The sequence below is a fragment of the Streptomyces sp. ISL-100 genome (assembly GCF_018614615.1).
Lineage (GTDB): Bacteria > Actinomycetota > Actinomycetes > Streptomycetales > Streptomycetaceae > Streptomyces.
The window spans coordinates 1-57,165 of the sequence record NZ_JAGGOK010000065.1 but is presented as its reverse complement, the minus strand read 5'-3'; the positions used below and the strand labels follow the sequence as shown (position 1 = coordinate 57,165).

Genomic DNA, 57,165 nt, shown 5'->3' with positions numbered 1-57,165 from the left:
CAGCAGCGAGGCGCAGACCAGCGGGTAGGCGTCGACGATCCAGAGCAGTTCCATCGCGCCGGGACGCAGGTCCTCGGAGACGGCCGGGACGGCGATGTGCAGGATCGTCGCGTCGAGGGCGACCAGCAGCAGGCTGACGCACAGGACGACCAGCACGGCCCAGCGGTTACCGGCGACGGCCCCCACGTTCTGTACGCGCGGCCGGTGCCCGGGGGCGCCCGCAGACCGCTGTGTTCCGGCCGTGGTCGTCCCTGACATGTGCGTCCCTCCCAGTGACATCCCTCGCGCTCGGCGGACCGGCGGGACGGCGTTGTCCTACGTCCCTGCGGGCCCGGCATCGACGGGCGAGTGAGCCGTCAGAGTACGCGAGTTCACACCCGTGCCACGTGGTGCACCTCTCACCGGGGCGGGAGGCGGGTGTGGCGTACGCCACGTCACTCCGGACCGGCCGACGACCCGCCGCCGAGCCGCCAGTGATCTTGAGCGGCTCATGAGGGAGCGGGAAATTCCATGCTGAGTTCCGGTGAACGGAATTCATCGACGCGCATTCACTCTTACGAGCGGGCCTCCGAATTAATTGAGCATGAGGCCGCCCCGCATTCCCGAACGGCCGGGAATTACCCACTCGGTGAGACACACCCCACATCACATCGTCATCACAAAGATGCCGGATGGGCCGGGCTTGTCACTCACTCGCTGTAACGTCGATTCAGTGCGTACCGACCAACTCTTTGCCCGGCTGGACCGGGAAGCGGAGCCGCCGAAGATAGAGATCCCCGGGATGAGCCGTACCCGTACGGCCCTCTTCGGTTCGACGCTGGCGTTCTACATCGCCATCGTCTGGGCTGTGCTGATCACGTCCTGGCTGGTGGCTCTCGACTGGAAGGTCATGCTCTTCCGGCCCTACGAGCAGTGGCCCGAAGTCCATCCCTTCCTGGACTACTTCGTGGTGCTCGGGCAGCGCGGCCCCACCTCCGTCATGGTGGCGGCCTGGCTCGGCTGGCGCTCCTGGCGGCAGCACACGCTGCGCCCCCTGCTGACGCTCGGCGCCTCGCTCCTCCTGCTGAACGTGACGGTGGGCTCGGTCAAGCTCGGCCTCGGCCGCCTCGGCCCCCACTACGCGACGGAGATCGGCTCGGCCGAGATGTTCGCGGGCGGCGATATATTTCCTTCCGGTCACACCGCCAACGCCGTGGTGACGTGGGGAATCCTGGCCTACCTGGCCACCACCCCGCGGGCCAGGCGCTGGCTTTCGGTGTTCTCGGCCCTCGTCGCGCTGGGCGTCGGCGCGACCACCGTCTACCTGGGCACCCACTGGCTGAGCGATGTGCTCCTCGGCTGGGCCGCCGGTCTGCTGATCCTGCTGAGCCTGCCGTGGTTCGAGCCGCTGATCGGGCGCACCGAAGCCTGGATCTTCGCGGTGCGCGAGGCCCGGCGTGCCCGTCGCAAGCTCGGCGCCGCGCAGCCCGCGCCGGCCGGCGGCCGCGTGTCCCCGGTGCTCTTCCCGCAGCGCCACCCCACCGCCCCGTACTCCGCCCAGGCCGACACGCCGCCGGCCCGCGAGCCGGTGGGCGCGGGCAGCGGCGGCCGCTCCACGGGCAACGCCAGGACGGCCGGTCACCTCACGCAGCGGCTGACCACCGGGGTGAAGGGGGTCCGCTCGGAGCGGACGTCCGTCACCCCGGCGGGCAGCCGCCGCGCGCCGCACGCCGACCGTACGGGCGCGGCGCGCCCCGGGTCCTCGCCCCGGCCGGTGGCCGGCGGCTGACCCGCCCGCAAGACGGCGGGGACGGTACGCACAGGCCTCTCCCCGCAGGCGAAGGCCCCGGTGGACTCCCTTGGAGCCACCGGGGCCTTCGCCGTGTGCGGGTCAGCCCTTCCAGCAGCGGATGACGGTGTCGTCCTTGACCTCGAAGTTGAGGCGGCCCTCCAGGTACTCCATGGTGATGATCGAGCCCGGCGGAAGTGCCCTGACGGTGGTCCAGCCTCGCTCGCGGGCCAGCCGCTCCGCGCCGGCGGCGTCGAGTCCGACGTACGCCTCGGGAGCGTCGTCGGGCTGTGCGGAAGGGGTCGGTAGGGATGCCATGAGACTCACCGTAGGCCGCCCGGAACGCGGAAGGAAGTACAGGGCCGGAGCTGAGTGTCACCGCCCCAGATACCTCAGCGGTCACACTTGTGTCACAGGATCACGACGGGCGTTTGGCATGAACGCCTTCACCCGAAAGGACAGTTCCGTGCCGCCGGGACACGAATGGAACACCCTTCGAATGATCACGCAATAACAGGTTCCGAATTCATTCCCGGCATCCCGCGGGGACTGCCCGCAATTCCCCGCACCGGCCCCCGCGAAATCTGACGCCCCGTAGCCGAATTCACGCTTCCCCCACATAGTCCGCGTACGCCCCCTGTCGGACCGGGGGCCGTCGCGAGCATCATGTGTCTCCTGCCTGCTGCCTGAAGCCCGATGGGGGCAAAGCGATGGGGACGGAGACGGCCTCCAGCTGATGAGCAACAAGGTCGACCCGCACCACCCCGAGTTCGCGGCGATCCAGCGGGCCGCCCAGGTCAGGCCGGCGCCCCTCGATCCAGAGCGCGCGCGAGGAGATCACGGGCCGACCTGATCCGGTCGGTGAGCTCCGGCGGCTCGACGACCTCGAAGTCGAAGCCCATCAGCATGATGTGAATGACCAGCACATCGAGGCTCGCCGCCCCGGTGCGCAGCAGACAGCTGTGCTCGTCGACGGCTTCGAGTACGCCGGCGCTGGGCGAGACCGCCTGCCGCGCCTCCTCCAGAGGCGCCAGCAGCCGGACCACGGCCGTCGCGGCGTACGCCCCGGTGGAAACGCCTTTCGAGACGTACGCCGCCAAGTCCTCGGCCGGGGGATCGCGCGGGACGAAGCGCGGGCCGTGCGGGGGCGTCGGGGTGATCCGGTCCGCCCGGAACGTACGCCAGTCGGAGCGGTCCAGGTCCCAGGCGACGAGATACCAGCGGCGCTCGGTGCACACCAGGCGGTGCGGCTCGACGGTCCGGCGGGACGAACTGCCGCCGTGGTCGCGGTACTCGAAGCGCAGCCGCTCGTTGTCCCGGCAGGCGTTGGCCAGCTCCGTCAGGACGGAGGCATCGACGGTGGACGCCCCGGGGCCGCGCAGCATGGGGACGGTGAAGGCGTTGAGCGCGCCGACGCGGCGGCGCAGCCGGTTCGGCAGCACCTGTTCGAGCTTGGCCAGCGCGCGTACGGACGTCTCGCCGATGCCCTCGATGCCCTGTCCGGCGGCGGTGCGCAGGCCGACCGCGACGGCCACGGCCTCCTCGTCGTCGAGCAGCAGCGGCGGCAGTTCGGCGCCCGCGCCGAGCTGGTAGCCGCCGCCCGTGCCGGGGCTGGCGTTGACGGGATAGCCGAGCTCGCGCAGCCGGTCGACGTCGCGGCGCACAGTGCGCGGAGTGACGCCGAGCCGCTGGGCCAGGTCGGGCCCGGACCATTCGCGGTGGGCCTGGAGCAGCGAGAGCAGGCGCAGCAGACGTGCGGAGGTCTCCAACATGGGGGCGAGTCTGCCAGGGCTTGAGGACAGGCACTGTCCTCAAGCCCTGGCTGCCTTACTCACTTAAGGGTGTCGAGCCGCACGCTGAGGTCGTTGTCGACGGTGAAGTACGGGTACGCCGTGGTCGGCCGCGTCACCCTCGGCCCCTCCACCGGCCGCACCGGGTAGCGGAAGACGCCCTTCTTGTCCCAGACGTCGTCCAGGATGCGCCCCACCCGTATCCCGGCCGCCTGCCCCGGCTCCGCCTCCGCCGGGCACAGCCACAGGTCCCACAGCCGCTGCTCGTCGCCGCGCCCCTCGGCCAGCGGCTCGTACGCCAGGGTGAAGGTGAACGTGCCGTCCACCCGGACCGTCACCGGCACCCGGTGCACGTCCTTCTTCGCGCCGCGCAGCCTGGCCTCGAGGACCGCGCCCTCGCCGAGCCCGGTCCCGGCCCCGTACAGCCGCCCCTCCAGCGTCATCGCGCCCTGCGCGAAGGTAATGGTCCCGGCCTCCGCGTGCGGCGCTCGCAGCCAGCTGCGCACCGCGAGCTTGCCGTCGGCCGTCGGATAGGGGATGCGTACGGCGACTCGCGCGCGCCCGGAGTCCGGGGCGCGGTCGACGAGCGAGCGCAGGTCCCTGACGCCGGGCTCGATGCGCTGTTCCCCGGTCTCGTCCCCGTGGGCGGTGAAGGCGTCCCAGCGCCCCTCCGCCAGCTCGACCGTACTCGGCAGCACCGCACGTGAGCGGTCGTCCCCGGTGGGCGTGAGCGGCAGCCGCATGACGTCCGCGGCCGTCTTTCCGCCGCGCCGCCGCAGTACGAGCACCGCGCCCGGAGACGCGTCACCCACGATGTCGAAGGTGACGCCGCCGGCGGAGTCCGCGATGCAGTCGGCGCGCGGCGGCTCCGTGCGGGTCGAGGTGCTGGTCATGCGGTCTGCCCTTTCCGGAGTACGGAGGCGGCCTTGTAGCGGAGGGAGTACGCCCCGTCGAACACCGCTCCCCGGGAGCGGTACAGCGCGTCCTGGACCCGGCCGCGCGAACGGCTGTTGGCGCCGCGCGAGACCAGTTCGGTGAACAGCGCCTCATGACGCTCGGCGATGTGCCCCGGGTCGAAGCGGGCCGAGCTGTCGAGCGCGGCCGCTCCCATGGCGCGCCGCAGTTCGTCGTCGTTGATCAGTCCAAGGAGAGCGTCGGCAACAGCGTCGGAGTCCCCCACCGGCACCAGCCGCCCGTCCGACCCATCGGCGATGATCTCGCGCGGCCCGTGCGGGCAGTCGGTGGAGACCACCGGCAGCCCGGAGCGCATCGCTTCGACGATGGTCATGCCGAAGGACTCGTGGCTGGAGGTGACCGCCGCGATCGAGCCCTTGACCCACTCGGGCTCAATGGGGTTGGCCGATCCCATCAGGAAGACGTGATTGTGCAGCCCGAGTTCACTGATGAGGGCGTGCAGGGCCTGCTTCTCGTTGCCGCTCGCGTCGCCGCTGCCGTAGATGCGCAGCCGCCAGTCGGGGCGGGCGGCGACGACCTTCGCGAAGGCCTCGATCAGCAGGTCGTACCGCTTGACCTTGGTGAGCCGGCCGGCCGCGACGACCCACTTGGCGCTGGAGTCGGCCGGCGCGATGAGGGGCGCGGGCACGCTGTTCGGCACAGCCTCGATGCGTACGCCGGGCAGCTTGAGCCGGGTCCGGTAGGCGTGGGCGTCGGCCTCGGTGACGGTGGTGATGGCATCGAGCAGACCGTAACGGTGACTCAGTTCGCGGCGCAGCCGGTAGCCGTGCCCGGCGAGGGTGAGGTGCTCCTGGCCAACGCGCACGGGGCCGCGCCTGGTCTGCCGGGTGATGTGCACGTTGAGCCCGGGGCGGGTGCCGACGACGACGTCCGCCTCCGTGGACTTCAGATGCGTGGCGATACGGGCGTCGGTGAGCCGGCTGTACTGCTTGTGGCGGCCGTCGCCGGCCGGGAAAACCTTGGCCGGCTGCTTGAACCGCTCGTCGTCGCCGTCGTATCCGTGGCTCTTCTTCCGCAGATCCACCAGATAGTCCAGCCGTACGCCGGCGGGGGCGCCCATCGCGGGCTCGTCGCGGTGGCGGAAGGCCGAGACGATCTCGACGTCGTGCTGCTCGGCCAGCGCCTGGGCGAGGTTGAACGTAGTGCGGATCGTGCCGCCGATGCCGTACGCGTTGTGGAGCAGAAAAGAGATGTGCATACGCCGACGCGACCCCCAGATCTTCCGCGGACTGGTCCATGTCCGCTTGCTTTCAGAAATGGACTGTACTGGTCATAAACCGATCGGACCGGATCGCATCGAATCGTTCCAATACGGTTGTGACATCGATAGCGGCGAGCGGGCAACCAAACTGCCGTTCTACGCATCAGGGCCGGTAGGGAAGTTGCGGCACGGTGAAGCAGTTGCCGGTAATGTCCCCGCCCTGCGTCACCCATCCCGCCCCGTCCTGCCACCGCGCCACCGACAGGCACGTGCGCCGGGTTTCGGGCGGCTCGGCCAGTCGCTTGTACGTCACGGGGAGCAGCAGTCCGCGTGCGGTGTACGGCTCTTCGCGGTTCAGGTACGCCTCGACGCACGCGCGCGTGAGCTGCCGTCCGCACGACTTCGCCGCGTCCGTGAACCACATGGCGGCCGCCCAGCCCTCCAACTGCCACTGGGAGAGCGGCCGGTCCTGGCCTCCCTTCCCCGCCTCCCCCATCGCCTCGCGGAACTCCCGTACGGCCGGATGGCTCACGTCCTCGTAGTTGCGGCTGGCTCCGGTGACCCACAGGGCGTTGCGGCAGCGTGGCGCGTCCTTGAAGTCCCGCGGAACTGCGGACGACCAGTTCTGCACATTGGTGACCTTCGCGGTGACCTCCACGCCCACGTCGTCCATCGCCTCGCACAGCTGGGCGTTGCCGTGCGTGTCCATCGCGTCGAAGACCAGGTCGACCCCTTGGTCCTTGAGGTCCGCAGCCACCGCCCGGAAGTTGGGCAGGACGAAGTCCACCTGTTCGGTGACGACCCGGTAGCCCTCGGCCTTCAGCCCCTTGGTGACCAGCCGCGCGTACGCCGCCGACGCGGCCTGGTTGTAGGCGACCACGGCGGCGGTGCGCGCGCCGTGCTCGCGCTTGAAGTAGCGGTAGACCTCGGTGCCGCCGTAGAGCATGCCGTTCCAGCCCGGCTTCCCGCCGGTGCGCGGGGCATCACTGCCGTAGATCCCGTACAGGTGGGGGTAGGTGTCGTACGCCGGACCGATCGGCTGGCCGCCGATGTCGGGGACGCCCGCGGCGGCGACCCGTGGCGCGCCCGCGTACTCCAGGGCGGTCGTCGCGACCAGCGCGAAGACCTTCCGCTCGTCGAGGAGTTTGTGCACGCAGTCGTTGTTGCCGACGCCGCTGCCGCCGTCGTCGCAGGTGAACACATCGACCTTGCGGCCGTCGATGCCGCCGTCCGCGTTGAGCGCGTCGAAGTACGCCCGTGCGCCCTCCCCGGGGCCGCTGAAGGCCGAGCCGCCGACCGGGCTGGTGGCACTGCTGATGATGCCGATACGTATCGGCTCGGCCTCCCGGGCGGGCGGCGGGTCGCTCCGGCGGCCCTCGAAGTCGCTCTCGGGCAGCCGACTGCCACAGGCGGCGCTCAGCAGGAGGAACGCCGCGAGCAGCAGGCTTTCAGCAGCCCGGCACAGCCGGCGCATTGCCGCTGAGCTGGACCAGGGCGCACAGGGTCTTGACGGAGACCTTCCACACGTCGTCCTGGAGGACCGAGGTGCCCTTGCTGTTGGGCACGGCGGGCTGTCCGCCGACGAGCAGGTCGTACGTCACATCCGCCTCGGTGGCGGAGGTGAACTTCACGTCGGTGACGTTCGCCGAGGACTTGGCGGCGTTCGGGTCATTCGCGAAGGCCGTCAGCACGCGCCGCATCTGCTCGCCGTTCTGGAGCACCCTGACCTTGTCGTCCGTCGACGCCTTGGGATCGAAGAACGTCGTCCAGTTCTTCTCGACCTCGGCCCTGGCCGCGGCGAGGTCGCTGGGCTGGTTCTTGTCCGGGGTCACCGGAGGGCTGGTGCCGGTGGCCGGGGAACGCGCCGGCGCCTCCGGCGCGCCGTTGTCGTCGCCGCAGGCCGCGGCGGCTGGTACCAGTATCAGCACTGCGGCGGCCGCCCATGCCGCAGTACGAGGGTGTCTGCCGAGGACCATCTGGCTCACCACCGGGTGTCCGACCGGGCCGATCGGCCCGATGCTTCCAGGGTCTGTCGCTTCACGGCATAGTGCAACGTATCCGCCGCCAACGACAGGCTCGTACTGACCCGTGAAGTGCCTCTAGGGGGTCCCGGTGCCAAGGACGCGACCGCTCGACAGGCCGCTGCTGTGGGCCGGCCTGGCGGCCCTGGTCTGCGGTGCGGTGCTCAGCGTGATCGGCTGGTACGGGATCTCCGGCGAGCGCTTCGCCGAGCGGCAGCTCCCGTACATCGCCTCCTGCACGGTGCCCGGCGCGGCGCTGATCGTCGCCGGCGCGGTGCTCCTCGCACGCGGCGACCGGGAGCCTGCGCCCACGCGGGAGGACACCGGCGCGGAGCCGGTGGAAGTGTCCACGCCGCCGTCCGCCGAGGGCCCGCTGCTCCAAGTCCCCGGCGGGACGCTCCTGCACCGGCCCGACTGCCCGCTCGTCACCGGCAAACCGGACGCCGCGCCACCGGACGACCCGTCCGGCCTGAACCTCTGCCCCATCTGCGAACCCCCGCCCCCCGAACCCCCCGCCGCCGAGGCCTGACCCCGTGTCGTCTCTCACGTACGACCTCACGCTGGCGGGGCTCGCCGTCGGCAGCGCGGCGGCGCTCACCGGCATCGGACTGATCGTCACCTACCGCGCGACCGGCGTACTGAACCTGGCGCACGGCGCGATCGCCATGGTGTGCGCGTACGTGCTGCGCCAACTGGCGGTGGAATGGGACTGGCCGCTGCCGCTCGCCGCCGCCGTGACGCTGGTGGTCGTGGCGCCCGGCCTCGGACTGCTCCTGGACCGGGCGGTGTTCCGGCCGCTGGCGGTCCTCGGCAGCGATCCGGCGCAGACCCTGGTCGCGTCCATCGGCGTATTCGTCCTGCTGGTCGGGGGCGCGGCGCTGGTGTGGGGCACGGGCGCCCGCGCGGATGCTCCCGTGCTGCTGGCCGGCGACCCATGGGCGCAGCTGGCGACGGTAGTGGTACTGGCGGCCCTGGTGGACGCGGTGACGCGGTGGACGCGTTTCGGGCGAGAGCTGCGGGCAGTCGTCGACAACCGTCCGCTGGCCGCGCTGGGCGGGACGAACACCGACCGGGTGGCGGCGGCGGGCTGGGCGTTCGGCTCGTTCACGGCGGGCCTGACGGGCGTACTCCTGGCCCCGTACGTACGCCTGGACCCGTACGGACTGCCCCTGCTCGTTGTCGAAGTGATCGCGGTGGCGGTGGTGGCGCGGATGCGGAGCCTGCCGGTCGCGGTGGGCGCGGCGCTGGCGATCGGTGTCGCGCAGGCGCAACTGACGCGGGTGCACCCGACGGCGGCCTGGGCCGAGCCGCTCGTCCAGGCCATCGGCGCGAACCTCTTCGTGGTGGCCCTGCTGATCGCGGCCCTGGCGGTGCCCACCACGGACGCCCGCGACGCGCTCCCCCGCCCTTCGGCGCCCGTCCTGCCCGCCGCACCGCCGGTCGCGTGGCTGGTGGCGGGGGTCCTCTTCCTCCTCCCGCTCGGCTTCGCGGGCTCGGATCTCCACACGTCCATCCAGGTCCCCGCACTGGCGGTGATCCTCCTCTCGCTGGTGGTCGTGACAGGCCGGGGCGGCCAGATCTCGCTGGGCCAGGCGGCGTACGCCGGCCTCGGCGCCCTCTTCACCGCCCTCCTGGCGGCGGGCCGCTTCCCCGGCCTGCCCGCCATGCCGGAACTCCCGGCCCTGGCCGTGGCGGTGGTGCTGGTGGCCCCGCTGGGCGTGCTCCTCGGCTGGCCGGCGATCGGCCGCCGGGGCCTCGCACTGGCCCTGACCACACTGGCGTTCGTCGTCGCGGTGAGCCGCTTCGTCTTCGCGCAGCCGTACGCGACGGCCGGCCTCGGCCTGGCCCGCCCGGCCGGCTTCCATTCCGACCGGGTGTACTACGCCCTGGAGCTGGTCCTTCTGACCGCTGCCCTGCTGGCCGTGGCCGCGCTGCGCCGGGGCCGCGCGGGCCGCGCGCTGGCGGCGATGCGCGACCACGAGACGGGCGCGTCGGCTGCGGGCGTTCCCGTCCCCGCCCTGAAGCTCCTCACCTTCGTCACGGGCGCGGCACTGGCCGCACTGGGCGGCGGCATGCTGGGGATGGGCCTGCGCGCGTTCGACCCCGCGGCGTACGACCCGGTGCGCGCGCTGCTGTGGTTCGCGGCGGTCGTGGTCCTGGGCGCCGACAGCCTCCTGGGCGCGTGCGCGGCGGCGGCGCTGCTGGTGGGCCTGGACGCGGGGACGCGGGGCGGCGCGGCAGCGGCGGTCATCGGCGTATTGGCAGTACTGCTGGGCCGCTACCCCTGGCCGGCATGGGCCGGCCCCAGACACCGGACGGGCTGGATCCGGCCGCACCATCCAGCCCCTCCGGCGTTCGAGGAGCGGAGTCCGGGGCACAGCCCCCACGCGGCGGAGCCGCGAAGTGTCACAGCGAGAAGGGGCGGGGTGGGGAAAGCCCCGCGCAGCGGCACCAGAGCGGCCGCCCCCCTCACCGCCCACGCCCTACGCCTCACCTACGGCGCGTACACCGCCCTGGACGGCGTCGACATCACCATCGAACCCGGCAAGGTGACCGCAGTCGTCGGACCCAACGGAGCGGGCAAGAGCACCCTCTTCCACTGCCTGTCCGGCACGCTCCGCCCCGACTCCGGCCGCGTAGAGCTGAACGGCAGGGACATCACCCACACACCCCCGCACACCCGCACCCGCCTCGGCATCGCCAGGACCTTCCAGGACCTCGCCGTCTTCCCCTCCCTCACCGTCGAGGAGAACATCGCGCTCGGCGCCGAACAGGGCCACGTACGGACCGACCCCACCGCGCTGGAGTCCGTACTGCGCCTCCTGGACCTCGCGGGGCCCATCCGGCACCACCCCGCAGCCGCCCTCCCCACGGGAACCCTGCGCCGCGTAGAGCTCGGCAGGGCGCTCGCGGGCCGCCCGCACACCCTCCTGCTCGACGAGCCCGCCGCCGGGCTCGACACCGCCGAGGCGCAGCGGCTGGCCCGCGTCATGGCCGCACTCGCGGCCGACGGCATGGCCGTGCTCGTCGTCGAGCACGACCTCGACCTGGTCGCGGACATCGCCCACACCGTGCACACCATGACGGCGGGACGCATCGAGGCCCCATGACCAACGCCATGGAACTGCGCCGCGCCCGCGTCCGCTACGGCCCCCTGGAGGCCCTCCACGGAGTGGACCTCCCCGTACCGGCGGGCGGCGCCCCGACCGTCCTCCTCGGCCGCAACGGCTCCGGCCGTACGACCGTCCTGCGCGCCCTCGCCGGAACCGTGCCCCTGGCCTCGGGCCAGGTCCTGTGGCACGGCAAGAACATCACCCGCCTGCGCCCCCACGACCGCGCCCGCCGCGGCCTGTGCTTCGTACCGGACAGGCACGCCGTGTACGCGTCCCTCACCGTCGCGGAGAACCTGGAACTCGCGCTCCCCTCACCCCAAGAGGACATCGCACCGGCACTCACCGCCTACCCGCCCCTGCGCGCCCTGCTCCCCCGCCGCGCGGGCACCCTCTCCGGCGGCGAGCAGCGCATGCTGGCGGTCTCCCGCGCCTTCGTGTCCCGCGCCCGCGTGGTGCTCCTCGACGAGCCCACCCAGGGCATGTCCCCGCCCGTGGCGGCCCGTACGTACGAACTGCTCGCCGCACTGGCCCCGGGCACCACGGTCGTGACGGCGGAACAGAGAATGCCGCCCGCCCTGCTGAGCCGGACGACGACAGGCCCTGTCTTCGTGCATGAACTGCGCCGCGGCGCGGTGGTCTTCAGCGGAGAGGCATCAGAACTGCGCCACGGACAGACCCGCTCTTCGCCGCCGGAAGGACCAGCATGACGCCGGTGCGGATCCGGTCCGGGTCGCGGCCGATCACCTTCGTGTTGGCCTGATGGAGCGCCTTCCAGCCGCCCTTGAGGCGATAGCGGCGGGCGATCGAGGCGAGCGTGTCCCCCGCCTTCACGAAATGGACCCGGCCGAAGAGCTTGTATCGCTTCGAACAGACGGGCCAGGCCTTCCATCCGTGGGTGGCGAGCACCCTCTCCGCGACCTTGATCTGCTGCGCCCTGGTGGCGAGGTCGGCGCGCGGGGCGTACGCGAGCCCGCCGTGCTCCGCCCACGTCGGCTGCCAGAACTGCAGTCCACCGTAGTAACCGTTGCCGGTGTTGATGTGCCAGTCGCCGCTGCTCTCGCACTCGGCGAGGCAGTTCCAGGGCCACTCAGTGGCCGCGCACGCACCGAAAGACGGCGCACCCAGGCCGGGGCCGGAGACGGGCGGCGGTGGCGTGGCCCGCGCGCCCGTCGGACACAGCGCCAGCAGTACGGCGAGCAGGGCGACCGGCACGTAACGGGACCGCGGCAGCGTGGGCATCGCGCCACGCTAGGCAGGCGCCCGGGCATCGGCTCACGTGCCGCGCGGCGCACCGGAAAAGCCCCACCCGGTCGGCCGACCGGACACGCCGGGGGCCGCCCGCGCCGTTCGGTTCGATTCCGTTCCCTTCTTCGCGTGACCCCGGCCGCAGATCACCCGTTGTCTTCTTGACGAGCCGGGAACCGCCCGGCACCCGCACCGAGTCCGAGGAGCCCCCCGTGCCGCGCATGCTCGACGTCAGCGACGACGTACGCGCCGAGATCGGCAACGAAGAAGCCGACCGGCTGCTCGCCGGCGAGAATGCCCCGGGCAGCTACGACTGCACCTCCTGCCGTACCCAGGGCGACTCCGAACTGGAACGCACGAGCACCGTGCTGTTCGTCGGAGACGAAACCGCTGTGCTCGCGTTCGCCCACGCCACCTGCATCCCCTCGCAGGTCGTCCGCGTGGCCGAGGAACAGCTCCAGGGCGCCGTACGCAGCATCACCGGCGGCGCCCCCGACCTCCCCGGCGCCGAGCAGTACGGCGGCTCGCCCGGCCAGGCCGTGCTCGGCATCACCAGCGGCCTCGTACTGATCGACGGCCAGTTGCACCCGGCCCTGGTCGTCGAGCCGACCGGGCCCGTCGCCCGCCCCGGCTCCGACGGCACCACCGACGAGTTCCTGCCGCTCGTCACCGAGCAGGGCTTCCAGCCGGTCAAGGACATGGCCGAGGTGCCCGCCGCACTGCCCGGCTGGTCGGTCCTCCTCGCCATGGGCCAGCTGCACGCCGTACTCCAGCCCGCCACCAACGGCGGAAACCCCGTCTCCTGGTGGCAGGCCCACCAGCCGCTCCAGGTCACCGACGGCTGGCGGACGGCGGCCAACAAGTCGAGCACCGTCCTCGTCTACACCGCGCCCGCCGGCTCGATCGGCCAGCAGCCGCGCGAGGACCTGCTGCGCAACGCGCTGGAGCGGGCAGCCGCCCGTGGCGTGCTGGCCGCCGCCGCCATGCCGCTGGCCGGCACCTGACGGGCATCGGGCCGCACGCCCGGTCCATGCGAGCCGCTTACCCCAGCCGAGCAGGGAATTCCCTGCTCGGCCCGCATCCGTCGGGCGCTGGGGTCGTTGGCACATACGTGCACTCATACGACCCCTCACGCCATCAGCCGTACCAGACCCAGATCCCCGCGATGCGCCCGTCGCGGGAATCCCGGGCCGAGCCCTCGCACACGCCGATCTACGACGCGCTCTACTCGGAGTACCGCAGGTCCTTCCGGGCACTGCCCGGCGACCGCACCGGCGAGGAAGACCTGGGGTTCACGGGTTTCGCCCAGGAGACGCGCCACAGCGACGGTCCCGGCCACACGAGTCACACCGGCCACGGAACGCACGGCGCGCACACCGGCTTCTGGCGCGTCACGAGCAGCGACAGCGACAGCACCCCCCAAAGCAACGGGCGGCAGCACACCGGGAATCACTTCCCGGCCGCGCTGCCGCCCGCTCCCCGTCGGGGGTTCTAGGCCCGCTGACAGGCCGTCCGGCGTTACTTCTTGCGGCCGCGCTTCTCGCGCACCCGCACCGAGATGTGGATCGGCGTGCCCTCGAAGCCGAACTCCTCGCGGAGGCGACGCTCGATGAACCGCCGGTAGCCGGCCTCCAGGAAGCCCGAGGCGAAGAGCACGAACCGCGGCGGCTTGGCGCCCGCCTGCGTCCCGAAGAGGATGCGGGGCTGCTTGCCGCCGCGGACCGGGTGCGGGTGGGAGGCGACAATCTCGCCGAGGAAGGCGTTGAGCCTGCCGGTCGGGATGCGCGTCTCCCAGCCGGCCAGCGCCGTCTCGATCGCCGGGACCAGCTTCTCCATGTGACGGCCGGTCTGCGCCGACACGTTCACCCGGGGCGCCCACGCGACCTGGGCCAGCTCGGTCTCGATCTCGCGCTCCAGGTAGTAGCGGCGCTCCTCGTCGAGGGTGTCCCACTTGTTGTACGCGATGACCAGCGCGCGGCCCGCTTCGACGGCCATCGTGATGATCCGCTGGTCCTGCACGCTGATGGACTCGCTGGCGTCGATCAGTACGACCGCGACCTCGGCCTTCTCGACGGCGGCGGCGGTACGCAGCGAGGCGTAGTAGTCCGCGCCCTCCTGGAGGTGGACGCGGCGGCGGATACCGGCCGTGTCGATGAACTTCCATGTGATGCCGCCGAGCTCGATCAGCTCGTCGACCGGGTCGCGCGTGGTGCCCGCGATCTCGTTGACGACGACACGGTCCTCGTTCGCCACCCGGTTGAGCAGGGACGACTTGCCGACGTTCGGGCGGCCGATGAGCGCGATACGGCGCGGGCCGCCGGTGGCCAGACCGAAGGACTGTGCCGGGGCCTCCGGCAGGGCCTCCAGGATGGCGTCCAGCATGTCGCCGGTGCCGCGGCCGTGCAGCGAGGAGACCGGGTGCGGCTGGCCGAGGCCGAGCGACCACAGCGCGGTGGCGTCAGCCTCGCCGCTCAGGCCGTCGACCTTGTTGGCGCAGAGCACCACGGGCTTGCCGGCCTTGCGCAGCAGCCTGACGACGGCCTCGTCGGTGTCGGTGGCGCCGACCGTGGAGTCGACGACGAAGACGACCGCGTCGGCGGCCTCGATCGCGTACTCGGCCTGGGCGGCGACGGACGCGTCGATGCCGAGGACGTCCTGCTCCCAGCCGCCGGTGTCGACGATCTTGAAGCGGCGGCCGGCCCACTCGGCCTCGTAGGTGACGCGGTCACGGGTGACGCCGGGCTTGTCCTCGACGACGGCCTCACGGCGGCCGATGATGCGGTTCACCAGGGTCGACTTGCCGACATTAGGGCGGCCGACGACGGCGAGGACGGGCAGTGGGCCGTGACCGGCTTCGCCAATCGCGCCTTCGACATCTTCGGGGTCGAAGCCCTCCTGCGCGGCGAGCTCCATGAACTCCGCGTACTCGGCGTCGCCAAGTGCTCCGTGCTCGTCGCCGGAGTGATTCTGGTCGTTCATGAAGTCCGTTCCTCGTTCATCATCATCGATGGACCACCCGATTCGCGCGGTCCACTACTCAAGTCTCGCCTAGCGCCCGGTGAAGCGCCTGGCACTTTCCAGGTGGGCGGTCAGCCGCTCCTGGATACGTACGGTGGCCTCGTCCAGCGCCTTGCGGGTGCGCCGTCCGCTGCCGTCGCCGGCCTCGAACGGGTCACCGAAGACGACGTCCACGCGGCTGCGCAGCGGCGGCAGCCCCCGTATCAGCCGGCCACGTCGCTCCGTACTGCCGAGCACCGCGACCGGGACGATCGGCGCCCCGCTGCGTACGGCGAAGTAGGAAAGCCCGGCGCGCAGCGAGGCGAAGTCGCCCTCGCCCCTGGTGCCCTCCGGGAAGATCCCGAGCACCCCGCCGTCGTCGAGCACCCCCAGCGCGTTCGAGATCGCCGTACGGTCGGCGGTCGTACGGTCCACCTTCAGCTGCCCGATTCCGCGCAGGAACGGGTCGAGGGGGCCGACGAACGCCTCTTTCTTGATCAGGAAGTGCACCGGCCGGGGCGCGGTGCCCATCAGCATGGGGCCGTCGATCATGTGCGAGTGGTTCACGGCCAGGATGACCGGACCGCTCATGGGCACTCGCCAGGCACCCAGGACGCGGGGCTTCCACAGCCCGTACATCAGGCCGATGCCGATGCCGCGTCCGACCGCCGCACCACGCAGTGTGGGTGCGGTCACTTCGCGGCCCGCTTCCCCTCGACCAGGGTAACGACACACTCGATGACCTGCTGCAGCGTGAGGTCGCTGGTGTCGACCTCGACGGCGTCGTCCGCCTTGGCGAGCGGCGAGGTCTTGCGGCTGGAGTCGGCCGCGTCCCGCTTCAGCAGGGCCTCGCGGGTCGCGGACACGTCCGCGCCCTTCAGCTCGCCGCTGCGGCGGGCGGCGCGCGCCTCGGGCGAGGCGGTCAGGAAGATCTTGAGGTCCGCGTCCGGCAGCACGGTCGTACCGATGTCACGGCCCTCGACGACGATGCCGAGCTCGGCACCCTTCGCGATGGAGCGCTGCAGCTCGGTGATGAGGGTGCGCACCTCGGGGACGGCGCTCACGGCGCTCACCTTGGAGGTGACCTCCTGGGTGCGGATCGGCCCGGAGGCGTCGACTCCGTCCACCGTGATCGTGGGAGCGGCCGGGTCGGTGCCGGAGACGATCACGGGCTTGATCGCGGCGTCCGCGATGGCGACGGGGTCCGTGACGTCGATGCCGTTGTTCAGCATCCACCAGGTGATCGCCCGGTACTGGGCACCGGTGTCCAGGTAGCTCAGCCCGAGCTTGGCGGCGACGGCCTTGGAGGTGCTGGACTTGCCCGTGCCGGAGGGGCCGTCGATGGCGACAATCACTGCTGCCGGGGCGGTCCGGGCGGCGGTTTCCACGGTGTAGGACACCTTCCTGGTACACGGGCTTGGGCATGCGGAGACCCGACGGGCCCCACACAAGGTTACCGAGTCCCCGGCACCGCCCTCGACGCCCCTGCGAAGCCACCGCAAAGCGGACATCGCCATGGACGGCGCGCGCTGCTACGGGCGGATCGACCAGCCCCGCTCCCGCAGCGACGTGCTCAGCCCCGGTGCGGCCGCCGGCTCCACCATCAGCTGGACGAGGCCCGCCTCCTGCCCCGTCGCGTGCTCGATGCGTACGTCCTCGATGTTGACGCCCGCACGCCCCGCGTCCGCGAAGATCCTGGCCAGCTCGCCGGGACGGTCGCTGATGAGGACAGCGACGATCTCGTACGCCGTGGGGGCGGCCCCGTGCTTGCCCGGTACGCGCTCGCGGCCCGCGTTGCCGCGCCGCAGCACGTCCTCGATGCCCTCGGCGCCGCCCGCGCGCTTGTCGTCGTCGGCGGACTGGAGGGCGCGCAGCGCCTGCACGGTCTCCTCCAGGTCGGCGGCGACGCCAGTGAGCACATCCGCGACGGGGCCGGGGTTGGCGGAGAGAATCTCGACCCACATCCGAGGATCCGAGGCGGCGATGCGGGTGACGTCCCGGATGCCCTGACCGCACAGCCGTACCGCCGTCTCGTCCGCGTCCGCCAGCCGCGCCGCGACCATCGAGGAGACGAGCTGCGGGGTGTGCGAGACGAGCGCGACCGCGCGGTCGTGGGCGTCCGCGTCCATCACCACCGGGACGGCCCGGCACAGGGCGACCAGCTCCAGCGCGAGGTTCAGCACCTCGGTGTCGGTGTCCCGGGTGGGGGTGAGGACCCAGGGGCGGCCCTCGAAGAGGTCAGCGGTCGCGGCGAGCGGGCCCGAACGTTCCTTGCCGGACATCGGGTGCGTACCGATGTACGACGTGAGGTCGCAGCCCAGGGCCTCCAGTTCCCTGCGCGGTCCACCCTTGACGCTGGCGACGTCGATGTACGCGCGGGCGATCCCGCGCCGCATGGCGTCGGCCAGCGCCCTGGCCACGTGCGCGGGCGGTACGGCGACGATGGCCAGGTCGACGGGGCCTTCGGGCGCCTCGTCGGTGCCCGCGCCGAGCGCGGCGGCGGTGTGGGCCTGCGCCGGGTCGTGGTCGGTGAGGTGGACGGTGATGCCGCGCCCGGCGAGGGCGAGGGCGGCGGAGGTGCCGATGAGGCCGGTTCCGATGACGAGGGCGGTTCTCACTGGGCGATGTCCTTGCGGAGGGCGGCTGCGGCGCCGAGGTAGATGTGCGAGACCGAGGACTTGGGCAGGTCCGACTCGACGTGCGCGAGGATCCGTACCACTCGGGGCATGGCGCCCGCTATATCCAGTTCCTGGGCACAGATCAGCGGTACGTCGACTATGCCGAGCTTGCGCGCGGCGGCGGCCGGGAAGTCGCTGTGGAGATCGGGGGTGGCGGTGAACCAGATGCTGATGAGATCGTCGGGGGTGAGTCCGTTGCGCTCCAAAATGGCCGAGAGCAGCTCGCTGACCTGCTCGTTCATGTGCTCGGCCTCGTCCCGCTCCAGCTGAACGGCCCCACGCACTGCTCGTACTGCCACGTCGTACTCCTCGCTCCACACCGCGGATTGGCCCTGCAGGATTCAGCCTAGTTGGGAGGCAGACCCGCCCGCCTTGGTGGGCTTGCCCGGGCCTTTTCGGGCTATGGACGCCGGGGGTGCGGTCCGCTTGCATGGAGGCCGCACCGTCCGGCGCCTCGGGGGAGGCTCGTCATGAAGCGTTCCGGTCCTCTCTGCACACTCCTCGCGGGGCTGCTCCTCGCGCTCTTCATGCTGTCGCTCAACTTCTCGACGGGCACCAAGGGTGCGTCGTACGGCGCGCCAGGGGAATCAGCGTCGGCCTCGGCCCCGGCCTCACCTGCTCCGCGGCCCTCGGTGTCCAAGAGCGCCGTTCCTCTTCCCGATGCTGACTACGCGGGCCGTACGGACGACGACACCGCCGCCGTCTCGGTGTCCGTACGCGGCGGCAAGGCGGTCGCGTACTTCTGCGACGGCCGCGACCAGGAGTCCTGGCTGCGCGGTGATGTCGAGGAGGACGGCACGATGCGCTTGTCCGGCAAGGGCGGCTCCAAGCTCGACGGCACCCTGCGCGGTGGAAAGATCGAAGGCGCGGTCGACATCCGCGAGCGGAAGTGGACCTTCACGGCCGACCGGGCCGTCAAGCCGTCGGGGCTCTACCGCGCGACGGCCGAGGTACGCGGCGCCGAGATCGACGGCGGCTGGATCCTCCTCCAGAACGGCAGGCAGGTCGGCATCCTCAACCGCGAAGGCGAGCCGGCCGCCGCCCCGCGGATCGACCCGGACACCGGTGCCGTGACCGTCGACGGCACCGAAATCACCGCCCGCCCCGTCGTCCCTTAGGCCTTAGGGAGTGTGTGCGTCATGAGCGTGGACCCCACCGCCCCGACCGCGTCCTTCCCGGCCCAGCCGAACGGCGGCGGTCACGGCCGTCCGGGCCCGGGCCGCTACCTCGTGCCCGCCCTGGTCGCAGGCGCGGTCGCGGTCGGCCTCGGCGCGTACGGAAAGGTCCATGACCCTGCCGGTACGGCGTTCAACCTGGCCGGCTTCAGCAGCACGAGCGCGGTCAAGTCCTGGCTGGCCACCGCCGCCGTCGCCTTCGCTGTCGTACAGCTGCTCTCGGCCCTCGCGATGTACGGGCGGCTGCCGGGCGTGCGCGCCGCTTCCTGGACGGCGGCGGCGCACCGCTGGTCGGGCCGGGCCGCGTTCCTGCTGGCGGTGCCCGTCGCCGTCCACTGCCTGTACGGGCTCGGCTATCAGACGTACAGCAGCCGCGTGATGTGGCATTCGCTCCTCGGGTGCTTCTTCTTCGGGGCGTTCAGCGCGAAGATGCTGCTGCTTCGCGCCGAGCGGCTGCCGGGCTGGCTGCTGCCGATCGTCGGCGGCCTGGTTTTCACGGTGCTCACCGTGGTCTGGCTGACCTCCGCGCTCTGGTTCTTCCGCACGTTCGGTGTGACGACATGAGGAGAACGTGATGGGCAAGGGCACGAGCCGCCGGGCGGTCCTCACGGCCGCCGCCGCAGCGGCCGGCACCGCGCTGACGGCCGGTTGCAGCGAGTACGGCGACGAGAACGGCGGCAGCGCCGAGGAGACCGAACCGGCGCCGTCGGAGCCGCCCGTCCCGTCCGGGGAATCGCCCGGCGGCGGCACGGCGCTCGCGAAGACCACGGAGATCCCGGTGGGCGGCGGAAAAATCTTCAAGGGCGAGAAGGTCGTGGTCACGCAGCCGGAGGAAGGCAGCTTCAAAGCCTTCTCCGCGGTCTGCACCCATCAGGGCTGCACGGTCAGCACCGTCGAGGGCGGCACCATCAACTGCGCCTGTCACGGCAGCAAGTTCCGCGTCGCGGACGCCTCGGTCGAGGGCGGCCCGGCCCAAAAGCCGCTGCCGCGGCGCCAGATCATCGTGGAAAGTGGTTCGATCCGGCTGGCCTGACTGCGGCACAATCCGGGGCATGATCCCGCCCGCCGTGCCTGAAGACCTCGTACGCGACCACACTGTCTACTCCTGCGTGATGGGCTCACGTGCCTTCGGCCTGGCCACGGACGGCAGCGACACGGACCGGCGTGGCGTCTTCGTGGCGCCGACGCCGCTGTACTGGCGCTTCGAGAAGCCGCCGACGCATGTCGAGGGGCCGGCGGACGAGCAGTTCTCCTGGGAGCTGGAACGTTTCTGCGAGCTGGCCCTGCGCGCCAACCCCAACATCCTGGAGTGCCTGCACTCCCCGCTGGTCGAGCACGTCGACGCCACCGGCCGCGAGCTGCTCGCCCTGCGTGAGGCGTTCCTCTCCCGCCAGGTCCATCAGACGTTCGTCCGGTACGCGGCCGGCCGGCGCAAGAAGCTGGAGGCGGACGTACGGCAGCACGGCGCCCCCCGCTGGAAGCACGCCATGCACCTGCTGCGGCTGCTCGGCAGCTGCCGCGATCTGCTGCGTACGGGCGAGCTGGTCATCGACGTCGGCGAGCACCGCGAGCACCTGCTCGCGGTCAAGCGCGGTGAGGTGGCGTGGCGGGAGGTCGACCGCCGGATGAACGCGCTCGCGGCGGAGGCAGAAGCGGCCGCGCCGAAGAGCCCCCTCCCCCCGGAGCCGGACCGCCCCCGCGTGGAGGACTTCCTGCTCCGCACACGCCGCGCTTCAGCCCGCTGAGGCGGTGGTCAGTGCGCGCGGGGTGTGGTCGCAGGTGTCGACGTCCTCGCGCAGACGCTCACGCCTTTGATCAAGCATCCCAGAGCGCACCCAGGGCCAGCAGCTCACTTTTGTACTCGATGCGTTCCGCCCACTCGGCCGGCCACACGCCCGCTCCCAGGTGCGCTCCCGCGAACGCTCCCGCCAGGCACGCGATCGAGTCCGAGTCGCCCTTGGTACACGCGGCGCGGCGCAGGGCGGTGACCGGCTCCCCGGGGAAGAGCAGGAAGCACAGCAGCGCGGTCGCCAGCGCCTCCTCGGCGATCCAGCCGTCACCTGTCGCCAGGCACGGATCGGTCTCGGGGGACGGTGAGCGCAGTGCCTCGGCGAGCCGTTCCAGTACGGCCAGGCACTCGTCCCAGCCGCGGGCGATGAAAACCTCCGGCGAGGCGTCGTGTGCGTGCGTCCACAGGTCGCCCAGCCAGTGCTCGTGGTACTGGGTGCGGTTCTCGTACGCGTACGAACGGAGGAGCCCCACCAGACCGGTCGGCTCCGCCCCCTGCGCCAGCAGATACACCGCACGTGCCGTCAGATCGCTCGCCGCCAGCGCCGTCGGGTGCCCGTGTGTGAGCGCCGACTGCAACTGCGCCGCCCCGGCGCGCTGTTCCTCGCTGAGCCCCGGTACGAGCCCGACCGGCGCGACCCGCATGTTGGCCCCGCACCCCTTGGAGCCAAGCTGACTGGCCTGCTGCCAGGGCAGGTCGCTGTCGAGCAGCCGGCAGGCGACGAGACAGGTGTTGCCGGGGGCCCGGTTGTTCTGGGGCGAGTGGTACCAGTCCACGAATTCCTCGCGCACCGGCCGCGCCAGCCTCAGCGGCCCCAGCACCCCACGGTCCATCGCCGTCCGTATCCCGCGCCCCAGCGCGAGCGTCATCTGGGTGTCGTCCGTGACGATCGCGGGCGCGGGCAGCTCCATCTCCCGCCACGGACCGCACTTCGCGAGGATCGAGGGTACGTCGTTGAACTCGGTCGGGAAGCCCATCGCGTCCCCCAGCGCGAGTCCCACGAGAGCACCGGTAGCCGGCTGCTTCATTCTGACCGTTCTCCTTCGGATCGTCGTTCGGGGCGCAGAAGTGGTGGATGCAGAGCGGCGGCGTTCCCCGCGCGGTAGAGAGCGGCGGGTTTCCCCCGTCCTCCGGTACGCCGGGGCGCCCCTTCCACCGGCTCCACGAAGCCGGGCGAGGCGAGCACCTTGCGCCGGAAGTTGGGCCGGTCGAGCTCTACGCCCCAGACCGTCTCGTACACCTGCTGGAGCTCGCCCAGCGTGAACTCGGGCGGGCAGAAAGCCGTGGCCAGGCAGGTGTATTCGAGCTTGGCGCGGATGCGCTCCTGTGCGTCGGTGATGATCCGCGCGTGGTCGAAGGCGAGCGCGGGCACACCGCCGACGGGCATCCACTGGGCGTGCGCGGCGTCACCGCCGCCGCGCGGCTCCGGCAGACCGGGCACCAGCGCGGTGTACGCGACGGAGACGACGCGCATCCGTGGATCGCGGTCGGGTTCGCTGTACGTACGCAGCTGCTCCAGGTGGAGCGCGGCGGCGGACTCCTGCGACAGCCCGGTCTCCTCGGCCAGTTCGCGCCGGGCGGCGGTTTCCGCGGACTCACGGGGCAGTATGAAGCCGCCGGGCAGCGCCCACGCCCCGGCGTACGGGTCTTGTCCGCGCCGGATCAGCAGAACGTGCAGGCGGCTCTCGCGCACGGTGAAGACGGCGAGATCGACGGTGACGGCGAACGGCTCGAAGTCGCGCGGGTTGTAATCGGTCTCTTCGTTCATCGCTTCTCCGGAAGGGGATCGGTGAAGCCCCATCCCTCGGCGAGCAACGCGTCCACGGCGGCGACGGCGGCCGCGAGCCGCTTCTCGTGCGGTCCGCCGAGGGTGACGAATGTGCGCCCTGTACGAGTCAGTTCCTCGCGGAAGCGTGCCGTCATCCAGGGCCGCAGGTGTTCGCCGTCGCGCAGGCCGTCGTCCTCGAAGGGCACGCCGGCGTGGTCGGTGAGCAGCCACAGGTGCTGCCTGCCCCTGGCGGTTGCGGCGATCCGCGCGACGTCCGTATTCGGGCCCCCCAGGTAACGCTCGTGCCACACCGTGGTGGCGAAGGCATCGGTGTCACAGAACAGCACGGGCGAGCCCGCTCCGGCCGCCGCGTCCTCGTCGTGGCACTGCCGCCGCGCGATCAGCGGGAACTCCCGCGTGGTGAAGGCTACGTCCGCCCAGTCGGCGTCCGGGCGACGTTCGCGCAGTGCGGCGAGTTTCCGCTCGCTGTACTCCCGGCCGTACTCGGGAACGCACTGCGTCCGTTCCCATACGCCGCCGCGGCGCCGGTAGTGCTCGGCGAGCGCCCTTGCCATGGTCGTGGTCCCGGTCGACTCGGCCCCCAGAACGACCACGCGCCGGGCGAGGGCGGCCCGTACCGGCCGCTCCAGGTAGTCCCAGTGGCCGACAGGATCGGCGCGTACGGCCGTTCCCGAGACAGGAAAGGCCGTACGGTCCGGGTCCACGCACACCGCGTCCGCACCGAAGCGCCGGCCGAGCTCTTCGCCGTACGCCTCCGAAGTGAAGACGGCGTCGACGGGCTGCGGAACAGCGGCCAGGAAGACCGCCATGTGCGCGTCCCACACGGCGGGGTCGGTGGTGTCCACGGGGATGTCGTCGACGGCGCCGACCACATCAACGTCCGGGTGCACGGCCCGCATCCACGCCACCCTGTCGGTGAGTGGCACGGACTCGGCGGACGAGGCACAGACCAGGACGGTGAGCCGCTCGCAGCGTTCCCGCGCGGTGCGCACGAGATGGTGATGACCCGCGTGCGGCGGATAGAACTTCCCGAGCACGAGTCCGTGCTTGTACGCGGTCATGCCGCGGCCCGAGCGACGAGCTGTTCCCGGGAGCGCGCGTCACGCCGCCAATTGAGCAGCCCGAGAACGCACAGGGCCATGAAACCGACGTACAGGAGCGACGTCAGATACAGCTCCTTGTAGGCGTACAGAGGGACGTACACAACGTCGGCCGCGATCCACAGCCACCACGATTCGAGGCGCTTCCTGCACTGCCCGTACGTCGCCATGAGGGACAGCGCGGTCGTCAGGGAGTCCCAGAAAGGAACGGTCGAATCGGTCGCGCGGTCGAGGAGGAGCGTCAGAGCGAAGGTCCCCACCGCCCCCGCCGCCAGCAGCCAGGTCCACTCGGTGCGGCTGGTGCGCCGTACCGGCAGGGACGCGGAGGAGCCTGGTCCACCCCCGTGGGTCCAGGTCCACCAGCCGTAGGCAGCGAGGGTGATGAAGACGACCTGCAGGCCGGCGTCGGCGTACAGGCCCGCCTGGGTGAACAGGAGGACGAAGAAGAGGTTGTTGGCCATGCCGATCGGCCAGTTGGCGATGTGCTGCCGGGCGACGAGCCAGACGCAGAGAGCGCCGCTGCCGAACCCGAGGACCTCGGTCCAGCTCACCGGGGTGTCCAGGACGGTGACCAGTGGCTGCTGCAGGGGTTCGAGTATGTCCGCGAGACTCACGCCCGCCTCCTTTATGGTCATGGTGACTATAAAGGAGTGGAGGCCCGCTCCACAAGCGGCAAAAAGCCCCGGGCGGTTCCTGTACGTACAGGAACCGCCCGGGGCTTCGGGCAAAAGGGCGTCGGTTACAGGCCGACTTCCTTCATCAGCATGCCGACCTCGGTGTTGGTGAGGCGGCGCAGCCAGCCGGACTTCTGGTCACCCAGCGGGATCGGCCCGAAGGACGTCCGCACGAGCCGCTCGACCGGGAAGCCGGCCTCGGCCAGCATGCGGCGCACGATGTGCTTGCGGCCCTCGTGGAGGGTGACCTCGACCAGGTAGTTCTTTCCGGTGTTCTCGACGACGCGGAAGTGGTCGGCGCGGGCGTACCCGTCCTCCAGCGCGATGCCGTCCTTGAGCCGCTTGCCGAGGTCACGCGGAAGCGGTCCCTGGATCGCGGCGAGGTAGGTCTTCTTCACGCCGTACTTCGGGTGCGTCAGACGGTGGGCCAGCTCGCCGTGGTTGGTGAGCAGGATGATGCCCTCGGTCTCGGTGTCCAGCCGGCCCACGTGGAAGAGACGCGTCTCACGGTTGTTCACGTAGTCGTTGAGGTTCTGGCGGCCGTCCGGGTCACCCATGGTGGCGACGACACCGGCCGGCTTGTTGAGCGCGAAGAAGAGGTGCGACTGGGTGGCGACCGTCAGGCCGTCGACCTTGACCTCGTCCTTGTGCACGTCGACGCGCCTGCCCTGCTCGGTCACGATCTCGCCGTTGACCTCGACCCGGGCCTGCTCGATCAGCTCCTCGCAGGCACGCCGCGAACCCATGCCCGCACGGGCGAGGACCTTCTGCAGGCGCTCACCCTCCTGCTCGGCTCCGGGGAACGTCTTGGGCGTCGTCACCTGGGGCTTGCTGTGCCGCTCACGTACGCGCTCCTCAAGCTTGGCGTCGAGCTCACGCGGCCGGGAAGGAGCACTCTGCGGGCCACGGCGCAGGCCAGGGGTCCTGAAGCCGCCCTGCGGGGCCTTGGGGCCGCCCTTGGCGCCACCGCGCGCGGACGCGCCACGGCTGCCGGTGCTCGAGGTGCCTCCGGAGCTGCTGCCGCCACGTCCCGCGCCCGCGCCACCGCGCCCGCCGCCCGCGCCCGCGCCGCCACGTCCAGCGCCCGCGCCGCTTCCACCGCGTCCAGCGCCCGCGCCGCTGCCGCCGCGTCCAGCACCACTGCCGCCACGACCGCCGCCGCCCGCGCCACTACCACCACTGCCGCCGCGGGCGCCAGGGGCGTCACGGCCGACGTCGTAACGGCGCTCTTCCGGACGGGGGCGGTCGGGACGCTCGGTGCGCTTCTTGTCGTCGCGCTCGCGCCCCTTGCCCGCGCCCGCGCCCCGCTGATTCCGGTCGTTACCGCTTCCGCTGTTCCTGCCGCTGCTGCTTCGCATCAAAATTCCGTCTTGTCGTCTGCGTCGGTGTCCGGGGCGTCCGGATCGAACGACGGCACACCCTCTAGCGTCTCAGCCTCGATCGCGTCCGCCTCCGGGAGGAATGGCGCGAGCTCCGGGAGCTCGTCCAGGCCACGCAGGCCCATCCGCTCCAGAAAGTAGTTCGTCGTCCTGTACAGGATCGCACCTGTTTCGGGTTCCGTGCCCGCCTCCCCTACCAGACCGCGCTGGAGGAGGGTCCGCATCACGCCGTCGCAGTTCACGCCACGTACGGCCGAGACCCGTGACCGGCTCACCGGCTGGCGGTACGCGACGACCGCCAGGGTCTCCAGGGCAGCCTGGGTGAGACGGGCCTGCTGTCCGTCCAGTACGAAGCTCTCGACCGCCGCCGCGTACTGGGGCCGCGTGTAGAAGCGCCATCCCCCGGCGACCAGCCTGAGCTCGAATCCGCGCCCCTGTGCGGCGTATTCGTCGGCCAGCTCTCGCAGCGCGTCCGCGACGGCTCTGCGGGGCCGCTCCAGCACCTTCGAGAGGTGTTCCTCGGTGGCGGGCTCGTCGACGACCATGAGGACCGCCTCCAGGGCGGGCTTGAGCCCGAGGTCCGCGACCGCAGGGGACTCACTCACTCCGTCTCCTCCTCCACCACTTGATCGAACTCGTCCGTGACGACGGGCTGCGCCGCCTCCCCGCCGGTCCACCGCACCATGAGCTCCCCCAGGGCCTCCTCCTGGTCCAGCACGACAACCTTCTCCCGATAGAGCTCGAGCAGGGCGAGGAACCGTGCGACCACGGTGAGCGTGTCCGAGACATCCTCCGTCAGCGCCTGAAAAGACGCCTGCCCCACCTCCCGCAGCCGCGCGACGACCACCTCGGCCTGTTCCCGTACGGACACGAGGGGCGCGTGGATGTGATCGACGTACACCTGTGGCTCGGCCCTGGGCTGCATGGCCTTCACGGCGAGCTTGGCGAAGCCGTCGGGGCCGATGCTGATGACGACCTCGGGCAGCAGCGCGGCGTGCTGCGGCTCAAGGCCGACCGTACGCGGGTAGCGACGGGCCTCCGCGTCCAGCCGCTCGCTGAAGATGTCGGCGATCCGCTTGTACGCGCGGTACTGCAGCAGCCGCGCGAACAGCAGGTCCCGCGCCTCCAGCAGCGAGAGGTCCCCCTCGTCCTCCACCTCGGCGGTGGGCAGCAGCCGCGCGGCCTTGAGATCGAGGAGTGTGGCGGCCACCACGAGGAACTCGGTGGTCTGGTCAAGATCCCAGTCGGCCCCCATGGCGCGGATGTGCGCCATGAACTCGTCGGTGACCTTCGAGAGGGCGACCTCGGTGACGTCGAGCTTGTGCTTCGAGATGAGCTGAAGCAGCAGGTCGAAGGGCCCCTCGAAATTAACGAGCCGAACGGTGAATCGCCCGTCCCCCGCCCCGACGGCCACATCACCAAGCCCGGCCGTGTCCACCCCCCTCGGCAGTCCACCAAAGCCCCCACCACGAGACCCGGCGCCGCCCACGGCCACCGCCCCGAAGGAGCCGGCCTCCCCGGCCGCCGGGCCGGTCACAGCCGCCGCCCTGGAGGAGCCGGGGTCACCAGTGGCCGGGTCGGTCACGGCCGCCGCTCCCGAGGAGTCGGCCTCCCCCGTCGCCGGGCCGGTCACGGGCGCCGCCCCGCAGGAGCCGGCGTCCCCGATGGCCGCACCAGTCACAGGCGCCGCTCCGAAGGAGCCGGCCTCCCCGGTCGCCGGGCCGGTCACGGGCGCTGTCCCGGAGGGGCCTGCGGCCTGGGGGGCCGGAGGCTTATCCCCGGTTTCGGGAAGGGGCGGGGTGGGGGAAGAACCGCCCGCCCGAGGCCCCGACGCACCATCCGGCGCCGCAACGGGAACAGCCGTGTCCGGGACGGTGAACGGCCCACCGGACAGCCGCGGCCCGGCCGCGCGGGACGCCCCCGGCCCGCGCCCCAAGCGACGGCGTGGGGCACTGGCGGGCCGGTCGGGGCCGGCTGAGTCGTCGGTGGGCTGCATCGCGGGTCCAGGTACGGAAAGACGAACAGGGGGCAGCGCAGGCTACCCTCCGGTCCGGTCAGCGCCCGCGCAGGCGCCGTACGAGAATGCTCGCGTCGCCCCGCGACTCCAGGTCCGCGAGTACGACGGCAACCGCTTCCCGCACGATCCGGCCCCGGTCGACAGCGAGCCCGTGCTCACCGCGCAGCACCAGCCGCGCGTGCTCGAGGTCCATCAGTTCCTCGGCCGAGACGTAGACCGTGATCTTCTCGTCGTGCCGTTCGCGGCCGCTGGGACGACGGTTCGCCCCGCGCCCGCCCCGGCGCCGTGGCTGGGCCCCCGTCGCCGGGCCCGCAGGACGCTGCTGGGCGGCCGGCTGGGAGGGCGGCTGACTCTCCGGCGCACGGCGCGCTCTGGCGGCCGCAGCGGCCGCCTGGTCGCCTTCCACGGCCCGGCTGCGATGCCCGCCGGCCTCCGCGTCGGCGGCCGCCGAATGCTCCGGCCCCGCACCGGCTGAGGGCGAGGACGCCGCGCCCTCGGACTGCTGCTCGCCCTCCGCCGCCCCGGAATCGCTCTCCGCAGCCGGCCCCGGCACCCGCGCCTCGCCGTTGGCGGGGTTGGCGGGCGACGGCGGGCGCCGCGGGGACGACGACTGAAGCGCCATTCCCCCGGTCGTGCGGAACAGTTCGTCGGCCCCCGGCAGACTCACTCGGCGTGACACCGGGCGAGCACCTCCCTGGCGAGCTGGCGATAAGCGGCCGCACCGACCGAGTTGGAGGCGTACGTCGTGATCGGCTCACCGGCGACCGTGGTCTCCGGGAAGCGCACGGTCCGTCCGATCACCGTGTGGTAGACGTGCTCGTCGAAGGCCTCGACGACCCTCGCCAGCACCTCGCGGCTGTGCACCGTACGGGAGTCGTACATCGTGGCGAGGATGCCGTCGAGCTCCAGGTCGGGGTTGAGCCGCTCCTGGACCTTCTCGATCGTCTCGGTCAGCAGGGCCACACCGCGCAGCGCGAAGAACTCGCACTCCAGCGGCACGATCACCTTGTGAGCCGCCGTCAGGGCGTTCACCGTAAGAAGCCCCAGCGAAGGCTGACAGTCGATCACGATGTAGTCGTAGTCGGCCATCAGCGGCTTGAGCGCCCGCTGAAGTGTCGACTCGCGCGCGACCTCGCTGACCAACTGCACTTCTGCCGCCGACAAGTCGATATTGCTCGGCAGCAGGTCCATGTTGGGGACCGCGGTCTTCAGCAGGACCTCGTCGGCCGACATGCCCCGCTCCATGAGCAGGTTGTAGACCGTCAGGTCGAGTTCCATCGGGTTCACGCCGAGACCGACCGACAGGGCTCCCTGCGGGTCGAAGTCGACGAGCAGGACCCGTCGTCCGTACTCCGCGAGAGCCGCACCCAGATTGATGGTCGACGTCGTCTTGCCGACGCCGCCCTTCTGGTTGCACATGGCGATGATCTTCGCGGGGCCGTGATCGGTCAGCGGGCCCGGGATCGGGAAGTACGGCAGCGGCCGTCCGGTCGGGCCGATCCGCTCGCGGCGCTGGCGGGCAGCGTCGGGGGCGAGGGTGGCCGCGTACTCGGGGTCGGGCTCGTACTCGGCATCGGGATCGTAGAAGTGCCCCTCGGGCACCTCGTCGAAGTCGGCGAAGCGGGTGGTGGACTTGTCCCCACTCTGGTCGCCGGCCATGGCGTTCACGTGTAGGCCGTCCATGCTCTGGTGGGCTGTCGTCATGTGCTGATGGGTGGCGAAGGTGCGGACAGCGACGGAGCCGACAGCCTGGAGCCCCGATGGGCCCTGACCCCGTGCAGGCGTACCTGGTTGACCACCTCCGGGAGTAAATGTCGACTCATTCACAAGTCGTCTTACCTCCTTGGACGTGACCAGGAAACTTATCGATAGGTCAGCGTGGCACCATGCCGACGGTTGGCGACTCTATGGCGTGTCACCGGTCCGCAGCAACACAATCGGCCGGACGCGGCCCGATGTGTCGGCAATGGAACACCCCTGTGTCAAGGGTGCGCGGGCGGCAAACCGGGGCACGGACCGCGCGTTTCGCAGGGGCGCGAAACGGTTAAAGGGTTACGTTCGCGGCGAGTTGAACGAGTCCGCGCAAGTGGTCGGATACACATCCGGCCGGACCTTGTTCGACAAGGTCCGGCCGGATGCGTGAGGTTGACGACTTTCGTTGACGCGTCAGCCGAGGAGGGTACCCAGTTCGACGTGCGGCAGCTCGTGAGCCTCGGCCACCTCGCGGTAAACGACCTGGCCGTCATGGGTGTTGAGGCCCTTGGCGAGGGCCGCGTCGCGGCGCAGCGCCTCGACCCAGCCGCGGTTCGCGAGCTCCACGATGTACGGCAGCGTGGCGTTCGTCAGCGCGTACGTCGAGGTGTTCGGAACGGCGCCCGGCATGTTGGCGACGCAGTAGAAGACCGAGTTGTGGACGTTGAACGTCGGCTCGGCGTGCGTCGTCGCGTGCGAGTCCTCGAAGCAGCCGCCCTGGTCGATCGCAATGTCGACAAGGACACTTCCGGGCTTCATCTTGGCGACGAGCTCGTTGGTGACGAGCTTCGGGGCCTTGGCGCCGGGGATCAGAACCGCGCCGATGACGAGGTCGGCCTCGACGACGGCCTTCTCCAGCTCGAAGGCGTTAGAGACGATCGTCTTGACCTTGGTGCCGAAGACCTTGTCGGCTTCGCGCAGCTTGTTGATGTCGCGGTCGAGCAGGGTCACGTGGAAGCCCATGCCGACGGCGATCTGCGTGGCGCTCCAGCCGGAGACGCCGCCACCGATGACGACAGCCTCGCCGGCCGCCGTGCCCGGGACGCCGCCCGGCAGCACACCGCGGCCGCCGACCGAGCGCATCAGGTGGTACGCGCCGACCTGCGGGGCCAGCCGGCCCGCGACCTCGGACATGGGGGCGAGCAGCGGCAGCGCGCGGTTCGCGGTCTCCACCGTCTCGTATGCGATCGCCGTGGTGCCGGACTCCAGCAGGGCGTCCGTGCACTCGCGGGAAGCGGCGAGGTGCAGGTAGGTGAAGAGCGTCTGGTCCTTGCGGAGGCGGTGGTACTCCTCGGCAATGGGCTCCTTGACCTTCAGCAGCAGGTCGGCGGTGGCCCAGACCTCATCGGCGGTGGCCAGGATCTGAGCACCGGCGGCGACGTACTCACCGTCCGTGATGGAAGATCCGACGCCGGCGTTCTGCTCGACGAATACCTGGTGGCCGTGGCGCACCAGCTCGTGCACTCCGGCGGGGGTGATGGCCACCCGGAACTCGTTGTTCTTGACCTCGCGGGGGATGCCGACCTTCACGTGGATCACGGTCCTTGGCTCAGGGGAATAAATGGGTTAATGCCATACATACCCAGGTACGCGGGGCACACCCGGGGAACACCGCGGTATGACGCGGCAGAGCCAGTCTAATGAAGGATTTCCCGCTGTCTAGCCTTACAAAGCATCAATCTCTCGGCGAACTACTACGGATTTCGTAGGCAGAACCCCCATCTCCAAGCAGCCTTTCCGCAGCGTTCCTGTGCAGGCGGGCAGCCGCCGGGTCGCCCAGCCGGTCGAGCGTGTCCGCGAGCCGCAACTCCAGCGCCGCGTGCAGCCGTACGTCCCCGGCCTGCCGCGCCCGTTCCACGGCCTCGTGACAGGTGCGCAGCGATTCCTCGGGCCGGCCCGCGTACTCCTGCACCCTCGCCACTTCGCTCAACGCCCGTGCGTGGCCCGGCAGATCACCGACCCGGCGGTAGCCCGCCGCCGAAGCCCGCCAGTTGCGCAGCGCCTCGCCGTACCGCCCGGCATAGGTGTGTACGGCCCCGAGACGCCCGTACAGCCGCGCCGCGTCCGCCCGTTCGCCCCGCGTCAGCCGCTGTTCCAGCGCCCGTCCGTACCAGTCCGAGGCACGCTGCCAGTCACCCAGTTCCTGATATGTGCCGCCTACGGATTCCATCGCGCGGCCCGTCGCGTACGGGTCACCAGCTGCCCGGCCGGCTTCCAGCGCGGCCCGGTAGCGCGTCAGCGCCTCCTCCGTACGCCCGGTCCGCGCGTCCAGATCCGCGAGATTCAGCAGCGCGGCGGCCTTCTCGCGGTGCAGACCGCACCTCTCGGCCACGTCGAGTACGAGCCGGTGCAGCCCGTACAGCTCGGGAGCCGCCGCTTCGGTGCCCCGGTGCGCCGCCAGCGCCCGTACCAGCGCGGCCACCAGCCGCCTCGCCAGGGTGTCGAGCTCACCGTCCTCGACCGCCATCCGGGCCGAGGCGAGGAGCGCGGGCTGCCGGATCCGCAGCCATTCGGCGGCGGCCGGGACGTTCGGGAAGCGCAGGGCGCGAGGCAGTCCCGCCAGGTTTTTCCGGGCCGCGGAGCCGTCGGGCTCGGTGATCGCCCGGCAGGACTGGAGCAGCCGTACGGTCCGCTCCAGCATCCTGGCCCGGGCCAGCTGCACCTCGGCGGGCCGGTCCCGGTCCGCCATCAGCGCCTTCATCATGGGCGCGAGGCAGCCGGGCACCTCGTACTGCCGATCACCCGCCCTTCGCAGCAGGCCGAGCGCGGCGAAATCGTCCAGTGCCTTCTCGGCCCCGGAAACCGAGCAACCGGCCAGCGCGGACGCGGTGTGCGCGTCCACGACACCGGCGGGCGCGAGGGCGAGCAGCCGCAGCATCCGTGCCGTGGGCTGCGGCAGCGACTCGTACACGAACCGGAACGTGCGGGCCAGCGGCCTGCCGCCGGTGGGCTGCCCGGGGTCGACGGGCATGTCGTGCAGCCGCTTCGTCACATCGGCGACCGACGCCTTGGGGCTGGCGGCGAGCCAGCCGCCGATGAGAGTCAGCGCGGCGGGCTGTCCCCCGCACTCCTCGGCAAGTGACTCGGCTGCCGTCGGGTCGACGGTGATCCTGACCGCGCCCGTGGAGCGGGCGAGCAGTTCGACGGCGGATCCGGTGTCCAGGCCGCCGATGGTGCAGGGCCGGACGCCGGGGATGCCGGTGAGCGGGCCGCGGGCGGTGGCCACCACCAGGCAGTCCGGGTTGTCGGGGAGCAGCAGGTCGACCTGCTCGGCGTCGGCTGCGTCATCGAGGACCAGCAACATGCGGCGTACGCCGAGTGCCTCGCGGACCAGCTCGGACAGCTCGTCGTCGCCGGCTCCTGGCGGGACCGGGACCCCGAGGTCGTCGAGCAGCACTCGGGCGGTGCGCTCAGTGGGTACGCGTTCGCCGCCCGGGTCGGTAAGCCGGGCACGGAGCGTGCCGTCGGGGTAGTCGTCGGCCAGGTGCGCGGCGAGTTCCGCGGCGAGGGCGGTGCGGCCGGAACCCGGGCGTCCGGCGATCAGCAGCACGCGGGCCCGGGGCGTCTTGCGGCCGGCCAGGGTGTCGAGTCCGGCCCGCTCGATGTCGTCCCGCAACTCCTTCAACTCGCGCGCTCTGCCGAAGAACTCGCCCGTTGTCCGCCCTGCCGCGGAACCCGCCGCCGTGCCGCTGGTGTCCACCGCCTGATCCGTCACGGGCCACGCTCCCGTCCGCCTGCGCACAAGCCCGCCCGCGACTGCGGTCGGGAGCTTCGAGCGTAGTTCACGCTCTGCTACGAACCGTGCGGAGCGCGGCGGGGTCGTCCCCCGATCGGATCAGCAGTTTTTCATCCCCCTACGCCCTACGGACGTGTCCGCTGCTGGGGCTCCGTCCCAGACCCCGCTCCTCAAACGCCGGAGGGGCTGGGATTGCCGCAAGCGGCAACATCCAGCCTCGCGTGGCAAAAAGCAGCCCGTCCGGCGTTTGAGGACACGCCCGCAGGGCGTCTTGGCTGGGGGCTGGGGGCTGGGCTCCGCAGGAGGGAGGACCTAGGCGTCGAACGGGCGGGCCGGCCACGGTGCGTCGGCCGGGCGCAGCGCCTCAATGCCGTCGCCCGCGAGCGCAGCCGTCAGCGCGAGAACGCCCACCGCCAGGCACGTGTTGTGCAGCTCCCCGGCGAGCACGCCCCGCACGAGCTCCGGAAGAGGAACCCGCGCGTGCTCCATGTCCGCCTCCTCCTCCTCGACCTCGAAGCGCTCCCCCTCGACCGCCGACAAGTCACGCGCGAAGAAGATCCGTACGGCTTCGTCACAGCCCCCCGGCGTCGGGTAGACATCGGCCAGTACGTGCCACTCCTCCGCCTTGACGTGCGCCTCTTCGTACAGCTCCCGCTGAGCCGCACTCAGCGGATTCTCACCGGGTACGTCGAGCAGCCCGGCCGGGATCTCCCACAGCTTCTGGCGCACGGGGTGCCGGTACTGGCGGATGACCAGGACACGGTCGTTCTCGTCGAGGGCCAGGACCGCCACGGAACCGGGGTGCACCTGGTAGTCGCGACGTACCACGCTGCCATTGGGCATGACCACGTCGTCCGTACGGACACTCGTCTTGTTGCCCGTGAAGGGAACCGCGGTCGCGGTGACCTGCCATTCCTCGGGCGCGTCCTTGATGGTCATGAAAGCCGTCCTCCCTCGTACAAAGAAAACCGGGGCACGTGCCCTGATCAGGCCCGTACCCCGGTCAACCGTATCGCGTATCGCTAGCGCGTCACTTGCCCGTCTTGCGCTGCACAGCCGCCTTCACCAGGCCCGCGAAGAGCGGGTGCGGCCGGGTCGGACGCGACCGCAGCTCCGGGTGCGCCTGGGTGGCGACCAGGTAGGGGTGCACTTCGCGCGGGTACTCGACGTACTCGACGAGCTTGTTGTCCGGGGACGTGCCGGAGAAGACCAGACCGGCCTTCTTCTCCAGCTCCGCGCGGTAGGCGTTGTTCACCTCGTAGCGGTGGCGGTGGCGCTCGTCGACGTACGGCTGGTCGCCGTAGACCTCACGGACGATCGAGCCCTCGGCGAGTTTCGCCGGGTACAGGCCGAGGCGCATCGTGCCGCCCAGGTCGCCGGCGCCTTCGACGTACGCGAGCTGCTCCTCCATGGTGGAGATCACCGGGTGGGAGGTCGCCGCGTCGAATTCTGTGGAGTTGGCGTCCTCGATGCCGGCGAGGTTGCGCGCGGCCTCGACGACGATGCACTGCAGGCCGAGGCACAGGCCCAGCAGCGGGATCTTGTTCTCGCGGGCGTACTGGATGGCGCCGACCTTGCCGTTGACGCCGCGCTCGCCGAAGCCGCCCGGGATGACGATCGCGTCGACGTCACCGAGCTGCTTCTGGGCGCCCGTCTGCGTCTTGCAGTCGTCGGAGGTGACCCACTTGACCTTGACGCGGGCCTTGTTGGCGAAGCCGCCGGCGCGCATCGCCTCGGTCACCGACAGGTACGCGTCGGGCAGGTCGATGTACTTGCCGACGAGCGCGACGGTGACCTCGTGGTCGGGGTTGTGGACGCGGTCCAGCAGATCCTCCCACTGGGTCCAGTTCACATCGCGGAACGGCAGGTCCAGCTTGCGGACGACGTACGCGTCCAGGCCCTCGGTGTGCAGCACCTTCGGGATGTCGTAGATCGACTTGGCGTCGATCGCGGCGACCACCGCGCCCTCGTCGACGTCGCACATCAGCGAGATCTTGCGCTTGATGGACAGCGGCACCTCGCGGTCGGCGCGCAGCACGATGGCGTCCGGCTGGATACCGATGCTGCGCAGCGCCGAGACCGAGTGCTGGGTCGGCTTGGTCTTCAGCTCACCGGACGGGCCGATGTAGGGCAGCAGCGAGATGTGGACGACGAAGACGTTGTCGCGGCCGACCTCGTGGCGGACCTGGCGGACGGTCTCGAGGAACGGCAGCGACTCGATGTCGCCGACCGTGCCGCCGACCTCCGTGATCACCACATCCACGTCATCCGTCGCCATGCGCCGGATACGGTGCTTGATCTCGTTGGTGATGTGCGGGATGACCTGGACGGTGTCGCCGAGGTACTCGCCGCGCCGCTCCTTGGCGATGACCGTGGAGTAGACCTGGCCGGTGGTGACGTTGGCCGAGCCGTCGAGGTCGACGTCGAGGAAGCGCTCGTAGTGGCCGATGTCCAGGTCGGTCTCGGCGCCGTCGTTGGTGACGAACACCTCGCCGTGCTGGAAGGGGTTCATCGTGCCGGGGTCGACGTTCAGGTACGGGTCGAGCTTCTGCATCGTGACCCGCAGGCCCCGCGCCTTGAGCAGCGCACCCAGACTGGAGGCCGTCAGGCCCTTACCGAGGGAGGAGGCGACACCCCCGGTGACGAAGATGTGCTTGGTCGTCATGGATTTGGGCGGCATCGCCAAGAGGGGGCTCCCGTGGTCGCGTAGTGAGGTGCGTACCGGCTGCCGCCCGGAGTCCGGGTGGCGCCGTCGCTGCGGTTTCGGGGCGCCTGATCGTCACAGACTGGCCACCGGTCCACGGGGTACCAGGGTATCAGCGACGGGACGAGGCTGCTTCCGGCCGCGCGCCGCGTCTCGGGCTCGCGAGCAGCATCGTCCGCCACCTGCGCCACCTGTGGCTCACACAAACCTCACCCACAACTCACCCCTGGCTCACCCGTTCGGCACACTCGTGTTGCCGGTACCGTCGCGCAGAGCACTTGGCTGCGACGTATCCTGCTCGGATACATCGCTGCGAGCCGGCCGGCGAAGGCACCATCACCGCCCGCTCCCGGGACCAAGAGCTCGTCGAAAATCCCCTGACCGCAAGTGCCCCAATGGGGCGGACGTGGCCGTTCGACTGGAGATTGCAACGTGGCCGGGCGCATCGAGGACTACGCACTTATCGGAGACATGCAGACCGCGGCACTGGTCTGCAGGGACGGCACGGTCGACTGGCTGTGCCTTCCCCGCTTCGACTCACACGCCGTTTTTGCCGGACTGCTCGGCACCGAGGAACACGGATTCTGGCGGATCGGCCCCGCGCACGCGGCCGACGCCGGACCACCGGCGGCTGCCCGCCGCCGTTACCGCGGCGACTCTCTGATCCTCGAATCGGAGTGGGACACCCCACGCGGCACTGTCAGGGTGACCGATTTCATGCCGCCGCGCGACGGGGCGCCCCAGCTGATCCGGATCGTCGAAGGGGTCAGCGGCCGCGTGCGCATGCGCTCCGCGCTGCGGATGCGTTTCAGTTACGGACGTGTGGTGCCCTGGGTCCACAAGGTGGACACACGCACGGTCGCGGTCGCCGGGCCCGACTCCGTCTGGCTCGACACCGAGGTCGAGACGCACGGCAAGGACCTCACGACGTACTCCGACTTCACCGTCGCGCCCGGGGAGTGGATCGCCTTCACGATCAGCTGGCAGCCCTCGCACAAGGCGGCTCCGCCGCTGCCGGAGCCCGAGGCCGCGCTGGAGGCAACCGCCGAATTCTGGAGCGACTGGGTCGAGCAGTGCACATACCACGGGCCCTACCGCGAGGCCGTGATCCGCTCGCTGATCACCCTCAAGGCGCTGACGTACGCCCCGACCGGCGGCATCGTCGCCGCGCCGACGACGTCGCTGCCGGAGGAGATCGGCGGCGTACGCAACTGGGACTACCGCTATACCTGGCTGCGAGACGCGGCGATCACGCTGTCTTCACTCCTGCGCACCGGCTACCGCGAAGAGGCACGGGCGTGGCGTGAGTGGCTGCTGCGCGCGGTCGCGGGCGATCCGGAGAACCTGCAGATCATGTACGGGATCGCGGGCGAGCGTGAGCTGGGCGAGGCGGAGCTGGACTGGCTCCCCGGTTACGAGAATTCGACGCCTGTACGGGTCGGCAACGGCGCGGCGCACCAGCTGCAGCTGGACGTCTACGGCGAGGTCACGGAGGCGCTGCACCTGGCCCATATGACGGGGCTGACGCGCAACGACTACGCCTCGCTGCTCCAGCTGAAGCTGATCCGCTACCTGGAGGACCACTGGAACGAGAAGGACGAGGGCATCTGGGAGGTGCGCGGACCGCGCCGCCACTTCGTGCACTCCAAGGTGATGGCCTGGGTCGCCGTCGACCGGACCATCAAGCTGATCGAGATGGGCGACGCGGACGGCCCGGTCGAGAAGTGGCGCGAGCTGCGCGACGAGATCCACCGCGATGTGTGCGAGAAGGGTTACGACCCGGAGCGCAACACCTTCACGCAGTCGTACGGGTCGAAGGAGCTGGACGCCTCCCTGCTGCTCATTCCGCAGATGGGTTTCCTGCCGCCCGACGACAAGCGCGTCATCGGCACGATCGAGGCGATCCAGCGCGAGCTGTCCACGGAGGACGGTTTCGTACTGCGCTACCCGACCGCTGGTGACGACGAGGGCCTGGACGGCCTGGCGGGCGACGAGGGCGCGTTCCTGGCGTGCTCGTTCTGGCTCGCCGACGACCTGGCGATGATCGGGCGGGTCGACGAGGCGCGAAAGCTCTTCGAGAAGCTGCTGGGGCTGCGGAACGACCTGGGGCTGCTCGCCGAGGAGTGGGACTCCAGGCTGCAGCGCCAGGTCGGTAACTTCCCGCAGGCCTTCAGCCACGTGCCGCTGATCGACACGGCACTGCGGCTGACGGCGAGTGGTGCGTACGGCGGCTGACCCGGCCGGCCTAGGCCAGCTTGCCGATCACCTGACGGGCGGCGCGTTCCCCTTCGGTCGCGCCCCCCTCCATGAAGCCCTGGAAGTCGTAACTGCAGTGCTCGCCGCCGATGTGAACGTTCCCCTGTGCGGTGCCTTCGTAGCCGGCGTACCGGTGCAGATAGCCGATGGGCCAGTAGGAGTACGCACCCAGGGCGTACGGGTTGCGGTGCCAGGCTGACAACTGGGCTTTCCCGGTCCACGTTTTCGACGTTCCCGGGAAGAACGCGTCCACTTCACGGGAACGGCGCGCCGCGAGGTCCCGTACGTACGGATCCGATTCGGTGGCGAAGGGCGTGCCCGGGGTGAGCGCCTTGGCGAGCTGCCCGCTGCCGTACTGGATGAGGATGCCGCCGGTCCCGGGCTGGATCTTGGTGGTGTCCCAGGTCTGCTGTACGTCGATGTCGGTGAAGCAGTCGCCCGCCGACACCCCGGGCCAGGCGCCCTCGCCGCGCCACGGACGCGACGAGAACTGCATGTTGAGCTTGGTGCAGTTGCCCATGCGGGCATCGCGCACCAGGTTCGTCATGAGCGGGTCGAAGCCGGCGCCCGACAGATCGAGGCGCTGAAGGACGGGCAGCGGTACGCACAGGACGGTGTGGTCCGCGGTGACGGTGGTGGTCGTTCCCGCGTCGGTGAATGTAAGGGTCTGGGTGCCATTGGCGTTGGCCCTTACCGCCGTGAGCTGTTTGCCCATCTGGATGGTGCCCGCCGGCAGCGATTGCGCGATGGCGCGCGGGAGCTGATCGTTGCCGCCGGTGATGTGGTAGCGCTCGTTGGACAGGCCCCAGACGCTGAAGTGGCCCGGATTGGGCTGGTAGCCCATCAGCAGGACCAGCGCGAGGGCCGACTGTTCGCTCGTCTCGGCGCCGTATTCGACGTTGTAGGCCACGTCGATGAAGCGGCCGAGCGGCGAGGCATGCCCGCCCGGCACGCGCGAGTCGATCCACTCATGGATCGACATGTTGTCGAGAGCCGTGCCGGTCGGGGTGGTCTGGTTCCACTTCACCTCGCCCGCTTCCTGGAGGTCGCGGTGGAGGGCCTGGAAGACGGCCTTGAAGTCCTCGTCGGCGTGCTCGCGCGGGTAGTACGCCCCGTTGAACCAGAGCACCTCCTCGGCGCCGGTCGGCCCCCCACCCAGAAAGTCCTCCGTCGGCAGGTTGAAGCGGCGGCACAGTGCGAGGATCTTCTTGTGACTGGTGTCGATCAGCTCCCCGCCGATCTCGGAGGTCTGCCCGTACGCCCAGTGGTCCCGCTGGGTCCACATCCGGCCGCCTACCCGGTCGGGGTTGGCCTCGTACAGCGTGCAGCCAAGGCCCGCGTCCTTGAGCGTCAGGGCCGCGGTGAGGCCGGCTATGCCCGCGCCGACCACGGCGATTCTGGGCGCCCCCGCGCCCTGTACGGCCGCCCGGACCGGCGCGGCCTGGGCGGCGGTGACCGCCGGCCCGGCCAGGACCGTACCGAGGCCAAGAGCGGCGGCCCGCCTGAGCAGTTCACGGCGGCTGGAGCCGCGGACCTCAGTGGCGGGCATGCGGAGCCTGCGGGCGGCGGCGTGCTCAGCGGCAAGTTGTCGAAGTGCGTGCATGACGGGCGTACGGGACATGGGAGAGCTCCTCAGACGGTCGCGGCTGGCTGGCTGGTTTCGCTGTCGTCGGTGCGCTCGGCCGCGTCCTCGAGGACGATCCGGCCGATGATCGCGTAACGGTCGGGCTGCTTGGCCTTGAGATAGAGACCGAGTCCGAGGCCGCCGAAGAAGACCAGGCCGACGATCCACGGGATCAGCTTGAAGAAGAGGGAGTCGGCGGCGAGTCCGGCCGCGGTCTCCATGTTGATCACGAGCAGTACGACGACGGCGATCATGCCGATGCCGCCGAGCAGCGGGGCGGTGAAGGTCTTGAACCAGTGCCGGTCCTCCGGGTGGTTCTTGCGGAAGTAGCCGATCACCGCGAACGAACAGAGCGTCTGGACGATGAGGATCGCCATCGTGCCGAGGATCGCGAGCAGCGTGTACAGGTGGATGTACGGGTCCTCACCGGCGAGCCAGAACGCGGCCACCAGCAGGGTGGCGATGCCGGACTGGACGTACGACGCGATGTACGGCGACCCGTGCGAACGGTGCGTACGCCCAAGAGCCGGGTGCAGGAAGCCTTCGCGGCCGATCGCGTACAGATAACGCGACGCGCACTGGTGGAACGCCATGCCGCAGGCGAACGAACCGGTGAGCAGCAGCCACTGGAAGGCGTCGACGGCCCACGCCCCGATGAAGGCCTCCGTCGGATCGAAGAAGAGATCGAGCGGGGAGGCCGACGACGAGACCTTGACCGACCCTTCGAGGCCGTTGCCCGCGATCGTCATCCAGGAGACGTAGATGTAGAAGAGCCCCACCCCGACCACCGAGATCAGGGTCGCGCGCGGGATGACGCGCTTCGGGTCGCGGGACTCCTCGCCGTACATCGCCGTCGACTCGAAGCCGACCCACGACCAGAAGGCGAAGAAGAGACCGAGCCCCGCCGACGTGCCCGTGAAGGCGTTCACGGGGTTGATGGGCTCCACAGGGATGCCGTCCGGACCGCCGCCGGCGAGCAGCACGGCCGTGGCGACGGCGAAGAGGACGGCGATCTCGGCGACGAGCATGATGCCGAGGGCCTTGGCGGTGATGTTGATGTCGAAGTACGCGAGGACACCGGTCACGGCGAGCATCCCGGCGGCGTACACGATCCACGGAATGTCGACACCGAGCTGGTCGGCGACGGTCGTCTGGCCGAAGTAGGCGAAGATACCGACGATCGAGGCCTCGAAGACGATGTACGCGAGAACGGCCAGCATCCCGGACGCCATGCCCGCGATGCGGCCCAGGCCGTGCGAGATGTAGCCGTAGAAGGCGCCGGCGGCGGTGATGCGCTTCGCCATGGCGACGTATCCGACCGAGAAGACGGTCAGGACGAGCGTGGCGAAGAGATAACCGGCGGGAGCACCCGTCCCATTGCCGAAGCCCACGGCGATGGGGAGATTTCCGGTCATCGCGGTGATTGGCGCCGCGGTGGCGACCGCCATGAAGACCACACCGACCAGTCCGACGGAATTCGCCTTGAGCCGCTGGACTTCACGTGCGGGTTTGTCAGACATGCCGCGCCCTCTCTCTATGTACGGGGGCGACAGTCTTGGCCGGAGTGACGCAGACCACAATCGACACGCGGTCACTCAAAAGCTGTCCGGGGGCGACGAGTTGTCGGCCCACGGGACCACGCGATGTGTCTCGTAACCGCAGGGTGATGTTCCTGGAACAGACACCCGGGTAGCGTCCACCGGATGCGGTGCCTTCCTGGGGCACAGCGGGATCGACGTCACGAGGTACATCGCAGTGGAAACGCAAGGCGGTATCACCGTGCAGCGGGCACTGGAGCTGCCGGGGCTCCGCAGCGGACTTCCCGAGGTCGTCGCCTGCGCGGACCGGCTGAACCGCACGGTCCGCTGGGTGCACGCGGGCGAGGTGCCCAACATCGCCTCGCTGCTCAAGGGCGGCGAACTGCTCCTGACGACCGGCCTCGGCCTCGGTACGCGCCCCGCCGAACAGCGTGCTTTCGTACGCCGCCTCGCGGACCGGGGGATCGCCGCCCTGGTCGTCGAACTCGGCCCGCGCTTCAGCCGCCTCCCTTCGACGATCGTGGAGACCGCGCGGGCGGCCGGGCTGCCGCTCGTCCAGCTGCACCGCGAGGTGCCGTTCGTATCGGTGACCGAAGAGGTCCACACCGAGATCGTCAACGGCCACTACACACTCCTGCGGCGCGCCGAGGAGGTCCACCGGCGCTGTACGGAGGCGCTGCTCGGCGGCGGCGGGATTCCCCAGGTCCTCGGCATCCTCGCGGACTTCACCGCCAACCCGGTCTTCCTGGAGACGGCGGACGGACAGCTCCTCTACGCGGCCGCACCCGAGTCGGGCGAGGCCTGCGCCGATCCCCTCCAGGTGTGGGAGGGCCTGCGCGGCCAGCGCGAGGCCCGCGAGGAGGGGCCGCCCGCGAACGGCGTGATCGTGGACGTACCGGGCGGCGGCCACGGCGCGGGCGCGGTACGGGCCAGGATCGCCCTGCTCGCGGTCTCGTCACCACTCCTGCCCGTCCACCGGATCGCGGCCGAGCGGGCGGCCGGAATCCTCGCGGTGGTCCTGATGCAGGCCCGCCAGGAGGAAGAGCTTGCGGCGCGCGGCCGCGGCGACTTCCTCACCGACCTCGCCGAGGGCCGCATCGCGGCCGAGGACGCCCCCGCGCAGGCCAGAGTCCTCGGCTTCAAGCCGGGCGAGGGCCCGCTGCTCCCCGTCGTCATGCGGCTCGCGGCCGAGCTGGCGCCGGCGGGCAACTGGGCGGTGCTGGCGCGGGCCGTCCTGGAGGAACTCTCGGCGGTCGGCGTGCCGGTCCTTCTCGGCGTACGCCCCGTGGAAGGCCGCGTACCCCTCCTCCTGGGCCTGCGCTCCGAATCAGAACGTACGGCGGTCGCGGACCGCGTGGCAGCCGCCCTGCGCGCCGGGGTGGAACGGGCCGGCCTGGAACGCGCGGGCGCCCATCCTCCCGTAGTAGTCGTGGGCGTAGCCGGCAGCTGGACAGCGGCATCGGCAGGCCTGCGCCACGCCGCGGAAACAGCCACAGCGGCTCAGGGCCTGTCCGACCGCCCCTGGTACGACGCCCGCCGCCTCGACATCGACCTGCTTCTGTGGCGTTTGCGCGAGCACCCGGACCTGGCGGCCTTCGTCGACCGGGCGATCGGCCCCCTCCGCGACCACGACCGCACGTCCCGCCCGCCGCTCCTGCCCACCCTTCAGACATATCTGGCTCACGCGGGCCGCAAAGCGGAAACAGCCCGCGAGCTGCACCTGAACCGCCAGACCCTCTACAACCGCCTGGCGCGCATCTCCGAACTCCTCGGCACGGACCTCGACGACCCCCAGACGGTCCTGGCCCTGAGCCTCGCCCTGCGAGCCCGCCGCCACACCACTTAGGAGGGTTAACCGGTCAACTCGTCGTACACGCTGAGCACCTGCGCCACCGTCTCGTCCTCGGTCGGCCACGTCGCGGCCTGCGCCTTGCCCGCTTCCGCCAGCCAGAGCCGCCGCGCCGGGTCGCCCAGCAGCCGCAGGACGGCGGCCCCGAGCGCCTCACTGTCGCCGTACGGAACCAGCTCAGCGGCGTCACCCACCAGCTCCGGCACCCCGCCGACCGCCGTGGCCACAAGCGGAACGCCAACCCGCAGCGCCTCCTGAGCCAGCACAGAGCGCCCCTCCCACCGGCTGGCGAGCACCGCGACATCGGCGACGGCGAGAAGCTCCCCAATGTCCTCACGCCGGCCAATGAGCCTGACAGGCAGCGACTCGGCCTCGATACGCCGCTGAAGGGCGCCCCGCTCACGCCCTTCGCCCGCGACAACCAGCAGCGGCGTGGGAACCAGCTCGCGCCAGGTCCGGGCCGCGTCCAGCAGGGCCCCGTATCCCCGGCTCCGTACAAGACTCCCGACCGCCATGATCAACGGCCGGTCCACCGCACCGAGATCGGCACGCGCCTTGCTCTCGGGTACGTTCACGGGCGGACGCGGCGCGGGCACGGTCACCGGCGCGAGCCGCGCGTCACGCGCACCCCTGGTACGGGCCCGGTCGACCAGATCGGACGACGTCCCCAGCACCACGGCGGCCGCCCTGGCCGCCCTCCGCTCCATCAGCCGTACGAGATGACCTCGCGGGCCCTCGGTGTCCGCCCGGGTGTGCCAGGTGACCACAAGCGGAATCCGACGCCCCCTGAGCGCCAGCGCGCTGCGCACAGCGGCGTGCAGCCCGTGGGCGTGCACGAGATCCGCGTCCGCACAAGCTGCCCGCAACGCCGCCACAGCCGCAGGATCACTGCGCCGTGGTACGGAAACAAACCGTGCCCCGGAGCCACCGAAGTCGTACGCCGCCTCAAGCCCCGCAGGGGCACAGACGCTCACCCGAAGGCCCCGCGCGACAAGCCCCGCGGCCAGCGACCTGACGTGCGCGCTGCTGCCCGCGCTGCCGCCGCCGAGGACTTGGACGACGCTCAGCGGCGACTGGCCGTACGGCGGGACCGGGGTGCTGCTCACGTCGGTCGGAGCTCCTGAGTCGGCGTCGAACGGCGGACATAGTGCGTCGCCCAGAATGCCAGCCCGCACGCGCGTTCCGGCACCACGAAAGGGTCGACCCCGTGGTGGCACCTCACCGCCATCACCCGCAAGGGTGATCAGCGGTCCCCCTACACGAACAGCGGCGGAAGCGACCACCGACGGGAGGTTGCGGTCCGCGCAGGGGGTGGTGTTCGGAACGTAAAGCGTGATTTGTGGGCAAGACGCCGGTCACTTCAACAGCCCCCGCCGCGCCCTAAATCATGCAGTTCCGAACGCCGCCCCCGGAGCGGCACGCACCCGCACGAGCCACAACCGCAACCACAACCTCACGCACACGCACTACGCATCGCTCCGCGCAGCCGCCAACAACTCCTCCGCATGCGCCCGAGCAGTCTCCGAGTCCTCCTGCCCCGCCAGCATCCGCGAAAGCTCCCGCACCCGGTCCTCGCCCTCCAGCACAGTGACCCCGCTCCTGGTCACCGCACCATCCACCGTCTTCTCCACCAGCAACTGCCGGTCAGCGAACGCCGCGACCTGCGGCAAGTGCGTGACCACCACGACCTGCGCCGACTTCGCCAGCTTCGCCAGCCGCCGCCCGACCTCGACCGCTGCCTTGCCGCCCACGCCCGCGTCTACCTCGTCGAACAAATACGTCGGCACCGGATCGGACCCGGCGAAGACAACCTCAACCGCCAGCATCACCCGGGAGAGCTCACCTCCCGAAGCCCCCTTGGCGATCGGCCGCGCCTGAGCCCCGGGATGCGGCGCGAGCAGCAGCTCGACCTCATCAACCCCGGACGCCCCATAAGCCACCAGCCGCCCACCGACCTCAACGCCATCAGGGTCCTCGGTCTGCCGCACAGCAATCGACACCCGCGCATGCGGCATGGCGAGCGACGCCAATTCACCAGTAACGGCGTCGGCAAACCTTTCCGCCACCTCCGTACGCGCATCGGTCAACGCCTGCGCCAGCCCCGCCAGTTCATCCCGCAACGCATCCCTCTCGGCGGTCAGCTCACCGATCCGGTCATCGTCACCCTCCAGCTCGGTAAGCCGCGCGACACCGTCCTGAGACCAGGCGAGCACCGCCCCGACGTCCTCGCCGTACTTGCGCGTGAGCTGAGTGAGCGCCGCCCGCCGCTCCTCCACCACGGCCAGCCGCAGCGGATCGGCGTCGAGATTGTCGGCGTACCCGGCGAGCTCCCCGGCCACATCCCCCAACAGGATCCCGATCTCACCGATCCGCTCAGCAAGCACAGCAAGCGCCGGATCATGAGCCCGCACCGCATCCAGCGCCCGGTGCGCCCCGGCGACCAGAGTCGTCGCATCGAGACTCTCCGGATCCTCCGGATTCCCCGCAAGAGCCGCATGCGCGACAGAAGCGGCCGACGCCAGCGCCTCCGCATGCCCCAGCCGCTCCGCCTCCGCCGCAAGCTCGACGTCCTCACCGGCCCGCGGTTCGACCGCCGCGATCTCGTCGAGCCCGAAGCGCAGCAGATCCGCCTCCTGCGCACGCTCACGCGCCCGCGTCGTCAGCTCGTCCAGCTCCACCACCACCGACCGCAGCCGCCGGTACGCGGCCGCGTACTTCGCGTGGGGTACGGCGACGGCGTCTCCCGCGTACCGGTCGAGGGCCTGCCGCTGCCGGGCCGGCCGCAGCAAGCCCTGCTGATCGGTCTGCCCGTGTACGGCGACGAGGTCGTCGGCCAGCTCCGCGAGGAGCCCCACCGGTACCGACCGCCCGCCCACATGGGCTCGCGAACGCCCCTCGGCCGAGATGGTCCTGCTGACGAGCAGCGCCCCGTCGTCGAGTTCCGCCCCCGCCTCCTGGGCCCGTACGGCCGCGGGCGCGTCGGCAGGCATGGTGATCCGCCCCTCGACGACCGCGGCCTTGGCCCCGATCCGCACGAGGGCAGGGTCGGCGCGCCCGCCGAGCAACAGCCCGAGGCTGGTGACGACCATGGTCTTGCCCGCGCCGGTCTCACCCGTCACCGCCGTAAACCCGGGTGACAGCTCGACGACGGCGTCATCAATGACGCCCAGCGACCGTATCCGCATCTCCTCCAACACGGACACGACCTTACGAGGTTCCGGCCCCCTATTTCGACGGCCCCCGCCCCTCACCACGAATTCATGAGCTCGGAACGGGCAGGATCAGCCCTGCACGGCCGGCCACCGCCCCGCAATCCCGCAGAGGCCGAGCGGGGCCGGCAGCAAAGAGGGAGGCGAGGAAGGAGGGCGGCGAGGAAGGAAGCCGCCCCCGGCGACCGGCCGACGCCTCGCACTCAGTGCGGCGCCCCGCGCCACCCCGACACCGGAAGGGCGAACTTCGCGACGAGCCGGTCGGTGAACGACGCATGGTGCAACCGCGCCAGCCGCACCGGCACGGCGCCCCGCCGCACCTCCACGCGCGCACCGGCGGGCAGTTCGACCGTCCTGCGGCCGTCGCACCACAGCACGCCGTGCGGCGTGTGCTGCTGCACCTCCACCGCCAGCACCGAACTCGGCGACGTAACCAGCGGCTTGGCGAACAGCGCGTGCGCACTGATCGGCACCATCAGCAGCGCTTCCACCTCGGGCCAGACCACAGGCCCGCCCGCCGAGAAGGCGTACGCCGTGGAGCCGGTCGGGGTGGCGCAGACGATGCCGTCGCAGCCGAACCCGGTCACCGGTCGCCCGTCGATCTCAAGGACCACCTCAAGCATCCGCTCGGGCGAAACCTTCTGCACGGCGGCCTCGTTGAGCGCCCAGTCCGCGTACATGACATCACCGTTGTTGCGCACGAGGACGTCGAGGGTCATACGCTCCTCGACCTCGTACGCACGCGTGACGACCCGGTCGACGACCTTGTCGAGATCGTCCCGCTCGGCCTCCGCGAGGAAGCCGACGCGGCCGAGGTTGACGCCGAGCATCGGCACCCCGGAGGCGCGCGCGAACTCGGCGCCGCGCAGAAGCGTCCCGTCGCCCCCGAGGACGATCAGCAGCTCACAGCCGTCGAGTACGGCGGGCGAGGCTTCCGCCACCGTCTCGACGGACGGCGGCAGCGGCAGATCAGCCGCCTCGGCCGCCAGCACGCGCACACCGATGCCGTTGCGCAGCAGCCCTTGTACGACCAGTTCCGCGCTGCGGATCGCCGCGGGGCGTCCGGTGTGCGCGAGCAGGAAAACGGTGCGTGCTCCCCCAGGAGACTCAGCAGATCTGTCTGTCGTCGTCTCGGTCGTCGCTGTCGTCGTTGTCAACTCGGCCCCTCCGCCACTGCACGGTCAACATCCGCCGGGTCGAGCTCGGGAGCTCCGGCCCGGAGCCACAGAAAGTACTCGACATTCCCCGAAGGCCCGGGCAGCGGACTGGCGGTGACGCCCCGTACGCCCAGTCCGAGCCCCCACGCCTGCCGCGCCACAGCCCGAACCGTTTCGGCCCTGAGCTCGGGGCTGCGCACGACACCCCCACTGCCCAGTCGGTCCTTGCCGACCTCGAACTGCGGCTTCACCATCATCACGAGATCGGCGTCGGGCGCGGCACACCGCACCAGCGCCGGCAGCACCAGCCCCAGCGGAATGAAAGACAGGTCACCGACGATCAAGTCGACCGCCTCCCCGTCAATCGTCTCGAGTGTCATTTCCCGCACGTTGGTACGGTCCTTGACGGTCACGCGTTCATCGGACTGCAGCGACCACGCGAGCTGGCCGTACCCCACATCGACGGCGACGACCTCGCGGGCCCCCGCCCGCAGCAGCACATCGGTGAATCCACCGGTCGAAGCCCCGGCGTCCAGCGCCCGCCGCCCCTCGACCTTCAGCCCCTGCGGTACGAACGCCTCCAGCGCGCCGGCCAGCTTGTGCCCGCCCCGCGAGACGTAGTCGGGGTCGTTGTCGTCCTTGAGCACGACGACGGCGGCGCTGGTCTCGACCTGTGTGGCGGCCTTGGTCGCGACGGCGCCGCCCACCTTCACCCGCCCTGCGGCGATCAGCTGGCTCGCGTGCTCCCGTGAGCGTGCGAGTTTCCGGCGGACCAGCTCGGCGTCGAGGCGGCGGCGCGCGACTCCTGCCACGTTCGGTTCAGCTCCTGATGTCGTACGAGGAAAGGGGCGCCGGGGGTCCCGGTCGTGCGTCCAGCGCGGTCAGCGCCTCACGCAGCCCTCGGTGTACATCCTCGTACACCTCGATGTGCCCGTCCGCCGCGAGGTGGTCGGCGTCGCCCAGGCGTTCGAGCAGTACGTCGACATCGGCGTGCCCGGTGGGGGTGCGCTCGACTCCGAGAGACGCCGGTGCGGCCGGACCGTACACAGCAACGGCCGGGGCTGCGGCAGGGGCAGCCCCGGCGTACTCGGCGTCCCCTGCGTACTCGACCTCGTGGTTCATGCCCAGACGCTACCCCGAAGCGCTGGGGTACCGTCGATCCCGATGGCAACGATGGAGGAGTGCCGCAGCGCACTCGACAAACTTTCGGACAATCTGGCTCAGGCCGACGACGGCGTACGCAGCGCCGCAGCACTCGACCGTTCCCTGAGCTGTCACATCACGGATCTGGACATCACGTTCACCGGCCGCCTCGCGGGCGGCCGGATCGACGTACGGGACACCTTCGACGGTCCCCCGCGCGAGCGCGCCGAGATCCGCCTGGCCATGACCGGTGACGACCTGGTCGCCATGGTCGGGGGCGAACTGAACTTCGCGAGGGCCTGGGCGTCGGGCCGGGTCAGGCTCGAAGCCGGTTTCCGCGACCTGATCCGCCTCAGGAAGCTGCTGTAGCCGCTGCGGCCCCGGCAGCCACAGCAGCCCGGCCGCCACGCGCCTTCCGCCCCGCCGGCACCACCAGCGGCGTCCCGGTCTGCGGGTCGTCGATGACCTGGCAGCGCAGCCCGAAGACCCGCTTCACCAGCTCCGCCGTAACCACCTCGGCCGGCGGCCCCTGCGCGACGATCTCGCCGTCCCGCATGGCGATCAGGTGCGTGGCGTAACGGGCGGCGTGGTTCAGGTCGTGCAGTACGGCGACCAGGGTGCGCCCCTGCGTCTCGTGCAGCTCCGCGCACAGATCCAGTACGTCGATCTGGTGCTGGATGTCGAGGAAGGTCGTCGGCTCGTCGAGCAACAGCAGCGGCGTCTGCTGGGCCAGCGCCATCGCGATCCAGACGCGCTGCCGCTGCCCCCCGGACAGCTCGTCGACGTACCGGTCGGCCAGTTCGCCGACGCCCGTCGAGTCCATCGACTCCTCGACGATCCGCTCGTCCTGCGGCGACCACTGCCGAAGCACGCCCTGGTGCGGGTAGCGCCCGCGCGCCACCAGATCAGCGACCGTGATCCCATCCGGTGCGACGGACGACTGCGGCAGCAGCCCGAGCGTCCTGGCGACCTTCTTCGCGGGCATGGACCCGATGGCGTTGCCGTCCAGCAGCACCCGCCCCTGCGTGGGCTTGAGCATCCGTGACAGTGCGCGCAGGAGCGTGGACTTGCCGCACGCGTTGGGTCCGACGATCACCGTGAACGAATGGTCGGGTATCTCGACGGAGAGGTCTTCGGCGATGACCCGCTGGTCGTAGGCGAGGGTCACCGATTCCGCACTGAGGCGCTGACTCTGCACTGGCATGCTCCTGGAACTCTTGTCGTTCGTCATATACGTCCCGCCTTGCGCTCGGTGACCAGCAGCCACAGCAGATAACAGCCGCCGAGCACCCCGGTCACCACACCCACCGGCAGCTGCGTGTCGCCGAAGCCCTGCTGGGCCGCCCAGTCGGCGACGACGAGCAGCGTGGCACCCATGGAGACCGAGGCCCCGAGGTTGGGGCCCGGCGAGCGCGTCAGGCGACGGGCGAGCTGCGGCGCGCTCAGCGCCACGAAGGCGATGGGCCCGGCGGCGGCCGTAGCCACCGCGATGAGGAGTACGGCAGACAGCATCAGTACCAGTCGCCCACGCTCCACGCTCACTCCGAGGGCGTACGCCGCGTCGTCGCCCATCTCCGTCATGCGCAGCGACCGCCCGTGCCCCAGCACCAGCGGAACGAGAACGGCGCACACGCCCAACAGCGGCCACGCCTGCTCCCACCCACGCCCGTCGAGCGAGCCGGTCATCCACACGGTGGCCCGGGTAGCGTCGACGATGCTGGCCTTGGTGATCAGGTAGTGGTTGAGCGCCGTGAGCATGGCGGCCGCCCCAATCCCGACAAGTACCAGCCGGAAGCCGTGCACACCACGCTTCCACGCGAGGAAGTAGACGGCGGCTCCCGTCAGCAGACAGCCGGCGAGCGCGCCGCCCGTCACCGCGAGGGCGTTGCCCTTGAACAGCACGATGACGACCAGCGCACCTGCCGTGGCGCCCTGACCGAAACCGATCACGTCGGGACTGCCCAGCGGATTGCGTGAGATGGACTGAAAGACGGCGCCCGACAGCCCGAGCGCCGCACCGACGAGCAGCGCGACGACGACCCGCGGCATCCGCAGCTCGGTGACGATGAATTCCTGAGAAGAGGTGCCGTTTCCGAGGAGCGTACGTAGGACGTCACCGGGCGACATCGGGAAGTCGCCACTGCCGATGAGCACGACCGCCATGGCCAGAGCAGCGGCGGTGAGCAGCAGCGTGGCGAGGAGCGCCCTGGGCTCGACCCGGAAGGAGAACCCGCCGCGGGTGCGTATCGCGCGGGAGGACCGCGTCCGCGAAGTGGAGCTGACAGTCACAGTCACAGTTGAGCCATCTTCCGGCGGCGTACGAGATGGATGAAGACGGGCCCGCCGACGAGCGCGGTCACGATGCCGACCTGGAGTTCGGAGGGCCGGGCGACGACCCGCCCGATGACGTCCGAGCCCAGCAGCAGTACCGGCGAAAGCACCGCGGCGTACGGCAGGATCCAGCGCATGTCGGGCCCGGTGATGGTCCGGACGAGGTGCGGCACCATCAGCCCGATGAAGACGATCGGCCCGCAAGCGGCGGTCGCGGCACCGCACAGCAGCGTCACGGCGACCATCGCGAGTACGCGCGTACGGGTCAGATGCGCACCCAGAGCCTTCGCGGTGTCTTCGCCCATCTCCATGGCGTTGAGCGGCCGCGCGATCAGCAGCGCCAGCACCACACCGACGGCGATGAACGGCCAGACCTTGCCGATGATCTCCATGTCGGCGGAGGCCAGCGAGCCGACGGTCCAGAAGCGAATCCGCTCCAGCGCCGCCGAGTCCATGAGCTGTACGGCGTTGACGTAGCCGTACAGCGCGGCAGTCATGGCCGTGCCGGCGAGTGCGAGCCGTACCGGTGTGGCGCCGCGGCTGCCTCCCAGGATGTACACCAGCACGGAGACAACTCCCGCGCCGGCGAAGGAGAACCAGACATATCCGGTCAGGGAGGTTATCCCGAAGAAGCTGATGGCGGACACGACGGCGGCCGCGGCCCCCGCGTTCACCCCGAGGATGCCCGGTTTGGCGAGCGGATTACGGGTGAGCCCCTGCATGACGGCGCCCGACAGCCCGAGCGCCGCACCGACGAGCACACCGAGGATCGTGCGGGGCACCCGCACGTCCTGGATGATCACGTCGTTGCCGGTGCCGGAGGCATGGAACAGGCCGTGCCACACATCACCCAGCGCCAGGGGTTTCGCACCAATCGCGATACTCGCGACGACGACCAACAGCAGCACCCCGATGGAGAAAACCAACCCCCCGGCACGGACGGCATTGCGTTCCCGGGGCGCGGGGAGCTGTTGTGCGCTCTGCTTGGGGGGACTCTCAACCAACACGGAGGTTAGGTTAGCCTACCCTCGCATCGGAGGCTCCAATGGAGCCCTTCCCCCCTAAAGTCCCACCCCGTCCAGCGCCTTGCTCGCATCCAGCCCACACGCCCCGTCCCCCGCATACGTCCAAGCCGCCGCACACAACGCCCGCAGCCCATCCACCGCTGCCCCCTCCCCCTCTACAACCAGCTCGCCGCCCCGCACGGCAGCAGTCCACCCACCACACACGAACCCGCCACCAGCCTCGGCCACTTCAGGCTGCCCGCCGAGCAACCCCCGCAGATCCGCATCCACATAAGTCGGCCGATGCTTCGGCGCAGCCGCCAACAACTGCGCCCCATCCGTAACCCCGGTCAGCACCAGCAGCGAGTCCACGCCCCCCACATTCGCGCCCTCAATATCCGTATCCAGCCGGTCGCCAACCACCAGCGGCCGCTCCGCCCCCGTCCGCAGAATCGTCTCCCGGTGCATCGGCGGCAGCGGCTTGCCCGCCACCTGCGGCGGCTCCGCGCCCGTGGCGATCCGTACGACCTCCACCGCCGCACCGTTACCCGGCGCGATCCCCCGCGCACTGGGAATCGTCAGATCCGTGTTGGACGCGAACCACGGCACACCCCGCGCCACCGCATACGACGCCTCCGCGAACCGCCCCCACGCCAGATCAGGCCCGCCGTACCCCTGCACCACAGCGACCGGGTCATCGTCGGCGGACTCCACCGGCACCAGCCCGCGCTCACGCAGCGCGACCCGCAGCCCATCACCACCCACGACCAGAATCCGCGACCCACCAGGAACCTGATCCGCAATCAGCCGAGCCACAGCCTGCGCCGATGTAATGACATCGGAAGCCTCCGCAGGGACCCCGAGCTCCGTGAGGTGCTCCGCCACCGCGTCAGGCGTCCGGAACGCGTTGTTGGTCACGTACGCAAGATGCATCCCGCCGCCCCGGGCGACCGCGAGCGCGTCCACCGCATGCGCGATGGCCTCACCGCCCGCGTAGACGACACCGTCCAGATCCAGCAGAGCCGTGTCGTACACCTCGCTCAGCGCATGCGCGCTCGCGTCGGGCCGGGTCCTGGTCTGCTGGCTCATTCCGTACCACTCCTAGCTCGGTGCCTGTCCCCCGATCATCGCTCATAGGACGACCCCACTTACGATGCACCAATGAGTACACCTGGTCGGTCCGACGAGGACCACGGCCTGCGCCTGGCCCCGTTCCGTGGACTGCGCTACGTCCCCGAGCGAGTGAGCAGCCTGGCCGCCGTCACGTCCCCGCCGTACGACGTGGTGGTACGCCCCGACGGCTTGCACCACCTCGAATCGGCCGACCCGTACAACATCGTCCGCCTGATCCTCCCGCAGGCCGCCACGCCCGCCACCCGCAACCAGCAGGCCGCGGACACCCTGCACCGCTGGCTGTCCGAAGGTGTACTCGCCCCGGACCCCGAGCCGGCCCTCTACGTGTACGAGCAGCGCAGCGGCGACCTGCTCCAGCGCGGCGTCATCGGCGCGCTCACCCTCACTCCACCGGCGGAGGGAATCGTCCTCCCCCACGAGGACGTCATGCCGCACGTCGTCGCCGACCGCGCGGCCCTGATGCGCGCGACGGCCGCCAACCTCGAACCGCTCCTGCTGACCTACCGCAGCGGCGGCAACGCCACCGGCGCGACCGCCGTCATCGAACGCACCATCCTGCGCTCCCCGCTCCTGGCCACCACCACCGAGGACGGTTTCAGCCACCGCCTGTGGTCCATCACGGACCCCGCCGAACTGGCCGAAGTCACCGCGGACCTGTCCCACCGCCAGGCCCTCATCGCGGACGGCCACCACCGGTGGGCGACGTACCTCCGCCTCCAGGCGGAACACCCGGCTACCGGCGCCTGGGACTCGGGCCTGGTCCTCCTCATCGACACGGCCCGCTACCCGCTCCAGGTCCGCGCCATCCACCGCGTGCTGCACCGCCTCCCCGTCGCGGACGCGCTCGCCGCGGTCGCCGACACTTTCCGCATCCGCGAAGTCCCGGGCCCGCTCCCCCACGCCCTGGACGCCCTCGCCGAGGCGGCCACCGCCGGCAACGCGTTCCTCCTGGCGGGAGACGGCGCGTACCACCTGATCGACCGCCCGGACGAGGCCCTGCTGTCCCGTACGATCCCGGCCGACCGCCCCGCGGCCTGGCGGACCCTGGACGCGACGGTCCTGCACGCCACGCTGCTGGACCACATGTGGTCGATCCCCGACGCCCCCGAGGACATCGCGTACATCCACGGCACGGAGGCGGCCGTCACCCAGGCGGAACGTCACGGCGGTACGGCCGTCCTGATGCATCCAGTACGCGAGGAAGTCGTCCGGGACCTGGCCCGCCAGGGCGTCACGATGCCCCGCAAATCCACGTCGTTCGGCCCGAAGCCGGCGACGGGCCTGGTCCTGCGCAGCCTCGAACTGAGCTAACCCCAGAAACGCGAAAGGGCGGCACCCCCACCGGGGGTGCCGCCCTTCTACTCACACAGACTCAGTCAGTCCTTGTCGCCCTCAACAGGCTCCACGCCACTCGGGCCCTCGTCCTGAACGTCGACGTCATCCTTCACGACAGTCTCAGTCTCAGTCTCGGCCTCAGCCTCGCCCGCCGACTCACCGGACTCCTCATCGAGGGCGTCGACGAAGGCGACACCATCGAGCTGGGCGAGGCGGTCGGAAGCGTCCGTCAGACCATCCTTGTCGGCCTCGATCGCCTTGGCGAACCACTCACGCGCCTCGGCTTCGCGCCCGGCGGTCAGCAGCGCATCGGCGTACGCGTACCGCAGTCGCGCGGTCCACGGCTGCACCGAATTCGACGCCAGCTCGGGCCCCTGGAGGGTCACGATGGCCGCATCGATCTGCCCCATGTCCCGCCGCGCACCGGCCGCGACCATACGCATCTCGACCTGGCCGGCCTTGTCGAGCTTCAGCACTTCCGGCTCACCGGCCATCGCCATCGCCCGCTCCGGCCGCCCGAGCCCGCGCTCGCAGTCCGCCATGACGGGCCACAGCTCGACGCTCCCGGTCATACGGCGGGCCGCTCGGAACTCCGCGAGCGCCTCCGTGTACCGCTGAGTCGCGTACGCCGCGAAGCCGGCGGCCTCACGCACGGCAGCCACTCGCGAGGCGAGCCTCAGGGCGATACGCGAGTACGCGTACGCCTCCTCGGGCTCGTCGTCGATGAGGTTCGCGACCATGACGAGGTTCTTGGCGACATCCTCGGCAAGGGTCTTCGGCAGGCTCTGGAGCTCCTGCCGAACGTCCTTGTCGATCTCGTGACCTGTGACGTCCTCGGGAATGGGAAGCCGCTTGATGGGCTCACGCTCCCGGTCGTCACGCTGCCCGCGGTACCCTCGGTCGCCGCCGCGGTCACCGCGGTCGTCACGACGAGGCCCACGGTCGTCGCGGCCGCCGCGGTATCCACCGCGGTCGTCGTCCCGACGCGGCCCACTGCTCGGCCGGTCGTCGCGACGCTCATAGCCGCCACCACCGCTGGGACGCCCGCCCCGGCTGTCGTCACGGCCGCCACGGAAACCACCGCGGTCGTCGTCACGACGCTGGTAGCCACCGCCACCACCGCTCGGACGGTCATCACGGCGCTGGAACCCGCCGCCACCACCGCTGGGACGGTCGTCCCGGCGCGGCGCACGGTCATCACGACCGCCACGGAACCCGCCGCCACGCTCGTCATCACGACGCGGCGCGCTGCTCGGACGATCGTCACGACGCTGGAACCCGCCGCCACTGGGACGCTCGTCCCGACGCTGGTAACCACCGCCACCACCAGTGGGACGCTCGTCGCGACGCTGGTAGCCACCGCCACCGCTGGGACGGTCGTCGCGACGCTGGTAACCGCCACCACCACCGCTGGGACGGTCGTCCCGGCGCTGGTAACCGCCACCACCACTGGGACGCTCTTCACGACCCTGGTAGCCACCGCCACCACTCGGACGCTCGTCGCGACGCTGGTAGCCACCACCGCTCGGACGGTCATCGCGGCGCTGGAACCCGCCACCGCCACCGCTGGGACGGTCGTCCCGGCGCGGCGCACGGTCATCACGACCACCACGGAACCCACCACGGTCATCGTCACGACGGGGTCCACGGTCATCGCGGCCGCCACGGAACCCGCCACCGCCGCCACTCGGGCGGTCGTCGCGACGCTGGTAACCGCCACCACCACCGCTGGGACGGTCGTCCCGGCGCTGGTAACCGCCACCACCACTGGGACGCTCTTCACGACCCTGGTAGCCACCGCCACCACTCGGACGCTCGTCACGACGCTGGTAGCCACCGCCACCACCGCTCGGACGGTCGTCACGACGCTGGAACCCGCCACCGCCACCGCTGGGACGGTCGTCCCGGCGCGGCGCACGGTCGTCACGACCGCCACGGAACCCACCGCCACGCTCGTCATCACGACGCGGGCCACTGCTCGGCCGGTCATCACGACGCTGGTAACCACCGCCACCGCTGGCCGGACGGCCGCCTCGGCTGTCATCGCGGCGAGGGCCGCTGCCTGACCGGTCGTCACGACGCTGGAAGCCACCGCCACCACCGCTCGGACGCCCGCCTCGGTCGTCATCACGGCGAGGACCACTCGGGCGGTCGTCACGACCACCACGGGGCGCTCCGCCGGTGGGGCGGTCGTCACGACGGAACCCACCGCGATCGTTGTCCTGGCGCGGCGCACGGTCGTCACGACCGCCGCGGTATCCGCCCCTGTCATCGCCGTCTCGCCGGCGCGGCTCGCGCTCCGGGCGATCGTCGGAAGAGTTGGTGGACATCGGTTGGCTCCTGTCTTGGGGTAACGCAGTCATTCTCGCGCAGTCGGCCATCCGACGCGCTTCGGAAAAACAAAAAAAGGACCCTTGATCCAGCATGAACGCTGGACCAAGGGTCCTGAAAGATTGTTCGGCGGTGTCCTACTCTCCCACAGGGTCCCCCCTGCAGTACCATCGGCGCTGAAAGGCTTAGCTTCCGGGTTCGGAATGTAACCGGGCGTTTCCCTAACGCTATGACCACCGAAACCCTATCGGGCTTAGCGAACAAGCACACTCTTCAATTAAGTAAGTGGATCTGTTCAACCGGTGCGATAACTGTTCGCAACCCGGGAACAACACAGTGGACGCGAGCAAC

At 70.7% G+C, this 57,165-nt stretch carries 52 protein-coding genes, 1 rRNA gene and 1 pseudogene (1 of these 54 only partly in view); 14 read left to right on the top strand and 40 right to left on the bottom strand.

Translation table 11 applies throughout. The annotated features are described in order from the left end of the window. A protein-coding gene (locus J7E89_RS27640) for an MFS transporter (protein WP_214977161.1) crosses the window boundary here: on the bottom strand, positions 1 to 258 show its beginning. The gene continues 1,410 nt to the left of window position 1, outside the view; 258 of the gene's 1,668 nt are visible here — the first part of the coding sequence; it begins with the start codon at positions 256 to 258; its stop codon lies beyond the left edge, outside the window. A 454-nt stretch (positions 259 to 712) separates the two neighbouring features. Between J7E89_RS27640 and J7E89_RS27635 the strand changes: the two genes are divergently transcribed. Continuing rightward, entirely contained in the window at positions 713 to 1,768 is a 1,056-nt protein-coding gene (locus tag J7E89_RS27635; RefSeq protein ID WP_214977160.1) for a phosphatase PAP2 family protein, read from the top strand. Between the two features lie 102 nt (positions 1,769 to 1,870). Here the strand turns inward: J7E89_RS27635 and J7E89_RS27630 are convergent, their stop codons facing one another. The 6 genes from J7E89_RS27630 to J7E89_RS27605 all read right to left on the bottom strand — a co-directional run bounded on the left by J7E89_RS27630 (position 1,871) and on the right by J7E89_RS27605 (position 7,662). Next, positions 1,871 to 2,086, bottom strand: a complete 216-nt coding sequence (locus tag J7E89_RS27630) for an I78 family peptidase inhibitor (protein WP_214977159.1) — start codon at positions 2,084 to 2,086, stop codon at positions 1,871 to 1,873. A 479-nt stretch (positions 2,087 to 2,565) separates the two neighbouring features. Next, the gene (locus J7E89_RS27625) at positions 2,566 to 3,540 is read right to left on the bottom strand and encodes a YafY family protein (RefSeq protein ID WP_214977158.1); all 975 of its coding nucleotides are present in this window, start codon (positions 3,538 to 3,540) and stop codon (positions 2,566 to 2,568) included. 59 nt (positions 3,541 to 3,599) lie between these two features. After that, on the bottom strand, positions 3,600 to 4,451 hold the full coding sequence (locus J7E89_RS27620; protein WP_214977157.1) for a hypothetical protein: 852 nt from the start codon (positions 4,449 to 4,451) through the stop codon (positions 3,600 to 3,602). Beyond that, a complete protein-coding gene (locus J7E89_RS27615) occupies positions 4,448 to 5,731 on the bottom strand; it encodes a glycosyltransferase family 4 protein (protein ID WP_214977156.1) in 1,284 nt (427 codons plus the stop codon). The genes J7E89_RS27620 and J7E89_RS27615 overlap by 4 nt, the downstream gene beginning before the upstream one ends. A gap of 166 nt (positions 5,732 to 5,897) precedes the next feature. Beyond that, positions 5,898 to 7,208, bottom strand: a complete 1,311-nt coding sequence (locus J7E89_RS27610) for an ABC transporter substrate-binding protein (protein ID WP_214977155.1) — start codon at positions 7,206 to 7,208, stop codon at positions 5,898 to 5,900. Then, a complete protein-coding gene (locus J7E89_RS27605; protein ID WP_308315624.1) occupies positions 7,183 to 7,662 on the bottom strand; it encodes a hypothetical protein in 480 nt (159 codons plus the stop codon). Before J7E89_RS27605 ends, J7E89_RS27610 begins: the two co-directional genes overlap by 26 nt. Positions 7,663 to 7,846: 184 nt before the next feature. On the opposite strand from J7E89_RS27605, the gene J7E89_RS27600 reads away from it, so the two are divergent. From J7E89_RS27600 to J7E89_RS27590, 3 genes are read left to right on the top strand one after another with little or no spacing between them, the layout of a single operon-like run. After that, positions 7,847 to 8,284, top strand: coding sequence for a hypothetical protein (locus J7E89_RS27600; protein WP_214977153.1), 438 nt, complete (start codon positions 7,847 to 7,849; stop codon positions 8,282 to 8,284). A gap of 4 nt (positions 8,285 to 8,288) precedes the next feature. Next, positions 8,289 to 10,865, top strand: a complete 2,577-nt coding sequence (locus tag J7E89_RS27595) for an ATP-binding cassette domain-containing protein (RefSeq protein WP_214977152.1) — start codon at positions 8,289 to 8,291, stop codon at positions 10,863 to 10,865. After that, a complete protein-coding gene (locus J7E89_RS27590) occupies positions 10,862 to 11,575 on the top strand; it encodes an ATP-binding cassette domain-containing protein (protein WP_214977151.1) in 714 nt (237 codons plus the stop codon). The genes J7E89_RS27595 and J7E89_RS27590 overlap by 4 nt, the downstream gene beginning before the upstream one ends. On the opposite strand, the gene J7E89_RS27585 is transcribed toward J7E89_RS27590, so the two are convergent. After that, a complete protein-coding gene (locus J7E89_RS27585) occupies positions 11,508 to 12,107 on the bottom strand; it encodes a transglycosylase family protein (RefSeq protein ID WP_214977150.1) in 600 nt (199 codons plus the stop codon). The two genes, J7E89_RS27590 and J7E89_RS27585, sit on opposite strands and share 68 nt — an antisense overlap. Before the next feature lie 218 nt (positions 12,108 to 12,325). Between J7E89_RS27585 and J7E89_RS27580 the strand changes: the two genes are divergently transcribed. Then, the gene (locus tag J7E89_RS27580) at positions 12,326 to 13,117 is read left to right on the top strand and encodes a hypothetical protein (protein WP_214977149.1); all 792 of its coding nucleotides are present in this window, start codon (positions 12,326 to 12,328) and stop codon (positions 13,115 to 13,117) included. Positions 13,118 to 13,224: 107 nt separating this feature from the next. Beyond that, positions 13,225 to 13,608 carry a hypothetical protein gene (locus J7E89_RS27575; protein ID WP_214977148.1) on the top strand — a complete coding sequence of 128 codons (384 nt, stop codon included), beginning with the start codon at positions 13,225 to 13,227 and terminating at the stop codon, positions 13,606 to 13,608. Between the two features lie 23 nt (positions 13,609 to 13,631). Here the strand turns inward: J7E89_RS27575 and der are convergent, their stop codons facing one another. The 5 genes from der to aroH form a co-directional block, all read right to left on the bottom strand. Continuing rightward, positions 13,632 to 15,092: a ribosome biogenesis GTPase Der gene (gene der, locus J7E89_RS27570; protein WP_214977147.1), complete on the bottom strand. Its 1,461-nt coding sequence runs from the start codon at positions 15,090 to 15,092 to the stop codon at positions 13,632 to 13,634. Between the two features lie 69 nt (positions 15,093 to 15,161). Further along, positions 15,162 to 15,749, bottom strand: coding sequence for a 1-acyl-sn-glycerol-3-phosphate acyltransferase (locus tag J7E89_RS27565; protein WP_214977231.1), 588 nt, complete (start codon positions 15,747 to 15,749; stop codon positions 15,162 to 15,164). Positions 15,750 to 15,802: 53 nt separating this feature from the next. Then, positions 15,803 to 16,510, bottom strand: a complete 708-nt coding sequence (gene cmk, locus J7E89_RS27560; RefSeq protein WP_214977146.1) for a (d)CMP kinase — start codon at positions 16,508 to 16,510, stop codon at positions 15,803 to 15,805. A 132-nt stretch (positions 16,511 to 16,642) separates the two neighbouring features. Next, positions 16,643 to 17,728: a prephenate dehydrogenase gene (locus J7E89_RS27555; protein ID WP_214977145.1), complete on the bottom strand. Its 1,086-nt coding sequence runs from the start codon at positions 17,726 to 17,728 to the stop codon at positions 16,643 to 16,645. Next, entirely contained in the window at positions 17,725 to 18,087 is a 363-nt protein-coding gene (aroH, locus tag J7E89_RS27550; RefSeq protein WP_214977144.1) for a chorismate mutase, read from the bottom strand. The genes J7E89_RS27555 and aroH overlap by 4 nt, the downstream gene beginning before the upstream one ends. A 171-nt stretch (positions 18,088 to 18,258) precedes the next feature. Here aroH and J7E89_RS27545 point away from each other — a divergent pair, with 171 nt between their 5' ends. From J7E89_RS27545 to J7E89_RS27530, 4 genes are read left to right on the top strand one after another with little or no spacing between them, the layout of a single operon-like run. After that, a complete protein-coding gene (locus J7E89_RS27545) occupies positions 18,259 to 18,906 on the top strand; it encodes a hypothetical protein (RefSeq protein WP_214977143.1) in 648 nt (215 codons plus the stop codon). A gap of 21 nt (positions 18,907 to 18,927) precedes the next feature. Continuing rightward, positions 18,928 to 19,527 (top strand): DUF6529 family protein, encoded by a 600-nt coding sequence (locus tag J7E89_RS27540; RefSeq protein WP_214977142.1) that lies wholly within the window; start codon positions 18,928 to 18,930, stop codon positions 19,525 to 19,527. A 10-nt stretch (positions 19,528 to 19,537) separates the two neighbouring features. Next, on the top strand, positions 19,538 to 19,996 hold the full coding sequence (locus J7E89_RS27535; protein ID WP_214977141.1) for a Rieske (2Fe-2S) protein: 459 nt from the start codon (positions 19,538 to 19,540) through the stop codon (positions 19,994 to 19,996). Between the two features lie 19 nt (positions 19,997 to 20,015). Beyond that, on the top strand, positions 20,016 to 20,708 hold the full coding sequence (locus J7E89_RS27530) for a DNA polymerase beta superfamily protein (protein ID WP_214977140.1): 693 nt from the start codon (positions 20,016 to 20,018) through the stop codon (positions 20,706 to 20,708). A 70-nt stretch (positions 20,709 to 20,778) separates the two neighbouring features. Here the strand turns inward: J7E89_RS27530 and J7E89_RS27525 are convergent, their stop codons facing one another. The 13 genes from J7E89_RS27525 to J7E89_RS27465 form a co-directional block, all read right to left on the bottom strand. Then, entirely contained in the window at positions 20,779 to 21,780 is a 1,002-nt protein-coding gene (locus J7E89_RS27525; RefSeq protein ID WP_214977139.1) for an ADP-ribosylglycohydrolase family protein, read from the bottom strand. Then, entirely contained in the window at positions 21,777 to 22,520 is a 744-nt protein-coding gene (locus J7E89_RS27520) for an NUDIX domain-containing protein (protein ID WP_251061156.1), read from the bottom strand. The genes J7E89_RS27525 and J7E89_RS27520 overlap by 4 nt, the downstream gene beginning before the upstream one ends. Then, positions 22,517 to 23,602 carry an AAA family ATPase gene (locus J7E89_RS27515; protein WP_214977137.1) on the bottom strand — a complete coding sequence of 362 codons (1,086 nt, stop codon included), beginning with the start codon at positions 23,600 to 23,602 and terminating at the stop codon, positions 22,517 to 22,519. The genes J7E89_RS27520 and J7E89_RS27515 overlap by 4 nt, the downstream gene beginning before the upstream one ends. Then, positions 23,599 to 24,255: a nicotinamide riboside transporter PnuC gene (gene pnuC / locus J7E89_RS27510; protein ID WP_214977230.1), complete on the bottom strand. Its 657-nt coding sequence runs from the start codon at positions 24,253 to 24,255 to the stop codon at positions 23,599 to 23,601. The genes J7E89_RS27515 and pnuC overlap by 4 nt, the downstream gene beginning before the upstream one ends. Positions 24,256 to 24,380: 125 nt before the next feature. Continuing rightward, positions 24,381 to 25,673, bottom strand: coding sequence for a pseudouridine synthase (locus tag J7E89_RS27505; RefSeq protein WP_214977136.1), 1,293 nt, complete (start codon positions 25,671 to 25,673; stop codon positions 24,381 to 24,383). Continuing rightward, a complete protein-coding gene (scpB, locus tag J7E89_RS27500) occupies positions 25,673 to 26,299 on the bottom strand; it encodes an SMC-Scp complex subunit ScpB (protein ID WP_214977135.1) in 627 nt (208 codons plus the stop codon). Before scpB ends, J7E89_RS27505 begins: the two co-directional genes overlap by 1 nt. Beyond that, positions 26,296 to 27,690, bottom strand: coding sequence for a ScpA family protein (locus tag J7E89_RS27495; protein ID WP_214977134.1), 1,395 nt, complete (start codon positions 27,688 to 27,690; stop codon positions 26,296 to 26,298). Before J7E89_RS27495 ends, scpB begins: the two co-directional genes overlap by 4 nt. Positions 27,691 to 27,748: 58 nt before the next feature. Further along, entirely contained in the window at positions 27,749 to 28,378 is a 630-nt protein-coding gene (locus J7E89_RS27490) for a hypothetical protein (RefSeq protein WP_214977229.1), read from the bottom strand. Continuing rightward, positions 28,375 to 29,538, bottom strand: a complete 1,164-nt coding sequence (locus tag J7E89_RS27485; RefSeq protein WP_214977133.1) for a ParA family protein — start codon at positions 29,536 to 29,538, stop codon at positions 28,375 to 28,377. Before J7E89_RS27485 ends, J7E89_RS27490 begins: the two co-directional genes overlap by 4 nt. Before the next feature lie 339 nt (positions 29,539 to 29,877). Continuing rightward, positions 29,878 to 30,993, bottom strand: a complete 1,116-nt coding sequence (gene ald, locus J7E89_RS27480) for an alanine dehydrogenase (RefSeq protein ID WP_214977132.1) — start codon at positions 30,991 to 30,993, stop codon at positions 29,878 to 29,880. A gap of 145 nt (positions 30,994 to 31,138) precedes the next feature. Next, positions 31,139 to 33,178, bottom strand: coding sequence for a tetratricopeptide repeat protein (locus tag J7E89_RS27475; protein WP_214977131.1), 2,040 nt, complete (start codon positions 33,176 to 33,178; stop codon positions 31,139 to 31,141). 333 nt (positions 33,179 to 33,511) lie between these two features. Further along, the gene (locus J7E89_RS27470) at positions 33,512 to 34,138 is read right to left on the bottom strand and encodes an NUDIX domain-containing protein (protein WP_214977130.1); all 627 of its coding nucleotides are present in this window, start codon (positions 34,136 to 34,138) and stop codon (positions 33,512 to 33,514) included. A gap of 91 nt (positions 34,139 to 34,229) precedes the next feature. Continuing rightward, on the bottom strand, positions 34,230 to 35,879 hold the full coding sequence (locus J7E89_RS27465) for a CTP synthase (protein WP_214977129.1): 1,650 nt from the start codon (positions 35,877 to 35,879) through the stop codon (positions 34,230 to 34,232). A gap of 456 nt (positions 35,880 to 36,335) precedes the next feature. On the opposite strand from J7E89_RS27465, the gene J7E89_RS27460 reads away from it, so the two are divergent. Next, on the top strand, positions 36,336 to 38,138 hold the full coding sequence (locus J7E89_RS27460) for a glycoside hydrolase family 15 protein (RefSeq protein ID WP_214977128.1): 1,803 nt from the start codon (positions 36,336 to 36,338) through the stop codon (positions 38,136 to 38,138). Between the two features lie 10 nt (positions 38,139 to 38,148). Here J7E89_RS27460 and J7E89_RS27455 read toward each other — a convergent pair whose 3' ends face one another. Next, complete coding sequence (locus J7E89_RS27455) at positions 38,149 to 39,780, bottom strand: NAD(P)/FAD-dependent oxidoreductase (protein WP_214977127.1); 1,632 nt, start codon at positions 39,778 to 39,780, stop codon at positions 38,149 to 38,151. Positions 39,781 to 39,791: 11 nt separating this feature from the next. After that, positions 39,792 to 41,303: an APC family permease gene (locus tag J7E89_RS27450; protein ID WP_214977126.1), complete on the bottom strand. Its 1,512-nt coding sequence runs from the start codon at positions 41,301 to 41,303 to the stop codon at positions 39,792 to 39,794. A gap of 235 nt (positions 41,304 to 41,538) precedes the next feature. Between J7E89_RS27450 and J7E89_RS27445 the strand changes: the two genes are divergently transcribed. Next, entirely contained in the window at positions 41,539 to 43,167 is a 1,629-nt protein-coding gene (locus J7E89_RS27445) for a PucR family transcriptional regulator (protein WP_214977125.1), read from the top strand. A 5-nt stretch (positions 43,168 to 43,172) separates the two neighbouring features. Here J7E89_RS27445 and J7E89_RS27440 read toward each other — a convergent pair whose 3' ends face one another. The 5 genes from J7E89_RS27440 to J7E89_RS27420 all read right to left on the bottom strand — a co-directional run bounded on the left by J7E89_RS27440 (position 43,173) and on the right by J7E89_RS27420 (position 48,658). Next, positions 43,173 to 44,276, bottom strand: a complete 1,104-nt coding sequence (locus tag J7E89_RS27440) for a glycosyltransferase family 4 protein (RefSeq protein ID WP_214977124.1) — start codon at positions 44,274 to 44,276, stop codon at positions 43,173 to 43,175. A 360-nt stretch (positions 44,277 to 44,636) separates the two neighbouring features. Continuing rightward, positions 44,637 to 46,355 (bottom strand): DNA repair protein RecN, encoded by a 1,719-nt coding sequence (gene recN / locus J7E89_RS27435; protein WP_214977228.1) that lies wholly within the window; start codon positions 46,353 to 46,355, stop codon positions 44,637 to 44,639. Between the two features lie 227 nt (positions 46,356 to 46,582). Continuing rightward, positions 46,583 to 47,536: an NAD kinase gene (locus J7E89_RS27430; RefSeq protein ID WP_285439293.1), complete on the bottom strand. Its 954-nt coding sequence runs from the start codon at positions 47,534 to 47,536 to the stop codon at positions 46,583 to 46,585. After that, the gene (locus tag J7E89_RS27425; RefSeq protein ID WP_214977123.1) at positions 47,533 to 48,348 is read right to left on the bottom strand and encodes a TlyA family RNA methyltransferase; all 816 of its coding nucleotides are present in this window, start codon (positions 48,346 to 48,348) and stop codon (positions 47,533 to 47,535) included. The genes J7E89_RS27430 and J7E89_RS27425 overlap by 4 nt, the downstream gene beginning before the upstream one ends. A 7-nt stretch (positions 48,349 to 48,355) precedes the next feature. After that, positions 48,356 to 48,658: a hypothetical protein gene (locus tag J7E89_RS27420; protein WP_214977122.1), complete on the bottom strand. Its 303-nt coding sequence runs from the start codon at positions 48,656 to 48,658 to the stop codon at positions 48,356 to 48,358. Positions 48,659 to 48,700: 42 nt separating this feature from the next. Between J7E89_RS27420 and J7E89_RS27415 the strand changes: the two genes are divergently transcribed. After that, positions 48,701 to 49,048 carry an SCP2 sterol-binding domain-containing protein gene (locus tag J7E89_RS27415; RefSeq protein ID WP_214977121.1) on the top strand — a complete coding sequence of 116 codons (348 nt, stop codon included), beginning with the start codon at positions 48,701 to 48,703 and terminating at the stop codon, positions 49,046 to 49,048. Here the strand turns inward: J7E89_RS27415 and J7E89_RS27410 are convergent. The 4 genes from J7E89_RS27410 to J7E89_RS27395 are packed head-to-tail and all read right to left on the bottom strand — an operon-like array spanning position 49,032 to position 53,103. Then, positions 49,032 to 49,883, bottom strand: a complete 852-nt coding sequence (locus tag J7E89_RS27410) for an ABC transporter ATP-binding protein (RefSeq protein ID WP_214977120.1) — start codon at positions 49,881 to 49,883, stop codon at positions 49,032 to 49,034. The two genes, J7E89_RS27415 and J7E89_RS27410, sit on opposite strands and share 17 nt — an antisense overlap. A gap of 23 nt (positions 49,884 to 49,906) precedes the next feature. Continuing rightward, positions 49,907 to 50,974: an iron chelate uptake ABC transporter family permease subunit gene (locus J7E89_RS27405; RefSeq protein WP_308315623.1), complete on the bottom strand. Its 1,068-nt coding sequence runs from the start codon at positions 50,972 to 50,974 to the stop codon at positions 49,907 to 49,909. Further along, entirely contained in the window at positions 50,971 to 52,014 is a 1,044-nt protein-coding gene (locus J7E89_RS27400; protein WP_374196900.1) for a FecCD family ABC transporter permease, read from the bottom strand. The genes J7E89_RS27405 and J7E89_RS27400 overlap by 4 nt, the downstream gene beginning before the upstream one ends. A gap of 57 nt (positions 52,015 to 52,071) precedes the next feature. Further along, positions 52,072 to 53,103, bottom strand: coding sequence for an HAD hydrolase-like protein (locus J7E89_RS27395; protein WP_214977118.1), 1,032 nt, complete (start codon positions 53,101 to 53,103; stop codon positions 52,072 to 52,074). Between the two features lie 72 nt (positions 53,104 to 53,175). Here J7E89_RS27395 and J7E89_RS27390 point away from each other — a divergent pair, with 72 nt between their 5' ends. Further along, positions 53,176 to 54,459: a DUF1015 family protein gene (locus tag J7E89_RS27390; protein WP_214977117.1), complete on the top strand. Its 1,284-nt coding sequence runs from the start codon at positions 53,176 to 53,178 to the stop codon at positions 54,457 to 54,459. A gap of 65 nt (positions 54,460 to 54,524) precedes the next feature. Here J7E89_RS27390 and J7E89_RS27385 read toward each other — a convergent pair whose 3' ends face one another. The 3 genes and pseudogenes from J7E89_RS27385 to rrf form a co-directional block, all read right to left on the bottom strand. Next, positions 54,525 to 55,223 carry a tetratricopeptide repeat protein gene (locus tag J7E89_RS27385; RefSeq protein ID WP_251061163.1) on the bottom strand — a complete coding sequence of 233 codons (699 nt, stop codon included), beginning with the start codon at positions 55,221 to 55,223 and terminating at the stop codon, positions 54,525 to 54,527. A 258-nt stretch (positions 55,224 to 55,481) separates the two neighbouring features. Further along, a pseudogene (locus tag J7E89_RS42105) lies at positions 55,482 to 56,864 on the bottom strand (hypothetical protein); the annotation flags it as partial. 74 nt (positions 56,865 to 56,938) lie between these two features. Further along, a 5S ribosomal RNA gene (rrf, locus tag J7E89_RS27375) occupies positions 56,939 to 57,055 on the bottom strand. Positions 57,056 to 57,165: the final 110 nt, after the last annotated feature.

Excerpts from the sequence above, each read along its gene's own strand:
- J7E89_RS27505 (WP_214977136.1), bottom strand. The coding sequence starts at position 25,673 with ATGCGAAGCAGCAGCGGCAGGAACAGCGGAAGCGGTAACGACCGGAAT.
- J7E89_RS27565 (WP_214977231.1), bottom strand. The coding sequence starts at position 15,749 with ATGTACGGGCTGTGGAAGCCCCGCGTCCTGGGTGCCTGGCGAGTGCCC.
- J7E89_RS27630 (WP_214977159.1), bottom strand. The coding sequence starts at position 2,086 with ATGGCATCCCTACCGACCCCTTCCGCACAGCCCGACGACGCTCCCGAG.
- J7E89_RS27520 (WP_251061156.1), bottom strand. The coding sequence starts at position 22,520 with ATGAACGAAGAGACCGATTACAACCCGCGCGACTTCGAGCCGTTCGCC.
- J7E89_RS27625 (WP_214977158.1), bottom strand. The coding sequence starts at position 3,540 with ATGTTGGAGACCTCCGCACGTCTGCTGCGCCTGCTCTCGCTGCTCCAG.
- J7E89_RS27395 (WP_214977118.1), bottom strand. The coding sequence starts at position 53,103 with ATGAGCCAGCAGACCAGGACCCGGCCCGACGCGAGCGCGCATGCGCTG.
- J7E89_RS27620 (WP_214977157.1), bottom strand. The coding sequence starts at position 4,451 with ATGACCAGCACCTCGACCCGCACGGAGCCGCCGCGCGCCGACTGCATC.
- der (WP_214977147.1), bottom strand. The coding sequence starts at position 15,092 with ATGAACGACCAGAATCACTCCGGCGACGAGCACGGAGCACTTGGCGAC.
- J7E89_RS27530 (WP_214977140.1), top strand. The coding sequence starts at position 20,016 with ATGATCCCGCCCGCCGTGCCTGAAGACCTCGTACGCGACCACACTGTC.
- J7E89_RS27540 (WP_214977142.1), top strand. The coding sequence starts at position 18,928 with ATGAGCGTGGACCCCACCGCCCCGACCGCGTCCTTCCCGGCCCAGCCG.
- J7E89_RS27610 (WP_214977155.1), bottom strand. The coding sequence starts at position 7,208 with ATGCGCCGGCTGTGCCGGGCTGCTGAAAGCCTGCTGCTCGCGGCGTTC.
- J7E89_RS27450 (WP_214977126.1), bottom strand. The coding sequence starts at position 41,303 with ATGTCTGACAAACCCGCACGTGAAGTCCAGCGGCTCAAGGCGAATTCC.
- J7E89_RS27410 (WP_214977120.1), bottom strand. The coding sequence starts at position 49,883 with ATGCCAGTGCAGAGTCAGCGCCTCAGTGCGGAATCGGTGACCCTCGCC.
- J7E89_RS27465 (WP_214977129.1), bottom strand. The coding sequence starts at position 35,879 with ATGCCGCCCAAATCCATGACGACCAAGCACATCTTCGTCACCGGGGGT.
- J7E89_RS27545 (WP_214977143.1), top strand. The coding sequence starts at position 18,259 with ATGAAGCGTTCCGGTCCTCTCTGCACACTCCTCGCGGGGCTGCTCCTC.
- J7E89_RS27525 (WP_214977139.1), bottom strand. The coding sequence starts at position 21,780 with ATGAAGCAGCCGGCTACCGGTGCTCTCGTGGGACTCGCGCTGGGGGAC.
- J7E89_RS27455 (WP_214977127.1), bottom strand. The coding sequence starts at position 39,780 with ATGTCCCGTACGCCCGTCATGCACGCACTTCGACAACTTGCCGCTGAG.
- J7E89_RS27495 (WP_214977134.1), bottom strand. The coding sequence starts at position 27,690 with ATGCAGCCCACCGACGACTCAGCCGGCCCCGACCGGCCCGCCAGTGCC.
- J7E89_RS27390 (WP_214977117.1), top strand. The coding sequence starts at position 53,176 with ATGAGTACACCTGGTCGGTCCGACGAGGACCACGGCCTGCGCCTGGCC.
- recN (WP_214977228.1), bottom strand. The coding sequence starts at position 46,355 with ATGCGGATACGGTCGCTGGGCGTCATTGATGACGCCGTCGTCGAGCTG.
- J7E89_RS27470 (WP_214977130.1), bottom strand. The coding sequence starts at position 34,138 with ATGACCATCAAGGACGCGCCCGAGGAATGGCAGGTCACCGCGACCGCG.
- J7E89_RS27615 (WP_214977156.1), bottom strand. The coding sequence starts at position 5,731 with ATGCACATCTCTTTTCTGCTCCACAACGCGTACGGCATCGGCGGCACG.
- J7E89_RS27385 (WP_251061163.1), bottom strand. The coding sequence starts at position 55,223 with ATGGTCGCGAACCTCATCGACGACGAGCCCGAGGAGGCGTACGCGTAC.
- J7E89_RS27420 (WP_214977122.1), bottom strand. The coding sequence starts at position 48,658 with ATGAACCACGAGGTCGAGTACGCAGGGGACGCCGAGTACGCCGGGGCT.
- J7E89_RS27415 (WP_214977121.1), top strand. The coding sequence starts at position 48,701 with ATGGCAACGATGGAGGAGTGCCGCAGCGCACTCGACAAACTTTCGGAC.
- J7E89_RS27590 (WP_214977151.1), top strand. The coding sequence starts at position 10,862 with ATGACCAACGCCATGGAACTGCGCCGCGCCCGCGTCCGCTACGGCCCC.
- J7E89_RS27515 (WP_214977137.1), bottom strand. The coding sequence starts at position 23,602 with ATGACCGCGTACAAGCACGGACTCGTGCTCGGGAAGTTCTATCCGCCG.
- J7E89_RS27535 (WP_214977141.1), top strand. The coding sequence starts at position 19,538 with ATGGGCAAGGGCACGAGCCGCCGGGCGGTCCTCACGGCCGCCGCCGCA.
- J7E89_RS27585 (WP_214977150.1), bottom strand. The coding sequence starts at position 12,107 with ATGCCCACGCTGCCGCGGTCCCGTTACGTGCCGGTCGCCCTGCTCGCC.